Source organism: Nioella sp. MMSF_3534, from assembly GCF_030732985.1.
Taxonomy (GTDB): domain Bacteria; phylum Pseudomonadota; class Alphaproteobacteria; order Rhodobacterales; family Rhodobacteraceae; genus Nioella.
In genome coordinates this window covers 56,661-111,474 of record NZ_JASHJX010000004.1, presented here as the reverse complement: position 1 = coordinate 111,474, position 54,814 = coordinate 56,661, and the positions used below count along the sequence as shown (strand labels likewise).

The 54,814-nt window shown below is 65.0% G+C and carries 56 protein-coding genes and 1 pseudogene (2 of these 57 only partly in view); 26 read left to right on the top strand and 31 right to left on the bottom strand.

The window, feature by feature from the left end; all coding sequences use genetic code 11:
• The 7 genes from RBB16_RS03035 to RBB16_RS03005 form a co-directional block, all read left to right on the top strand.
• Positions 1-721, top strand: the 3' portion of a protein-coding gene (locus RBB16_RS03035; protein WP_306044733.1) for an ABC transporter permease. It extends 227 nt beyond the left edge of the window; only the last 721 of its 948 coding nucleotides appear in the window; the start codon falls outside the window, past its left edge; it ends in the stop codon at positions 719-721.
• 5 nt (positions 722-726) lie between these two features.
• Positions 727-1,611 carry an ABC transporter permease gene (locus RBB16_RS03030; RefSeq protein WP_306044732.1) on the top strand — a complete coding sequence of 295 codons (885 nt, stop codon included), beginning with the start codon at positions 727-729 and terminating at the stop codon, positions 1,609-1,611.
• Position 1,612: 1 nt separating this feature from the next.
• Positions 1,613-3,646 carry an ABC transporter ATP-binding protein gene (locus tag RBB16_RS03025; RefSeq protein ID WP_306044731.1) on the top strand — a complete coding sequence of 678 codons (2,034 nt, stop codon included), beginning with the start codon at positions 1,613-1,615 and terminating at the stop codon, positions 3,644-3,646.
• Between the two features lie 98 nt (positions 3,647-3,744).
• The gene (locus RBB16_RS03020) at positions 3,745-4,938 is read left to right on the top strand and encodes an alpha-hydroxy-acid oxidizing protein (RefSeq protein WP_371931208.1); all 1,194 of its coding nucleotides are present in this window, start codon (positions 3,745-3,747) and stop codon (positions 4,936-4,938) included.
• A gap of 17 nt (positions 4,939-4,955) precedes the next feature.
• Positions 4,956-6,686 carry a thiamine pyrophosphate-binding protein gene (locus RBB16_RS03015; RefSeq protein ID WP_306044730.1) on the top strand — a complete coding sequence of 577 codons (1,731 nt, stop codon included), beginning with the start codon at positions 4,956-4,958 and terminating at the stop codon, positions 6,684-6,686.
• Complete coding sequence (locus RBB16_RS03010; protein ID WP_306044729.1) at positions 6,683-7,024, top strand: hydroxyisourate hydrolase; 342 nt, start codon at positions 6,683-6,685, stop codon at positions 7,022-7,024. Before RBB16_RS03015 ends, RBB16_RS03010 begins: the two co-directional genes overlap by 4 nt.
• A 17-nt stretch (positions 7,025-7,041) precedes the next feature.
• Entirely contained in the window at positions 7,042-8,154 is a 1,113-nt protein-coding gene (locus tag RBB16_RS03005) for a dimethylsulfoniopropionate demethylase (RefSeq protein WP_306044728.1), read from the top strand.
• 2 nt (positions 8,155-8,156) lie between these two features.
• On the opposite strand, the gene RBB16_RS03000 is transcribed toward RBB16_RS03005, so the two are convergent.
• Positions 8,157-9,077: a LysR family transcriptional regulator gene (locus RBB16_RS03000; protein ID WP_306044727.1), complete on the bottom strand. Its 921-nt coding sequence runs from the start codon at positions 9,075-9,077 to the stop codon at positions 8,157-8,159.
• A gap of 305 nt (positions 9,078-9,382) precedes the next feature.
• Here RBB16_RS03000 and RBB16_RS02995 point away from each other — a divergent pair, with 305 nt between their 5' ends.
• The 3 genes from RBB16_RS02995 to RBB16_RS02985 are packed head-to-tail and all read left to right on the top strand — an operon-like array spanning position 9,383 to position 10,895.
• Entirely contained in the window at positions 9,383-10,021 is a 639-nt protein-coding gene (locus tag RBB16_RS02995; RefSeq protein WP_306044726.1) for a hypothetical protein, read from the top strand.
• Complete coding sequence (locus tag RBB16_RS02990; RefSeq protein ID WP_306044725.1) at positions 10,018-10,338, top strand: DUF1992 domain-containing protein; 321 nt, start codon at positions 10,018-10,020, stop codon at positions 10,336-10,338. The genes RBB16_RS02995 and RBB16_RS02990 overlap by 4 nt, the downstream gene beginning before the upstream one ends.
• Positions 10,339-10,358: 20 nt before the next feature.
• Positions 10,359-10,895 (top strand): N-acetyltransferase, encoded by a 537-nt coding sequence (locus RBB16_RS02985; protein WP_306044724.1) that lies wholly within the window; start codon positions 10,359-10,361, stop codon positions 10,893-10,895.
• Between the two features lie 6 nt (positions 10,896-10,901).
• Here RBB16_RS02985 and RBB16_RS02980 read toward each other — a convergent pair whose 3' ends face one another.
• From RBB16_RS02980 to pyk, 5 genes are all read right to left on the bottom strand, one after another.
• Complete coding sequence (locus RBB16_RS02980) at positions 10,902-11,921, bottom strand: NAD-dependent epimerase/dehydratase family protein (protein ID WP_306044723.1); 1,020 nt, start codon at positions 11,919-11,921, stop codon at positions 10,902-10,904.
• Between the two features lie 123 nt (positions 11,922-12,044).
• Positions 12,045-12,407: a 50S ribosomal protein L20 gene (gene rplT / locus RBB16_RS02975; RefSeq protein ID WP_071689416.1), complete on the bottom strand. Its 363-nt coding sequence runs from the start codon at positions 12,405-12,407 to the stop codon at positions 12,045-12,047.
• A 12-nt stretch (positions 12,408-12,419) separates the two neighbouring features.
• Complete coding sequence (gene rpmI, locus RBB16_RS02970) at positions 12,420-12,620, bottom strand: 50S ribosomal protein L35 (RefSeq protein WP_071689548.1); 201 nt, start codon at positions 12,618-12,620, stop codon at positions 12,420-12,422.
• 111 nt (positions 12,621-12,731) lie between these two features.
• Entirely contained in the window at positions 12,732-12,962 is a 231-nt protein-coding gene (locus RBB16_RS02965) for a hypothetical protein (RefSeq protein WP_306044722.1), read from the bottom strand.
• Complete coding sequence (pyk, locus tag RBB16_RS02960; RefSeq protein WP_306044721.1) at positions 12,959-14,404, bottom strand: pyruvate kinase; 1,446 nt, start codon at positions 14,402-14,404, stop codon at positions 12,959-12,961. Before pyk ends, RBB16_RS02965 begins: the two co-directional genes overlap by 4 nt.
• A gap of 144 nt (positions 14,405-14,548) precedes the next feature.
• Here pyk and RBB16_RS02955 point away from each other — a divergent pair, with 144 nt between their 5' ends.
• From RBB16_RS02955 to RBB16_RS02945, 3 genes are read left to right on the top strand one after another with little or no spacing between them, the layout of a single operon-like run.
• Positions 14,549-15,286, top strand: coding sequence for an N-formylglutamate amidohydrolase (locus RBB16_RS02955; protein ID WP_306044720.1), 738 nt, complete (start codon positions 14,549-14,551; stop codon positions 15,284-15,286).
• Between the two features lie 12 nt (positions 15,287-15,298).
• Complete coding sequence (locus RBB16_RS02950; protein WP_306044719.1) at positions 15,299-15,631, top strand: 5-carboxymethyl-2-hydroxymuconate isomerase; 333 nt, start codon at positions 15,299-15,301, stop codon at positions 15,629-15,631.
• A gap of 14 nt (positions 15,632-15,645) precedes the next feature.
• Positions 15,646-15,960, top strand: coding sequence for a DUF1244 domain-containing protein (locus RBB16_RS02945; protein WP_306044718.1), 315 nt, complete (start codon positions 15,646-15,648; stop codon positions 15,958-15,960).
• A gap of 6 nt (positions 15,961-15,966) precedes the next feature.
• Here the strand turns inward: RBB16_RS02945 and RBB16_RS02940 are convergent, their stop codons facing one another.
• A complete protein-coding gene (locus RBB16_RS02940) occupies positions 15,967-16,656 on the bottom strand; it encodes a DUF4336 domain-containing protein (RefSeq protein WP_306044717.1) in 690 nt (229 codons plus the stop codon).
• Positions 16,657-16,795: 139 nt separating this feature from the next.
• Between RBB16_RS02940 and RBB16_RS02935 the strand changes: the two genes are divergently transcribed.
• A complete protein-coding gene (locus RBB16_RS02935; protein WP_306044716.1) occupies positions 16,796-17,242 on the top strand; it encodes a rhodanese-like domain-containing protein in 447 nt (148 codons plus the stop codon).
• Positions 17,243-17,318: 76 nt separating this feature from the next.
• Here RBB16_RS02935 and yaaA read toward each other — a convergent pair whose 3' ends face one another.
• The 6 genes from yaaA to RBB16_RS02905 form a co-directional block, all read right to left on the bottom strand.
• The gene (gene yaaA / locus RBB16_RS02930; RefSeq protein WP_306044715.1) at positions 17,319-18,086 is read right to left on the bottom strand and encodes a peroxide stress protein YaaA; all 768 of its coding nucleotides are present in this window, start codon (positions 18,084-18,086) and stop codon (positions 17,319-17,321) included.
• Positions 18,080-20,134 (bottom strand): DNA helicase RecQ, encoded by a 2,055-nt coding sequence (gene recQ / locus RBB16_RS02925; protein ID WP_306044714.1) that lies wholly within the window; start codon positions 20,132-20,134, stop codon positions 18,080-18,082. Before recQ ends, yaaA begins: the two co-directional genes overlap by 7 nt.
• Before the next feature lie 90 nt (positions 20,135-20,224).
• Positions 20,225-20,554 (bottom strand): hypothetical protein, encoded by a 330-nt coding sequence (locus tag RBB16_RS02920; RefSeq protein WP_306044713.1) that lies wholly within the window; start codon positions 20,552-20,554, stop codon positions 20,225-20,227.
• On the bottom strand, positions 20,551-21,213 hold the full coding sequence (locus tag RBB16_RS02915; RefSeq protein WP_306044712.1) for an HAD family phosphatase: 663 nt from the start codon (positions 21,211-21,213) through the stop codon (positions 20,551-20,553). The genes RBB16_RS02920 and RBB16_RS02915 overlap by 4 nt, the downstream gene beginning before the upstream one ends.
• Positions 21,210-21,782 (bottom strand): 16S rRNA (guanine(966)-N(2))-methyltransferase RsmD, encoded by a 573-nt coding sequence (gene rsmD / locus RBB16_RS02910; RefSeq protein ID WP_306044711.1) that lies wholly within the window; start codon positions 21,780-21,782, stop codon positions 21,210-21,212. The genes RBB16_RS02915 and rsmD overlap by 4 nt, the downstream gene beginning before the upstream one ends.
• Entirely contained in the window at positions 21,779-22,984 is a 1,206-nt protein-coding gene (locus RBB16_RS02905; RefSeq protein WP_306044710.1) for an NAD(P)/FAD-dependent oxidoreductase, read from the bottom strand. The genes rsmD and RBB16_RS02905 overlap by 4 nt, the downstream gene beginning before the upstream one ends.
• 80 nt (positions 22,985-23,064) lie before the next feature.
• On the opposite strand from RBB16_RS02905, the gene RBB16_RS02900 reads away from it, so the two are divergent.
• Both RBB16_RS02900 and RBB16_RS02895 read left to right on the top strand, forming a co-directional pair.
• Complete coding sequence (locus RBB16_RS02900; RefSeq protein ID WP_306044709.1) at positions 23,065-23,553, top strand: peroxiredoxin; 489 nt, start codon at positions 23,065-23,067, stop codon at positions 23,551-23,553.
• 332 nt (positions 23,554-23,885) lie between these two features.
• Positions 23,886-24,965, top strand: coding sequence for a TauD/TfdA family dioxygenase (locus RBB16_RS02895; RefSeq protein ID WP_306044708.1), 1,080 nt, complete (start codon positions 23,886-23,888; stop codon positions 24,963-24,965).
• 81 nt (positions 24,966-25,046) lie between these two features.
• Here the strand turns inward: RBB16_RS02895 and RBB16_RS02890 are convergent, their stop codons facing one another.
• The 7 genes and pseudogenes from RBB16_RS02890 to RBB16_RS02860 all read right to left on the bottom strand — a co-directional run bounded on the left by RBB16_RS02890 (position 25,047) and on the right by RBB16_RS02860 (position 31,459).
• Positions 25,047-25,343, bottom strand: a complete 297-nt coding sequence (locus tag RBB16_RS02890) for a 4a-hydroxytetrahydrobiopterin dehydratase (RefSeq protein ID WP_306044707.1) — start codon at positions 25,341-25,343, stop codon at positions 25,047-25,049.
• On the bottom strand, positions 25,340-26,530 hold the full coding sequence (locus RBB16_RS02885; RefSeq protein WP_306044706.1) for a GNAT family N-acetyltransferase: 1,191 nt from the start codon (positions 26,528-26,530) through the stop codon (positions 25,340-25,342). Before RBB16_RS02885 ends, RBB16_RS02890 begins: the two co-directional genes overlap by 4 nt.
• Positions 26,531-26,580: 50 nt before the next feature.
• Positions 26,581-26,916 carry a hypothetical protein gene (locus RBB16_RS02880; RefSeq protein ID WP_306044705.1) on the bottom strand — a complete coding sequence of 112 codons (336 nt, stop codon included), beginning with the start codon at positions 26,914-26,916 and terminating at the stop codon, positions 26,581-26,583.
• Positions 26,913-27,665, bottom strand: coding sequence for a glycerophosphodiester phosphodiesterase family protein (locus tag RBB16_RS02875; RefSeq protein WP_306044704.1), 753 nt, complete (start codon positions 27,663-27,665; stop codon positions 26,913-26,915). The genes RBB16_RS02880 and RBB16_RS02875 overlap by 4 nt, the downstream gene beginning before the upstream one ends.
• Positions 27,662-28,123, bottom strand: coding sequence for a RidA family protein (locus tag RBB16_RS02870; protein WP_071689436.1), 462 nt, complete (start codon positions 28,121-28,123; stop codon positions 27,662-27,664). Before RBB16_RS02870 ends, RBB16_RS02875 begins: the two co-directional genes overlap by 4 nt.
• Before the next feature lie 287 nt (positions 28,124-28,410).
• The gene (locus tag RBB16_RS02865; protein WP_306044703.1) at positions 28,411-29,721 is read right to left on the bottom strand and encodes an HlyD family type I secretion periplasmic adaptor subunit; all 1,311 of its coding nucleotides are present in this window, start codon (positions 29,719-29,721) and stop codon (positions 28,411-28,413) included.
• Positions 29,721-31,459, bottom strand: a pseudogene (locus tag RBB16_RS02860) (type I secretion system permease/ATPase). Before RBB16_RS02860 ends, RBB16_RS02865 begins: the two are co-directional and overlap by 1 nt.
• Before the next feature lie 153 nt (positions 31,460-31,612).
• On the opposite strand from RBB16_RS02860, the gene RBB16_RS02855 reads away from it, so the two are divergent.
• Positions 31,613-32,431, top strand: a complete 819-nt coding sequence (locus tag RBB16_RS02855; protein WP_371931207.1) for a VacJ family lipoprotein — start codon at positions 31,613-31,615, stop codon at positions 32,429-32,431.
• Positions 32,421-33,032 carry an ABC transporter substrate-binding protein gene (locus tag RBB16_RS02850; protein WP_306044701.1) on the top strand — a complete coding sequence of 204 codons (612 nt, stop codon included), beginning with the start codon at positions 32,421-32,423 and terminating at the stop codon, positions 33,030-33,032. Before RBB16_RS02855 ends, RBB16_RS02850 begins: the two co-directional genes overlap by 11 nt.
• A 46-nt stretch (positions 33,033-33,078) precedes the next feature.
• On the opposite strand, the gene RBB16_RS02845 is transcribed toward RBB16_RS02850, so the two are convergent.
• The gene (locus RBB16_RS02845) at positions 33,079-35,259 is read right to left on the bottom strand and encodes a PBP1A family penicillin-binding protein (protein WP_306044700.1); all 2,181 of its coding nucleotides are present in this window, start codon (positions 35,257-35,259) and stop codon (positions 33,079-33,081) included.
• A 244-nt stretch (positions 35,260-35,503) separates the two neighbouring features.
• Here RBB16_RS02845 and RBB16_RS02840 point away from each other — a divergent pair, with 244 nt between their 5' ends.
• Positions 35,504-35,842 (top strand): P-II family nitrogen regulator, encoded by a 339-nt coding sequence (locus RBB16_RS02840; protein ID WP_071689442.1) that lies wholly within the window; start codon positions 35,504-35,506, stop codon positions 35,840-35,842.
• 28 nt (positions 35,843-35,870) lie between these two features.
• A complete protein-coding gene (locus tag RBB16_RS02835) occupies positions 35,871-37,235 on the top strand; it encodes an ammonium transporter (RefSeq protein ID WP_306044699.1) in 1,365 nt (454 codons plus the stop codon).
• A 161-nt stretch (positions 37,236-37,396) separates the two neighbouring features.
• On the opposite strand, the gene trxA is transcribed toward RBB16_RS02835, so the two are convergent.
• From trxA to regB, 8 genes are all read right to left on the bottom strand, one after another.
• Positions 37,397-37,717, bottom strand: coding sequence for a thioredoxin (gene trxA, locus RBB16_RS02830; RefSeq protein WP_071689443.1), 321 nt, complete (start codon positions 37,715-37,717; stop codon positions 37,397-37,399).
• 412 nt (positions 37,718-38,129) lie between these two features.
• Entirely contained in the window at positions 38,130-41,513 is a 3,384-nt protein-coding gene (addA, locus tag RBB16_RS02825) for a double-strand break repair helicase AddA (RefSeq protein WP_306044698.1), read from the bottom strand.
• On the bottom strand, positions 41,510-44,464 hold the full coding sequence (addB, locus tag RBB16_RS02820; RefSeq protein WP_306044697.1) for a double-strand break repair protein AddB: 2,955 nt from the start codon (positions 44,462-44,464) through the stop codon (positions 41,510-41,512). Before addB ends, addA begins: the two co-directional genes overlap by 4 nt.
• Complete coding sequence (locus tag RBB16_RS02815; protein WP_306044696.1) at positions 44,457-45,143, bottom strand: nucleotidyltransferase family protein; 687 nt, start codon at positions 45,141-45,143, stop codon at positions 44,457-44,459. Before RBB16_RS02815 ends, addB begins: the two co-directional genes overlap by 8 nt.
• Complete coding sequence (locus RBB16_RS02810; protein WP_306044695.1) at positions 45,140-46,063, bottom strand: aminoglycoside phosphotransferase family protein; 924 nt, start codon at positions 46,061-46,063, stop codon at positions 45,140-45,142. The genes RBB16_RS02815 and RBB16_RS02810 overlap by 4 nt, the downstream gene beginning before the upstream one ends.
• Entirely contained in the window at positions 46,060-46,563 is a 504-nt protein-coding gene (tsaE, locus tag RBB16_RS02805) for a tRNA (adenosine(37)-N6)-threonylcarbamoyltransferase complex ATPase subunit type 1 TsaE (RefSeq protein ID WP_306044694.1), read from the bottom strand. The genes RBB16_RS02810 and tsaE overlap by 4 nt, the downstream gene beginning before the upstream one ends.
• Before the next feature lie 48 nt (positions 46,564-46,611).
• Complete coding sequence (locus RBB16_RS02800; RefSeq protein WP_306044693.1) at positions 46,612-48,183, bottom strand: PAS-domain containing protein; 1,572 nt, start codon at positions 48,181-48,183, stop codon at positions 46,612-46,614.
• 57 nt (positions 48,184-48,240) lie between these two features.
• Positions 48,241-49,656 carry a sensor histidine kinase RegB gene (regB, locus tag RBB16_RS02795; RefSeq protein WP_371931206.1) on the bottom strand — a complete coding sequence of 472 codons (1,416 nt, stop codon included), beginning with the start codon at positions 49,654-49,656 and terminating at the stop codon, positions 48,241-48,243.
• A 100-nt stretch (positions 49,657-49,756) separates the two neighbouring features.
• Here regB and RBB16_RS02790 point away from each other — a divergent pair, with 100 nt between their 5' ends.
• The 3 genes from RBB16_RS02790 (at position 49,757) to RBB16_RS02780 (ending at position 51,505) form a co-directional block, all read left to right on the top strand.
• Positions 49,757-50,392 carry an SCO family protein gene (locus RBB16_RS02790; RefSeq protein WP_306044691.1) on the top strand — a complete coding sequence of 212 codons (636 nt, stop codon included), beginning with the start codon at positions 49,757-49,759 and terminating at the stop codon, positions 50,390-50,392.
• A gap of 68 nt (positions 50,393-50,460) precedes the next feature.
• A complete protein-coding gene (locus tag RBB16_RS02785; protein WP_071689451.1) occupies positions 50,461-51,018 on the top strand; it encodes an ActR/PrrA/RegA family redox response regulator transcription factor in 558 nt (185 codons plus the stop codon).
• Positions 51,019-51,022: 4 nt separating this feature from the next.
• The gene (locus RBB16_RS02780) at positions 51,023-51,505 is read left to right on the top strand and encodes a hypothetical protein (protein WP_306044690.1); all 483 of its coding nucleotides are present in this window, start codon (positions 51,023-51,025) and stop codon (positions 51,503-51,505) included.
• Here the strand turns inward: RBB16_RS02780 and RBB16_RS02775 are convergent.
• Positions 51,502-52,392: a LysR family transcriptional regulator gene (locus tag RBB16_RS02775; RefSeq protein WP_306044689.1), complete on the bottom strand. Its 891-nt coding sequence runs from the start codon at positions 52,390-52,392 to the stop codon at positions 51,502-51,504. The two genes, RBB16_RS02780 and RBB16_RS02775, sit on opposite strands and share 4 nt — an antisense overlap.
• A 97-nt stretch (positions 52,393-52,489) precedes the next feature.
• Between RBB16_RS02775 and RBB16_RS02770 the strand changes: the two genes are divergently transcribed.
• Complete coding sequence (locus RBB16_RS02770; protein ID WP_306044688.1) at positions 52,490-52,657, top strand: hypothetical protein; 168 nt, start codon at positions 52,490-52,492, stop codon at positions 52,655-52,657.
• Between the two features lie 6 nt (positions 52,658-52,663).
• Here RBB16_RS02770 and RBB16_RS02765 read toward each other — a convergent pair whose 3' ends face one another.
• A complete protein-coding gene (locus tag RBB16_RS02765; protein WP_306044687.1) occupies positions 52,664-53,260 on the bottom strand; it encodes an HD family hydrolase in 597 nt (198 codons plus the stop codon).
• A 191-nt stretch (positions 53,261-53,451) separates the two neighbouring features.
• Between RBB16_RS02765 and RBB16_RS02760 the strand changes: the two genes are divergently transcribed.
• Both RBB16_RS02760 and ahcY read left to right on the top strand, forming a co-directional pair.
• Positions 53,452-53,604 (top strand): hypothetical protein, encoded by a 153-nt coding sequence (locus tag RBB16_RS02760; protein WP_306044686.1) that lies wholly within the window; start codon positions 53,452-53,454, stop codon positions 53,602-53,604.
• Between the two features lie 140 nt (positions 53,605-53,744).
• A protein-coding gene (gene ahcY, locus RBB16_RS02755) for an adenosylhomocysteinase (RefSeq protein WP_306044685.1) crosses the window boundary here: on the top strand, positions 53,745-54,814 show its 5' portion. The gene runs 322 nt beyond the window's last position; only the first 1,070 of its 1,392 coding nucleotides appear in the window; its start codon is at positions 53,745-53,747; its stop codon lies beyond the right edge, outside the window.

Below are 54,814 nucleotides of genomic sequence, written 5' to 3'. Positions count from 1 at the left end.
GTCCGCAAATGGCCAGCGGTCCATTGCCGAGATGGTTGGCGCACGGCTACAGAATTCGTTGCTGCTGGCCGCCTGCGCGCTGATCGTGGGCGTGCCGACCGCCATCTTCCTTGGTGTCGTGTCGGGCCTCTGGCGCGACCGGCCCGTCGACCTTGTGCTGTCGACCGGCGCAATCTTCGCCATGACCATCCCCGAATTCGTATCCGCCACCGTGCTGATCCTTGTCTTCTCTGTCTGGCTTGGCTGGCTGCCGGGGATTGTTTTGACCTCGGCCAATGCGCCCGCATCCGAGTTTTTCCCCGAAATTATCCTGCCGGTGGTGGTGCTGGCCATGGTGATGACAGCCCATATCCTGCGCACCGTCCGCTCCTCGGTCATCGAGGTGATGAACAGCGATTACGTGCAGATGGCCACGCTGAAGGGCGTGCCTTACTGGCGCATCGTATTTCGCCATGCCCTGCCCAATGCGCTGCTTCCTGCAATCAACGTCGTGGCGCTGACCATCGCCTGGCTACTGGGCGGGGTCGTGGTGATCGAGGTGGTGTTCAACTATCCGGGTCTTGGCCGGATGATGATCGACGCGATCTCCGACCGTGATCTGCCGGTTGTGCAGGCCATCGCCCTGATCGTGGCCACGGTCTACGTCGGCGTGAACCTGACCGCCGACCTTCTGACCATGGTCGCCAATCCGCGCCTGCGCACCCTTTACACGAGGAAATGACGGACATGAGCCTTGCCTCGATCCCGCAGAATTCGCACCTTGGCCGCACCCTGTCGGTGCTGCGCGACGTGACCTCCCGCCCCTCGGGGGCGGTGGGGCTGAGCCTCGTGCTGTTTCACCTGATTCTGGCCGTCATCAGCCCCTATATCGCGCCCTTCGACTATCGCACGATGAATGCCGCGATGATGCTGACGGGCCCCGACGGGGTGCATTGGCTGGGCACCGACCACCTGGGCCGCGATGTGTTCAGCCGCACCATTCAAGGCGGGCGCGAGGCCATTCTGGTCACCGGTATCGCCACCCCCATTGCCGTGGCCTGGGGTGGCCTGGTGGGCATCTTCTTCGGCCTCATCGGCGGACGGGTGGACGAGGTCATGATGCGCTTCGTCGATGCTTTCCTGTCGCTGCCATGGATCCTGAAGATGCTGGTCCTGATCGTGACCTTCGGCACCGGGATCGAGGTGCTGATCCCCACGCTCGCCTTCTTCTACGGCATCCCCGTGATCCGCATCGCCCGTGCCGCGACCCATGACGTGGTGGCGCGCGATTTCGTCGCCGCCGCGCGGGCGCGCGGGCAGAGCCGCATGACGATCATGCGCAAGGAACTCCTGCCCAATGTGCTCGACGCGCTGATGGTGGAAGGCGCGATGCGCTGGTCTTGGATGCTGCTGGCCTTCTCGTCGCTGTCGTTTCTCGGCTTCGGGGTTTCACCGCCGACGCCCGACTGGGGCCTGATGATCGCCGATGCGCGCGGTTTCATGTCCTTCGCGCCCTGGGGCGTTCTGGGGCCGGTCATCGCGCTGTCGACGCTGATCATCGGCATCAACCTCACGGCGGACGCGCTGGCCAAGGCGCTTGGCATCGACCGCGCACAGAAGGCCCCGGTGTGACATGACCGATACTCCCGTCATCCAATTGTCCGACCTGTCCATCGGCTTCACCGGCCGCGCCGGGCACACCCTGCCGGTGCTGCGCAACATCGACCTGACGGTGCGGCCCGGCGAAAGCATCGGTCTTGTCGGCGAAAGCGGATCGGGCAAGAGCACCGTGGCGCTGGCGGCCATGGGCTATCTCAAACGCGGGCTTCGGGTGCTTGGCGGCACCGCGCGTTTCGAAGGCCACGACATGTTCGCCCTGAAACGCCGGGAGCTTGAGACGCTTCGCGGTGGCCAACTGGCGCTGATCCCGCAGAATTCGGGCCAGTCGCTGACGCCCACCCTGCGCATCGGCGCGCAACTGACCGAGGCGCTGCGCCTGCACAGCCGCCTTGACCCGGCGCAGTTTCCCGACCGTGTGCTGGAGCTTCTGGGGCAGGTGCGCCTGCCCGATCCGCAGACGATCACCCGCCGCTATCCGCATGAGCTGTCGGGCGGGCAACAGCAGCGGGTTGCCATCGCCATGGCGCTGGCGGGCGAGCCGCGCGCCCTGCTGCTCGATGAGCCGACCACGGGATTGGACGTCACCACGCAGGCCCATATCCTCGAACTTCTGCGCGATCTGGCGCGCGAAACCGGCATGGCCATGGTCTATGTCAGCCATGACCTTGGCGCGATTGCGCGGGTCTGTGACCGGGTGGTGGTGATGTATGCGGGCGAGGTGGTGATGGAGGGCAGCGCCCGGCAGGTGCTGACCGCGCCGACGCATCCCTATGCGCGCGGCCTTCTGGCCTCGATCCCCAAACTCAGCGATCCACATCTGCCCATGGCCCTTGGCGGCCGTCCCCCGGCCCCGGGCGGGGCGGGCGATGGCTGCGCCTTCGTGGATCGCTGCGCGCTGGCCAGCGACCTCTGCCGCGCCACCCGACCGATGCTTGCCCCCGGACCGGGGGGCGCGCCGGTGCGCTGCCACCATGCCGACCGGGCCGATACCCTGCCGATGAGCTCGCAAGGCGATCACGCCGCGCGGGCCGAGGCGGGAACCGCCCCCGTCCTGTCCCTTCAGGATCTGGAGATCCGCTATTCCAGACCCGGCCTTCTGGACCGGCTGCGCGGGCGCGAGGATACGCGGCCTGCCACCGTCGATGACATCACGATCAGTATCGCGAAGGGCGAGACGCTTGGGCTGGTGGGCGAGTCCGGCAGTGGCAAGTCGACGATCCTGAAAACCATTGCCGGGCTTCTGCCGCCCGCGGGTGGCGAGATCCGCTTCGACGGCGACGCGCCGCTGCCGCGATCCGTCGAACAGCGCGGGCCCGATCACCTGCGCCGCATCCAATTGATCTTCCAGAACCCCGATGACAGCCTCAACCCGCGCCACACCATCGCGGAGATCCTCGAACAGCCGCTGAAGCTCTATTTCGGCCTGTCTGGCACCGCCCTGCAGGATCGTTGCGTCGAGATCCTCGAACGGGTCCGCCTTGGCGGCCACTACCTCGACCGACTGCCGAGCCAGTTGTCGGGCGGCGAGAAGCAGCGCGTCGCCGTTGCCCGCGCCTTTGCGGCAAACCCCGATCTGGTGCTGTGTGACGAGGTGACATCGGCGCTCGACGTGTCGGTTCAGGCGGCGGTGCTGGAACTTCTGAACGACCTCAAGGCCGCGCAGGGCACGACCTATGTCTTCGTCTCGCACGATCTGGCGGTGGTGCGGGCGCTGTCGGACCGGGTTGCCGTTCTCTACCAGGGGCGGCTGTGCGAAATCGGGCCGTCGGCTGAAGTCTACGCGCTGCCCTCGCATCCCTATACCGAGGTGCTGCTTGGTGCCGTGCTGGAGCCCGACCCCGACACCGCGCCCAAGCTGACCGCCGATGACGTGATCGAGTTGTCGCCGCCCGCGAAGGGCTGCCCGTTCCAGCGCCGCTGCCCGCGCAAGATCGGCGCAAGATGCGACACCGACACCCCCCCGTGGCAGACCCGCGACGACGGCCACGCAATCCGTTGCCACATCCCGCTGGACGACTTGCACCGGCAGCAACAGGCCGATTCATAGCCTGCCTGAATAGGTGCCGGATCAATTTCGATTGGCCCGGAATTTTGCAGCCGGTCTAAGGTGTTGGCATGAAACCGCAGAGCTGACAGGGGGCCGCCATCGCCCGTCCGACCAACACCGACCGATCTCGCATCTTCTGCACCGAGGATGCCCGCAGGATCGCGCAGAAACGCCTGCCGCGCGTCATCTTCGATTTCATCGAAGGCGCGGCGGGGCGCGAGGTGGCGACCGCCCGCAACCAGACCCGCTTTGACGAGATCACCCTGCAACCGCGTGTGCTTGAAAATGTCGGCGCGCGTCGTCTGGAAACCCGGTTTCTGGGGCGGAGGCATGGCCTTCCCTTCGGGATCGCGCCCATGGGCATGTGCAACCTGACCCATCCCGACGCCGACCGGGCACTGGCCCGCGCGGCAAGCCGCTTCGACATTCCGCTCTGCCTGTCTTCGGCGGCATCAAGCTCTATCGAGGAGATGCGGTCCTGGGCCGGGGATCATGCGTGGTTTCAGCTTTATGTCGGCGCGTCGATGGAGCAATCGCTGGATATGGTCCATCGAGCGAAGGTGGCGGGCTATGACACGCTGATCCTGACCGTGGATGTCCCGCAGGTGGCACGCCGCACCCGCGACCTGCGCAACGGGTTCCAGATGCCGTTTCGCATGACGCCCCGGCTTTTGTGGGATTTTGCCAGCCATCCGAGTTGGTCCCTCTCGATGCTGCGGAACGGCGCGCCAGAGCCGCGCAATTTCTCGACCAGCGCGACGGCCACAAGGTTTGACCGCAGCGCCAGCCGCGCCGGGGCGGATTGGGCGTTTCTGGATCGTTTGCGCGACCTGTGGCCGGGCCGGCTGATCGTCAAGGGCGTCGGTTCCCCCCCGGATGCGCGGCGCATCCAGGCGGCGGGGGTGGATGCGATCCAGGTCTCGAACCATGGCGGGCGGCAATTGGACAGCGTGCCTGCCGCCATCGACCTGCTGCCGCGCATTCGCGCCGCAGTCGGCCCGGATTATCCGCTGATCTTCGACAGCGGCCTGCGCAATGGCGAAGACATCGTCAAAGCCTTGGCGCGTGGGGCGGATTTCGTGATGCTGGGTCGCCCGCTGCTCTATGCGCTCGGGGCCGAAGGCGCGCGCGGCCTCACGGCCCTGATCCGCATATTGGCCGAGGAAACCAGCCTGACGCTGGCGCAAGTGGGACTGACCGATATCGGTTCGGTCAGCGCCGGGATCCTTGCCGACGCTTCAGACATGCCCAAGCCAAAACCGGCGGCGCGGACCGCCCTGACAGCCTATTGAAAGACATGGAACAGCACATGACAGCCAAGCATCAGATCAGGGGCGGCGCGTTGCTGGCCCGGGCATTCAAGGAAAAGGGGGTGGAGCACGCCTTTACCCTTGCGGGCGGGTTCTGCAACCCGGCGCTGGAGGGCTTCATGGAATGCCAGATGCCGGTGATCAACTGCCCGCATGAACAGATCGCCGGTCATCTGGCGGACGGGCACGCGCGGATCACCCGCAAACCGACGCTCTGCCTCGTGGGGCCGGAAGGCTTTGCCAACGCGGTTCCAGCGATGCTGGAAGCGTGGGGAGAGCGGTCTCCGGTCATCTTCGTGACCGGGTCCTCCACGCTGAAGCGACAAGGCGCGGGCGGGTTCAAGGAAATCGACGATGTCGCGATTGCCGCGCCGCTGACCAAGTATTCCGAACAGATCGTCGACGGCAACCGCATCAGCGAATTCGTGGACCGTGCCTGGAAGGCCGCAACCACCGGCTATCCCGGCCCGGTCCATCTGAGCCTGCCGGTCGATATCATGTTCTCGTCTTTCGACGAGGATGCGGGCCGCGACGAGCGCCCTTTCAATCGCACCGCACAGCCTGTGCCGCGCGCCTGGCCAGACCCTGCGGCGCTTGCGCCGGTGCTGGACACAATCAGGCGTGCCGAACGCCCGGTGATCATCGCCGGGCACGGCGTCTGGTGGTCGAAATCCGAAAGGAACCTGGCCGCGTCGGGCAACAAGCTGCGCATTCCGGTCTATAACGTGCCCTACCACACCAAAAATTTGGGCGAGGAAACCGAGTGCTATATCGGGCTGGCCGATTTCCACCAGTTTCACCCGTCAAAGCCCGCAATCCACGAGGCGGATGTGGTGGTCATGGTCGGCTGCCGGCTGGACAACCAGATGAATTTCGGAAACCCGCCTTTCATTCCGGCGGGAACCACGCTGATCTGCGTGAATGGCAGCCATGAGGAACTGGACTACAACCACGGCGCAGACATGCCGCTGCTCTCCGATCCCGGCGCGTTTCTCGACGCCCTGGCGGGGATTGATCAAAGCTGGGACAGCTGGTTTGCCCTGCAACAGCAGCGTCGCGCGGACTGGGTGCAGGAATGGACCAACCATCTGGAGGAAGAGCGCGCCCGCGACATTACTGAGGGCCGCAAGATGCACCCTCTGCAACTGGCCGTCGATGTTCAGGCCGAAATGGCGGATGGCGATTGGCTGGTCTTCGATGGCGGCAACACGCATTTCTGGAACGAGATCGCCACCAATATCGCCGCCAAGCGCGGCCGGAAACTGGGCGGCATCCTGCATCCGGGCAATTACAGCCTGCTCGGGGTCGGCGTGTCCTTTGCAATGTCGGCCAAAAGCGTGCATCCCGACAAGACGGTGGTTCTGGTCTCGGGCGACGGTGCGTTCCTGTCGGGCGGCCTGTCCATCGAGGCCTGCTTTCAGGAAAACCGCCCCATCGTGGTGGTGATCGACAACAATGGCGGGCTGGACTGCATTTCGCAGCAGCAGGAGCGTCTCTTTGCGAATGGCCGCCATTTCGCCACCGATTTCCGCGACATTCCGTTCCACGCGATGTTCGAGGGGTTGGGCGGGCATGGCGAACTGGTCACGCGGCGCGAAGAGCTGGCCCCGGCCCTGAGACGCGCCATCGCCAGCGGCAAGACGGCCTGTGTCAACGTGAAATGCCGGGGTGTGATCAGCCCGATCGTTGCCGCCACATCCGACAAACGCGACAAGGCGTCGATCGAATGAGCGCGACTGTGTCCACCCATACGCTCAGCGGTCTTGACGGCACCCATGCGGGCGGCGTTCGGGTGACGCTGACCCGGATCACCGGCACGCCAGAGCAGCTGTTCAGCGTCGATACCGACGAGGGCGGGCGGCTGAGCCAGCAGGTTGATCTGGCGGGTGCCGATCCCGGCGATCTCTATGAGCTCAGCTTTGCAACCGGCCCCTATTGGGCCGACAGGGGCGCATCGCCGCTTGTGCAGCAGATTGCCCTGCGCCTTCATATGCCCGACCCGGACGGGCGCTATCACCTTCCGGTCATCCTGTCCCCCAACAGCAGCGCCCATTGGTGGTCGCGCTGATCAACAAGGCCAATTCAATGTCCGACGGTCTGAACATGTCGCGCCGCATCCGGCGCACCCCCTACACGGATCGCGTCGAAGCCGCCGGGGTTCGCGGCTTTTCCGTGGTCAACCACATGCTGTTGCCCAAGGCGTTCCAACCGAGCGTCGAGGAGGATTACTGGCACCTGCGAGAGCACGTGCAGATCTGGGACGTGTCCTGCCAGCGGCAGGTACAGATCAACGGCCCGGATGCCGCACGGCTGGTGCAATGGATGACCCCGCGCGATATCTCGAAGGCGAAGGTCGGTGATTGCCTCTATGTGCCGCTGGTCGATCACAAGGGCGGGCTGGTCAATGACCCGGTGCTGCTGAAACTGGCCGGGGACCGGTTCTGGCTGTCCATCGCCGACAGCGATGTGCTGCTTTACGCGCTCGGGCTGGCGCTTGGTGCGGGGATGAAGGTGGAGATCGAGGAACCCGACGTGTCGCCGCTGGCGGTGCAGGGGCCGAAGGCCGAAGACTTGATGGCCCGTATCTTCGGGGACAGCATCCGCGAGGTCGGGTTCTTCAAATTCGCCCGGTTCGATGTTGAAGGCACGTCTCAGATCATTGCCCGATCCGGCTATTCCCGGCAGGGCGGCTTCGAGATCTACCTTGAAGGCGGGCATCTTGGCCCGGCCCTGTGGGATCGGATCTGGCAGGCGGGTCAGGCATTCAACATCACCCCTGGCTGCCCCAACCTGATCGAGCGGATCGAGGGTGGGCTGTTTTCCTACGGCAACGAGATGACACGCGAGAATTCTCCGCTGGAACTGGGGCTGGCCAAGTTCTGCAAGCTGGACGGGTCCGTGAACTGCCTGGGGTTGGCGGCATTGCAAGACCTTGCGCACAAGGGCGTTTCACGGGAAATCCGCGGGCTGCGCTTTGACGGCGGGCCGGTTCCCACCTGTTCCACCCCGTGGCCGGTGATGGTGGGCGACAGGCAGGTCGGTCAGATCACGTCGGGCATCTGGTCGCCGCGCTTTGGCCAGAACGTGGGCCTGTCCCTGATTGACAGAGACTATTGGGACATCGGCCAGCCGGTGCGCGTGCTCACGCCTGACGGTATGGACCGCGAGGGCGAGATCGTTCCGCTGCCGATGGTCTAGGATCAGCTTGCAAAGCTGTTGGCCAGCTTGACCCGCTGATCAAGCTGTTCGGCCAGAATCTCGGAGAACTCGGCGGCCTGGCGGGACAGCCGCGCGCGGCCCCCGCAGACAATCGAGACGTAATAGGTCAGGTTTTGCAGGATCGGGCGGAAGGCCACCCCGCCCATGCGCACCGCCTGTTCCGCCGAAAACGGATCGGCAATCGCCAGAACACCGGTTTCGCGTACCAGAGCCGCCGCCACGGGCATGTTGGTCGAAGACAGTCGGGATCGGGATTGCAGCTTTTGCGACAGGCTGCTGTCCATCGACATCATGGCATCGGGGAAGGCGCCGCCGAAGGTCACGAAATCCTCCTGCTCGGCCAGGATTTCCAGGTCGACGGGACCGGCCAGACCCACCAAAGGATGATCTTCGGGCATGAGGCAAACATAGGGTGCGGCCGTCTGGAAAAGGGTTTCCACACCGTCATAGGGCGGTTGCCGCCCGACCACGCCCAGATCGAACTGATGCAGCTGCACCGCGTCCAGAATGGCCGGGGTATTGCGGGCGTGGATCATCACACGGATGTCTGGGTATCTCTGGATCAGGCTGTTGACGGCGCGCGGCAGTTCAATCGTGGAAATCGATTGAATCGTGCCAACCGAAACGACGCCCCCGCTTGTCGTGCGGATGCTGTCTGCCAGATCCTGAAGCCGGTCGACCCCCACGAACATGCCTTCCACGGCCTGATAGAACGTCCGCGCCTCTACCGTCGGGATCAGCCCTCGTCCGTTTCTCTGGAAGAGGGCAAAGCCGACGGACCGTTCCAGATCCGCGATCAGCCGGCTGACGCTCGGTTGCGAGACATGCATCATCTCGGCGGCTCCGGTGATGGACCCGCAACGGATGGTGGCCCGAAATGCCTCGAGTTGGCGCAGATTCATGTCTTGGGTCCTGTATCTGGCAACAGCGATTGCAAGGGACGCTGCCATGATCAAGTCATTTTGCGTATGCTTGCTGGACTTTCATAGAAATACCAAATGCAACTTGTCAACAAAACAGGGCAACCTTCCGGGGTGAACGCCGCCACCGGGGGGGATGATGACCGTGCTCCGCGCTCTGGCTGCAAGCCATGCTGGTGCGCCCGACTGTGCCCTTTGCGCAAATCCCCGGCGTCGTGACAGGTTTGGCGATTGCAGGGGCGCACGGAATTTCGCACCATCGGCTCCGACAGGCAGAAGGGCATGGTATGGACCCCAAGATCATCATCTGTGGCACTGGCCGCGCGGGTACGACCCTGCTGGTGCGCATTCTGACCGTGGCGGGGATGGATACCGGCTTTAAACCGCGCCGATTCAAAGGCGTGGAAGAGAACCTCGGTCGCGCCGGGCTGGAAAGGCCTGTCAGGCGGCACAACGTGGACAAGCTGCCGATGGTGGTGAAATCGCCTCAGATCGTGGATGTGCTGCCGCAGCTTCTGGCCGAAAGCTGGTTTCCGGTCGGACTGGCCATCATCCCGATGCGAGAGCTTGGCTCTGCCGCCAACAGCCGCCGACAGGTCCGCGAGCGGGCAATCGCGGCGGGCGAAGACCCGGACATGGCACCGGGCGGACTTTGGAAGACCGATCAGGCCGAGAACCAGCACTGGGTTCTGGCCGAGCAGTTTTACCGCACGCTGGAACCGCTGGTTGCGGCTGAAGTGCCGGTTGTGACGCTGTCCTTCCCGCGCTTTGCCAGGGATGTTGACTATTTCGACCGGGTGCTCGGCGCAGAGCTGGAAAGGCGATACGGCGTGGATCGCAACAGGCTGCGCGCCGCCCATGCGCAGGAATGCAACCCGACGCTCATCACCGCTGAGGCGACGGCCCTGAAAGACAGCCCGTCATGAGATGGGACAAGCTGGCCGAGCATCAGATCCGCAAGGCCGAGGCCGAGGGGCAACTCGATGACCTGAAAGGGGCGGGCAAGCCCCTGAAGCCGGAGACGGGCGAGAGCGCCGATGCGGCAGGATTTCGGATCATGCATGAAGCGGGCGTTGTCCCGCGAGAGATCGAGTTGCGCAAACAGGTGGAGGCTCTGACAGCGAAGCTGAGGGAAACCCCGGCGGGCGCGGAGCGCGAGACGATCGTCCGGGAACTGGCGGGTGTTCAACTGAGGCTCGACATCGAGCAGGAAGCGCGGCGCAAATACATGCGCCATGACTAGCAGCAGGAAAGAGGGCTGACATGGACCTGTCGGACGGACGCGCGTTCAGCGCGGATACCATTGTGGCGCTGTTCACAGACACCTTTGCCGCCTCGGAAGGGGCGGAGGAAGGCGCGCTGATCGGGGGGCTGGTGGAACAGTTGCTGAAGACACCGGCGCAGGAGTTGCGCGTCTTCACGGCCGCTGACGCGGGTCAGCTGATCGGCTGCATCTGCTTTACCCGGCTGACCTACCCCGAAGACCCACGCCACGTGATGCTGCTGTCCCCGGTCGCGGTGGCAACGGCGGCGCAGGGCAAAGGCGCGGGGCAGGCATTGATCACGCATGGGCTGAACGCACTTCGGGCCGAGGGGGTCGACATGGCCATCACCTATGGCGATCCGGCGTTTTACGGACGGGTCGGGTTCAAAGCCCTTACAGAAGAGATGGCCCCGCCGCCCCTGCCACTGAGCCACCCCGAAGGCTGGATCGGTCAGTCGCTGTCTGGGGCGGATCTCTCACCTCTGAAGGGGCCATCCTCCTGCGTGGCAGCCCTGAACAAGCCCGATTATTGGTGACAGATCTCAGAGCCGCCCGATGCGCCGGAGTTCCTCGACCGTATCGCGGATGCTGGTCTCGGTGCTGACGGTCGGCTGCCAGCCGAGCACATCTTTCGCCCGCTGGTTGGACGAGGCAAAGTAGCGCCCCCGGTTCAGCACCGCAAACTCTGGCGTGATCAAGGGCGGTGCCCCGATCAGGCGGCTGGTCATGCGGTTCATCAGCGGGGCGATCGGGTACATGAACAGGGGCACGGTCATCAGCGGGCGACCAACGCGCATTCCCTGAGCGCGCAGGATGTCGATGATCTCATCAAAGCTCGGGAACCGGTCATTGCAGAGGATGAACCGGCCCGACACATCCTGTTCCGCCGCCCGGATATGCCCGTCCACAACGTCACGCACATCGACAAAGGGCATGACGCCCTTGAACGAGCCCATACGCAGGGCCCCCTTGGCGATGGCCTCGATGAAATCGGTGGATTGCGTGGGTTTGTGGAAGGTACCGCCGAAGATGCCCGCAGGCAGGACAGAGACCATGTTCACGCCAAGCTCCGCCGCCAAGTCCCAGGCCCGTTTCTCGGCCAGGGTCTTGGCGCGGATATAGGGAACGCTCAGGTCTTCGGTCCAGTCGGCTTCGCTCTTCCTGTCCTCGGGCGAGGTGCCGAGCGGCAGGGTGACGGTGGATGAGGTCAGCACAACCTTGCGCACGCCACTGGCAGCAGCCGCCCGGATCGCAGCCGTTGCGCCCTCGACCGCGTCGCGCACCATTTGCGCATCCGCGTCCGCGCCGGAGGTGACATAGCGATAGGTCGCGGCGACATGGTAGAGCAGGTCTATGCCCTCAGTGGCAGTGCGGAACCCATCGGCATCCTGCACGTCGAGCGACACGATATCCTGCACCCCAAGCGCCCGGAGCGGGGCTGACTTGGCCGGATCATCCGCATCGCGGACCGAAACCCGCAGGTCCGTGCCACGGCTGACCAGTTCCTTCACCAGATTGAACCCGACATGACCATTCGCCCCGGTCACCAGCACCTTGCCCATGATACGCCCCTTCCCATGCAACCTTGGGTGGCAAGTCTAGGCGCGGGATAGCGAACATGGCAAAGAAAAACCCCGGCGGGATCGAACCTGCCGGGGCTTTCTGTTTCTCAGCTATAGGCCAGCTTAGGCCAGCGCGCCTTTCGCCTGGTCGACGATGGCGCCGAATGCTTCGGGCTCGTGCACGGCGAGATCGGCCAGAACCTTGCGGTCCACTTCGATACCGGCCAGCGCCAGACCGTTGATGAAGCGCGAATAGGTCAGCGATTCGTCATGGGCGCGAACAGCCGCGTTGATGCGCTGAATCCACAGGGCGCGGAACTGACGCTTGCGGGCCTTGCGGTCGCGGGTCGCGTACTGGTTGGCCTTGTCGACGGCCTGCGTCGCGGTGCGGAAGTTGCGGCTGCGGGCACCGTAGTAACCCTTGGCGGCCTTGACGATCTTGCGGTGACGGGCGTGGGTGGTGGTGCCGCCTTTAACTCGGGACATTGTCAGGCCTCCTTAGCGTGCGTAGGGCATGTAACCCTTGACGATCTTTTCGTCAGGGGCGGACAGGATCGTGGTTCCCCGCGCGGTGCGGATGAACTTGGTGGTCCGTTTGATCATGCCGTGGCGCTTACCCGCCTGGCCTGCTTTGACACGGCCGGAAGCCGTGACCTTGAAGCGCTTCTTGGCGCTCGACTTGGTCTTCATCTTGGGCATTTTCGTCTCCAGTTCATTGGCTACGTTCTGGCGCGACTCGGCATGCCTCTCGGCCGGCCGCACCGGTTGGAGCGCGTCTGTTACCGACAATCCGGGGACAAGGCAAGGGGGTCAGTTCATCACTCGTGACAGGACCGAGATGAACGCATCGGGCACTTCACGCCAGCCACTCGGGTCGTCGAGCGACCAGTAGGCATAGACGAACACGCCAACACCCGCCGCCAGCGCCCCAATCGCGATGGTCGGAAACTCCCCGTCCGACCAGACCGACAGGGCCGAGGCGATCGAAAAGAGGATCACCAGGGTCGAGAGGGTCAGCAGGATGTCGGGGCTCAGGATCATTCCATATCGGTCGACATGATCAACCGCTCGTCACAGGGGGCGACGCGGATGATATTCGTTGTTCCCTGCACATTGAAGGGGACACCGGCGGTGACGACGATAAAATCGGTTTCCGTGGCAAAACCAGCGTCCCGCGCGGCACGCGCCGCAGAAGTCACGGCCATCTTGAAGCGCGTGAGTTCGCCCGTCAGGTAGCAGTTCGTGCCCCAGGTCAGGCACATGCGGCGGGCCACATCGACGATGGGGGTCATGACGATGATCGGCACGCGCGGACGTTCACGGGCAACAAGGGACGCCGTGCCACCCGATTGGGTGAAACAGCAGATCGCCTTGATATCGGTGGTTTCCGCGATTTCGCGGGCGGAGGAAACGATGCCATCGGCCACGGTGGATCGAGTGACCTTGCGGCTTGATTCGATGATGTCGCGATAGGTCGAGTCGGCCTCGACCTCTACCGCGACATTGTTCATGGTCGTCACCGCCTCGATCGGATAACCGCCCGCAGCACTTTCGGCAGAGAGCATCACTGCATCGGCACCTTCATAGATGGCGTTGGCCACGTCGGTCACTTCGGCGCGGGTCGGAACCGGGCTTTCGATCATCGACTCGAGCATCTGGGTCGCCACGATCACCGGTTTGGCGGCGGCACGACAGGCCCGGACAAGCCGTTTCTGGATCGGCGGCACCGCCTGCACGGGCAGTTCCACACCCAGATCGCCCCGCGCCACCATGATCCCGTCAGAAGCGGCGAGGATCTCGTCAAATGCCTTCACCGCCGCCGGTTTCTCGATCTTGGACAGGATCGCGGCGCGGCCTTTGGCCAGCCCGCGGGCCTCCTCGACATCTGCGGCGCGCTGCACGAAACTGAGTGCCAGCCAGTCGACGCCAAGCTGGCAGACAAACTCCAGGTCCTTGCGGTCCTTGTCGGACAGGGCCGCCAGCGGCAGCACCACATCGGGCACGTTCACGCCCTTGCGGTTGGAGATGGACCCGCCTGCGATGACCTTGCAATTGGCGAAATCCGCGCCGCAATCTTCCACCTGCAGCTTGATCTTGCCGTCATTGACCAGAAGGGTCGAGCCCGGTTCCAGCGCCGCGAAGATTTCGGGGTGGGGCAGCTGCACGCGGGTATGGTCGCCCTCGGCCTCATCCAGATCGAAGCGGAAGGGGGCACCGTCTTCCAGTTCATAGGGGCCATTTGCGAAGACACCGCAGCGCAGTTTCGGGCCCTGGAGATCGGCCAGGATGGCAATCGGGCGACCTGTGTCCTTTTCCACCTGACGGATGATCGTATGGCGTGCGCGGATTTCCTCGTGGTCGCCATGGCTCATGTTCAGGCGGAACACGTTGGCCCCGGCCTCGAACAGCGCGCGGATCATCTTGTAGTCGTTGGAGGCAGGCCCGAGGGTTGCCACGATCTTCACGTTGCGCAGGTGTTTCATGATCGGTCCCTCGTTTCGCCTTCGACAAATGTTAGCGCTAGCATTTCGGTTGCGGCCCTTATGTCCCAATTCGCGGAACATGACAACTGGCACTCGCGTCTAACCTGTCATATGTCCCTTTTGTCTATGAAGGATAACACGGAAATGACAGCCCCTTTCCACATCGAAGGGCAAGACCGCGCCTCTCGTTGGCTGATCACCTGCGACCATGCCTCGAACCGGGTGCCCGATTGCGTGAGTGGCGGCGACCTGGGTCTGCCGGAGGCGGATATGAACCGCCATATCGCCTACGATATCGGCGCGGCGGGGCTGTCCCGGGCCTTGGCGCGGGAAATGGGCGCGCCGGTGATCCTGTCGGATTTCTCGCGTCTGGTGATCGACCCCAACCGGGGGGAGCATGACCCGACTGTGCTGATGAAGCTTTATGACGGGTCGATCATCCCGGCGAACCGGGGGGCCGATGCGGCGGAGCAGGAGCGGCGGCTCGCGGCCTTTCACCGGCCCTATCACAACGCGCTGACAGAGCTGGCCGCGCGGCGCGATGATACGGTCTTGCTGGCCGTCCACAGCTTTACCCCGCAATTCAAGGGGCGCGAGATGCGGCCGTGGCATGTGGGGGTGCTCTATGCCGAGGATGAGCGGTTGGCGGCCCCGCTGCTGGACCGCCTGCGGGCTGAGGCCGACATCTATGTGGGAGACAACGAACCCTATTCCGGCCACCTGCCCGGCGACAGCATGGACCGCCACGGGGTGGAACCGGGCCGCCCGCATGTGCTGATCGAGCTGCGCAACGATCTGATCGCAACGCCGGAACAGCAGGAACATTGGGGTCAGCGTCTGGCCCCGATTCTGGAAGGAGCCCTGACCGATGCCGGTTGCTGAGAGGAGCTTGAATTGCCCCATCTGACACTTCAACATTCTGCCAATGTCGCCGTGGATCAGGCGCTGTGTGAGGCCCTGTTTCAGGCACTGGCCGCCTATGATGCCATTCCGCATCCCGAAAGCCTGAAAATCAGAACCCTGCCCTGCCCCCATTGGCGCATCGGGACCGAGCCGCAGAGCTTCGCCCATGCGGACCTGTCGCTGCTGCCGGGCCGGGATGATCCGACCAAGGCCGCCCTTGCACGATGCGTGCTGACCGTGCTGGAATCGCACCTGCCCGAGGTTGGTTCTTTGTCGGTCGACGTGAAGGACCTGAGTGCCGCCTATACCAAGCGCGTCTTGTGAGAAGGAGATCAGAGATGGACGACCAGACCCGTATCGAGATCGAGGCCGCCGCCTTCCGCCGCCTGCGTCAGCACCTGATGGACGACCGCCCGGACGTGCAGAATATCGACCTGATGAACCTCGCCGGGTTCTGCCGCAACTGCCTGTCCCGCTGGTATCAGGAAGCCGCGAATGAGCGTGGCATCGAAATGACCAAGGACGAGGGGCGCGAGGCCTATTACGGCATGCCCTATGACGAGTGGAAGACCCGCAACCAGTCTGAGGCCAGTCCCGAGAAGCAGGCCGCCTTCGAGAAGGCCTTTGCCGAGAATGTGCTGAAGAAGGGCTGAAGCCCTCTAGCCAAGCCAGGAAAAGGCGCGGGACAGGAACGTATCGGCCTTGTCCGTGACGGGCGTGCCATGGGCCATGACCACCTGTTTCGGCTGCCACGTCCTGATCTGTTCGAGAGCGACGCGGGCGGCGGTTTTGTCCCGCGTGGCCATACGGAACTTGCGGGGCACCTGTGGCTCGCCCCCGGTCATCAAGTCCAGCCACGCCATCAGCCGCCGCCAGCCGCGATACCAGCCCTTCGGCATCTGTTGCAGCAGGTCGGTGAAGAGGACCGTGCCGCTGTCGCGGTGGAAGAACACGACCTCATCGGCGATGGCATTGGGGAAGATCACCTGATCAATCTGGCCTGACCAGTCGGGATGCGGAGTGTCGCCCAGATCGCTGGAGAAGTGCAGATCCCCCCGCTTCGCCCGCAGCCCCGGCGCGGCGTGCAGCCGGACTCCGGGACTGAAATGCACCCAATCCGAAAGCGCCATGTGATGCAGCCGGTTGGGCGCGACGATGTGCCGAACGGGGCCGAGCGGCTCCAGCGCCTCCAGCAGGGCGGGGGTCAGGCGCACAGGCGACCAGAGCCAGAGGCCGCCATCGGCTAGCTGCACGACGGCCATGCGCGTGGGATAGTGAAACCCCGCCGCCGCCCGGATATCCGGTCCCTCGACCAGCCAGAGGCCAGGGCCAAATGGGATCAATGTCATCGCGTTCCTCTCGCTGGTCTCACGGGTGCAGAGCAGATCACAGGCGCTGCGACAATGCCACCTGATCCGTGCGGTTGAAGACATCGCCCCCCAGGACTAAATGCGCCGCATTGACAGTCCTCATTGCATGAGACGCGCCATGGACAGACGCCTTTTCCTCGCCTTCGGCTCCGCCGCCGCCTTGGCCCTTGCCGCCGCGGGCTTTCTCTTCGGGCGTGGGCGAGAGCCGGAAAACCTGACCCTTGCGGCCCTGTCGGGCGATGCGCTGGCCCAGGACGATTCGGTCCTGCTGGTCGATATCCGCCGCCCCGAGGAATGGCAGCAGACCGGCGTGATCGACGGCGCGCTGTTGATCACCTATGCGGATCGCGACAGCTTTCTTTCCGCCCTGCGTCCGCATTTGCAGGACGGGCAGAGCCTGGCGCTCATCTGCCGGACGGGGAACCGCACGTCGCGCGCCACGCGGCAGATTGCGGAGGCGGTTGACGCGCCGGTCATTGACGTGGCGGGCGGCATGGTGCGGGTTCTGCGCGAGGGCTACAGCCCCGTGGCGCCAACGCGGGATATGGGCTGCACGGTCTGTTGAGGGCGCCAACGCGCTTGAAGCGCGTTAAAGGGCCTTGCAAGGCCCTTCCAAGCGGTTTGCAAACCGCTTTGTCGCCCTACACTTCCGCCATCGCGGGCCGGTAGAAGGCGGGCTTGTCGGGCGCGCTCAGCTCCGGTGCGTACCGATAGCCACCGGTGTCGAAGTCGAGCATCGCCTCGGGGTCTCGCAGCCGGTTCTGGATAATGAAGCGGGCCATCGCGCCGCGCGCTTTCTTGGCAAAGAAGCTGACCACCTTGGGTCCGCCGGGCTTTTCCTCCAGGAACTGGGGCGTGATCACGCGGGGGCGCAGAACATCCGGCTTCACGGCGGTGAAGTATTCCACCGAGGCGCAGTTGATCAACGTCTCAGTGTTCAGCCGGTCCGCCTCGACATTCAGCGCCTCGGCGATCTGGCCACCCCAATAGTCATAGAGCGACCGGCCCCGGTCGGTCTTCAACCGGCTGCCCATCTCCAGCCGGTATTCCTGCATCGCATCCAATGGGCGCAGCAGCCCGTAGAGGCCCGAAAGAATACGTAGGTGATCCTGGGCATAGGCCAGTTCTTCGGCGTCGAGGCTGCCCGCCTCCAGCCCCGTATAGGTGTCGCCCGCAAAGGCCAGAACAGCGGGGCGCTTTTCGGCGTGTTCATGGAACCGGGCAAAGCGGTCGCGGTTCAGTTTGCCAAGGCTTTCGCTGATATGCATGAGCTTTTGCAACTCGGCCACGGACAGGCCCTGCGCGACCTCTGCCAACCGGTCGGCATCCTCCTGAAACATGGGCGCGGTCATTTCCACATCCCGCGCGGTCCAGTCCAGCTTCTTCGCCGGTGAAATCACGATCAGCATTCGCTTCCCCTTATCACGTCGAGAAACGCCGGTCCGAAGCGTTCCAACTTCAAATCCCCCATGCCCTGGATCCGCGCGAGCTCTTCCAGCGTATCCGGGCGGCGTTCGGCGATCTGGCGGATCGTGGAGTGGGTGCAGGAGAGGTATTTCTCCGTCCCCATCTCGCCCCGCGCCAGTCCCACCTGCGCCTGCATCAGTTGGTCAAATATAGGGCCCGCATCGCGCCCGGCCAGCTTGCGGCGCTGCGGATGGGCCTCCTGCGGCGTTTCGCCGGTGATGACCTCCAGAAATGTCGTGCCGTAGCGGTCGAGCTTGGTTGCGCCGACGCCGCCCACCTTTGCCATCTGGTCGAGCGTCGCGGGCCGGGTTTCGGCCATCTCGATCAGCGTCTTGTCGGTGAAGATTACATAGGCGGGCACCCCAGCCTCCTCCGCCAAGGCCCGGCGCTTGGCCTTCAGCGCCGACAGCAGCGGCGCGTCCTCCTCGCTGACCAGCATCTTGACGGCAGGGCGGCGCGCGGCCTTGCGGATCGTGTCGCGCCGCAGCGTAATCCCTTCCTCGCCGCGCAGGATGGGGCGGGCCTTGTCGGTCATGAACAGCGCGCCGTGGCGGTCGGGGTCGGGGCGCACGAGGTCATGGGCCGCCATCTGCCGGAACACTGCCTGCCAGCCGCGCCGGTCAAACTCCGTGCCGACGCCGAAGGTGGGCAGCGCATCGTGGCCCCGCTGGCGGATCTTGTCGGTATCGGCCCCGATCAGGATGTCGATGAGGTGCCCCGCGCCGAAGCTTTCCCCGGTGCGCAGCATGGCCGAGAGCGCCTTTTGCACCGCGACGCCGCCCTCGAACAGGTCCGGCGGGTCGTTGCACATGTCGCAATTGCCGCAGGGCTCCGGGTCTTCTCCGAAATAGCCAAGCAGAACCTGACGACGGCAGCCGGTGGCCTCGGCCAACCCAAGGAGCGCGTTCAGCCGGGCATGATCGGCGGATTTGCGGTCCGGCGGGGCCAGCCCCTCGTCGATCTGGCTGCGGCGGAAGCGGATGTCGTCGGGGCCGAATAGCGTCAGTGTATCGGCAGGCGCCCCGTCGCGGCCCGCGCGACCGATTTCCTGGTAGTAGGCTTCGATGGATTTGGGCAGGTCCGCATGGGCCACCCACCTGATATCGGGCTTGTCCACGCCCATGCCGAAGGCAATCGTCGCCACCACGATCAGCCCATCCTCCTGCGCGAAACGGGTTTCCACGTGGCGCCGGTCCCCGGCCTCCATCCCGCCATGGTAGTGGCAGGCATTGTGCCCCGCCTCGCGCAGCGCCTGCGCCAGCGTCTCGGTCTTGGCCCGCGTGCCGCAATAGACGATGCCGGACTGCCCCTTGCGGGCGGCGGCGAAGGCGAGGATTTGGTTACGCGGCTGGTTCTTCACGTCAAAGGCGAGGCTGAGATTGGGCCTGTCGAAGCCACGCAGGAAGGTTTCGGGCGGGTTTGCCTCGCTGAAGAGGCGGGTGACGATTTCGGCCCGCGTTTCGGCATCCGCCGTCGCGGTGAAGGCGGCAAGCGGCACATCCAATGCCCGGCGCAGGTCGCCGATACGCAGGTAGTCGGGGCGGAAATCGTGGCCCCACTGGCTGACGCAATGGGCCTCGTCCACCGCGATCAGGCTGACGCCCGCGCGCGACAGCATCCGTTCCGTCCCGCCGGATGCCAGCCGTTCGGGCGCGAGGTAGAGAAGCTTCAGCGTGCCCTCTTCCAGCCCTCGCCAGACCGCATCGGTTTCTTCCTCGGTATTGCCGGAGGTCAGCGCCCCGGCCTCTACCCCGGCCTCGCGCAGGCCCCGCACCTGGTCGCGCATCAGCGCGATGAGGGGGGAGATGACGACGGTCAGCCCTTCGCGACACAGAGCAGGCAGCTGGAAACACAGCGACTTGCCCCCGCCCGTCGGCATGATCGCCAGCACGTCGCGGCCAGCGGTCACGGCCTCTACGATCTCCTCCTGCCCGGGGCGGAAGGCGGAAAACCCGAAGACGGAAGATAGCAAATCGGAAGGGGCCGGCATGGGGTCGGTCGGACTGCTCTGCTGTGTTCTGATTGCGCCGGACGGTCGCATATTGTGGGCCGGGGGACAAGGACCGCTAGGGGTGGTTGCCTAGGCTTTCCGCAGGTCAACCAGCCCGTGCAGATGGGTCAGCGGCAATTCCGGCACGGGTTCGGCCACCACGCCGCCAAATCGTGCCTCGTGCACCAGAACCGGGCGGTCATGGATCAGGCACAGAACGCGGGTTGCGTCTTGCCATTCCTCCTGCCCTGTGGCGCGCCAGACCAGCCCGCCGCCGAGGGACGCGTTGGCGAACTCCAGCGCTTGCCCTTTGCCAGTGCGGGCCATTTGCAGACAGCCCTGACAGAAATGCCAGGGGTAGCGGGGGAAGGCCTTCTGCGCCGCGCCGCAGCCGGGGCAGTGATGCTCGGGCAGGATCATTCTGCGGCCTCTTGCAGGCCAATCAGCACCGGCACGGCGTACATGCTGTCGAAAATCTCTGCCCCCTTGGCCTTCAGCGCAGCACCGTCGCCATGGGGCGCATAGCCGAGGCAGCGCATACCGGCGCGGGCGGCGGCGGTCGCCCCGGTGGCGCTGTCTTCCAACACCACCGCGCGGTCGGGGGTTACGCCGAAATGGGCGGCGGCGGCGAGGTAGAGGTCGGGGTCGGGCTTGGCTGTCTTCAGGGTATGGGCAGAGAATATCGCCCCCTTGAACCGTTCTATCAAACCATTCTGGCCAAGCGTGATCTGCATCTTGTCCTCACTGCCGTTCGATCCGACGGCATAGGGGATGCGCGCGGCGTCGAGATGGTCCAGCAATTCCGGGATGCCGGCGATCACGTCGACCCCTGCGCGCAGGGCCGCATAGGTTTCGGCATATATTTCATCGACCCAGTCAGGCGGAAGGTCGGCCCCCATCCGGCGCGCCTGCTCCCCCACCCCACGCATGGTGCCGCCGACGAACAGTTCCATGCTGCGTTCCAGGGTCATCGGCAGCCCGTGCCGGGTCAGGTTTTCGGCCAGAACCCGGTTCGACACGGTCTCGCTGTCCACCAGCACACCGTCGCAGTCGAAGATCACCAATTCGGGGCGGGTCATTCGGGGGCTCCTTCACGGCGCAGGATGGTGATCAGCGTGTCGCCATAGCGGCGCTGGTCCAGCTGCTCATACCCTTCGGGCGGGATGGGGGCGGTGTTTTCTTCCCACACGATCAGCGTATCGGGGGCCAGCCAGCCGCCCGCGATCGCCGCCGCCAGCGCCTTTTCCCCCAGCCCCTTGCCATAGGGCGGGTCGAGGAAGATCAGGTCGAAGGGCGGTTGCTGCGCGTCGCCCAGTTTGGTGGCATCGCGGCGGAACACCTTGGACGTGCCCTGCGCGGAACACAGCCCGATATTCTCGCGCAGAAGCGCCCGTGCCGTGGTGCCGTCATCGACGAAACAGGCAAACGCCGCCCCGCGCGACAGCGCCTCCAGCCCGAGCGCGCCGGTCCCTGCGAAAAGGTCCAGCACGCGGGCGCCGGTCAGCGGGTCGCCATAGCCGCCATTCACCAGCAGGTTGAACAGGCTTTCCCGCACCCGGTCCGACGTGGGGCGTAGATGCGCACCCGCATCACCCTTGCCGACAGAGGCGAGCCGCTTGCCCTTGTTCTTGCCCGCGATGATCCTCACGCTTTCAGCAGTGCCTTCAACTCGGTCGCCGGATCGGCCACGGCGGATTTGTCGGGCGATTTGCCCATGGACAACAGCCGCTTGCCCACCATGTAGCCACGCGGGTCGTTGATGGCATCGACGGCCAAAAACTGGTCGCCCTTGTAGTACCAGAAGGACAGGGTGTCGTCGGTTTGCCGCGTCACGATCTCGTCGTAGCCGGTATTCAGCCCCGCGATTTGCAGCTTGGTGTCGTACTGGTCGGACCAGAACCACGGCTCTGGCACGTAGTCCTTGCCCGCGCCCATGATATTCGCCGCCACGCATTCGGCCTGATCAATGGCGTTCTGCACGCTTTCCAGCCGGATGCGCGCGCCCTTGTAGGGGAAGGACGCACAGTCGCCCGCCGCCCAGATGGACGGGTCGGAGGTGCGGCCATGGGCATCTGTCTTGATGCCATTTTCCAACTCGACCCCGGCCATTTCGGCGGGGCCGGTGGCGGGGACGATGCCGACGCCCACGATCACCATATCGAGCGCCAGTTCGGACCCATCGGACAGAACCGCGCCAGACACGCGGCCCTCACCGGTCAGGTGCGACAGGCCCACGCCCTCGCGGATGTCGACGCCGTGGGATTTGTGCAGGTCGCGGAAGTAATCCGAGGTCTGGGGCGAGGCCACGCGTTGCAGGATGCGGTCGGCCATTTCGACAAGCGTCACCTGCATGCCCTTCTTGGCGCAGACGGCAGCGGCCTCCAGCCCGATATAGCCGCCGCCTACGATCAGCACCCGACGGCCCCCGGTCACTTCGGGGGCCATGGCGTCCACGTCCTTCAGGTCGCGCACGGTAAAGACGCCCTCCAAATCGCCGCCGATGCTGGCGGGCAGGCGGCGCGGGACGGATCCTGTGGTCAGGGCCAGATGATCATAGGACAGGGTTTCACCCCCGGCCGTCACGGTCTTGGCCGCCGCATCAATCGCCGTCACCGGCTGGCCGAGTTTCAGGGTAATACCATTATCGGCGTAATAGGCCTCTGGCCGCAGGAACAGGCGCTCCTTCTCCATCTCACCCAGAAGGTAGGCCTTGGACAGCGGCGGGCGCTGATAGGGCGGGGCCTCTTCCGCGCCGATCAGGGTGATTTGACCCTCGAACCCCGAGGACCGCAGCTTCGCCACCAGCGACGATCCGGCCTGACCGGCCCCGATCACGACGACATGTGACATGAAATTCCTCCCGCGCTCTGGCACCAGCCAGCCATTGATCTATATCGCTTGCGTAAACCAATCAGCCCACGAGGAAAACCATGGCGATTAGTGTCGGTGACAAACTGCCGGAAACCACCTTTCTGATCTTCGGTGAAAACGGCCCCGAGGCCGTCGAGCTGGCCCCGAAACTGAAGGGCCGCAAAGTGGTGATCTTCGGGCTTCCCGGTGCATTCACCCGCACTTGCGACGCCACCCACCTGCCCAGCTTCATCCGCACCCGCGCGGGCTTTGCCGAAAAGGGGGTAGACGAGGTGATCTGTGTGTCGGTCAACGATCCCTTCGTCATGGCGGCCTGGGGCGAGTCGAGCGGCGCGACCGAGGCGGGCATCACCATGCTCGGCGATCCGTCGGCAGAATTCACCAAGGCCATCGGGCTGGACTTCAGCGTACCGGCAATCGGGCTTCTGGACCGCTGCCAGCGCTTTGCGCTGCTGGCCGAAGACGGAGTCGTGAAGGTGCTGAACCTCGAAGAGGAAGGCGGCGCCTGCAAGCTGACCGTGGGCGAGGAACTGCTGGAAAAGATCTGAGTCCGGCGACAAGCTTCCGGCTTTCCCTGTCGGCCTCGGGTCACCCCCGGGGCCGTCGTTTCTTGTATGAACCCGAATGCGTAGGTGACGGAAACACTTGCCAGAATCACAACATGCATCTCTAGTTTCGTCACCATAGAGAGAATCATGTCGCAATGATTGTTGTGATCGGACGCAGCCCCGGACACCCACATGCCAAGGCGCATGTGTACTGGCCACCCCCGCACTGAAAACGGGGCGTGTTGAAAAAACGCGTCAGACCATCCGAATTCCAAAATCAATTCAAGTGAGTGATCACAATGACTCATGCTGTAGACTGCGCTGAGAAGCGCATGGTTCAGGTGTCGTGGAACGACGGGCTCGACGCCGTGTTTCCCTACATCTGGCTGATCGACAATGACCCTGCCGGGTTCCACCCGGATACCAAGGAACGGGCCTTCGACCTGACCACGGTCAGCGACGATACGGTGCCAACGGATGTGCAGATTGTCGGGAACACGCTGTCCGTGTCCTGGTCCGGCACGCCCGGTCAGAGCGAGCTGGACCTCGACTGGCTGCGCGAACATCGCCCGGGCCAGCGGCGGGCGGATCCCGCGATCGTGGCTGCCGAAACCTGGCGGTCCGACCTCGGGGCCGATGGGGTGCCCCGCTGGCGCGCCGAGGACATCGCCACCTCTGACGAGGCGCTGAAGGGCTGGATGACCGATACCCGCAAATATGGGCTGTCGATCATCGAGGGGCTGGACGACAACGCCGATGCCGGGTGGAAGATCGCCGCCCGCATCGCCTATCTGCGCATCACCAATTTCGGGGACGGGTTCGAGGTGAAGTCGATGCCAAACCCGACCAACCTGGCTTTCACGGCGCTGGCATTGCCGCTGCATACGGACCTGCCCTATCAGGAATGTCCGCCGGGCTACCAGTTCCTGCATTGCATTGCCAACGAGGCCGAGGGCGGCGAGTCGGTCTTCTGTGACGGCTTCGCCGTGGCCGAGGATTTCAAGGCCCGCCACCCGGAACAGTTCGACCTGCTGACGCGCGTCGCGATCCCCTTCCGCTACCACGATGACAAGGACGATATCCGCAGCCGGCATCCAATCCTTGTGACGGACACGGATGGCGAGATCGCCGAGATCTGCTTCAACGCCCATATCGGCGATGTGGTGGACCTGGAGCCCGAGCAGCTGGTGGCGTTCTACCCGGCCTATCTGAACCTCATGCGGCTGATCCGTGACCCGTCCTATGCGGTGTCGCTGAAACTGCGGGCAGGAGAGATGGTCGTCTTCGACAATCGCCGCGTGCTGCACGGGCGCAGCGCCTTCAACCCCGACAGCGGTTTCCGGCATCTGCATGGGTGCTATGTGGACCGGGGCGATTTCGACAGCAAGCTGCGGCTGCTGGGTCGGGCCTGAGAAAAGCAGCCCCGGCGATTGTCGGGGCCACGCCTTGCGCGCATGGCGCGGTCGGGGTCCTGCACTGACCCGGTCATTTGGTCACCCGGCCAGCGCATCCATCTTCTTTGCCAGTTTCACATCGCGCTCGCTCAGTCCCTCCACGTCATGGCTGGTGAGCGTGACCTCCACCGTCTTGTAGACATTAGACCATTCCGGGTGGTGGTTCCATTTCTCGGCCCAGAGCGCGGCGCGCGTCATGAAGCCGAAGGCCTCTATGAAATTGCGGAAGGTGTAGGTCTTGGCGATGGCATCTCGGCCCTCGACCATGTGCCAGCCGCTTTCCAGCAGCGGCGCAAGGGCGGCCTCCCGGTCCTCTTCGGTCAATTTGTCGGTCATTCCTGTTCCTCCACCTGCGCTTTGCGAAACGGCCCATAGGCGGTGAGGATCTCGATATCCTCTTCGACCGCGGCGCGTTCGGCCTCCAGATAGTTCTCGACCGCCTCGGAAAAGCCGGGATCGGCGATCCAGTGCAGGGAATGGGTGGGCACCGGCAAATAGCCCCGCGCCAGCTTGTGTTCGCCCTGCGCGCCAGCCTCGACACGGGCAAGCCCCCGTTCAATCGCGGCGTCTATGGCCTGATAATAGCACAGTTCAAAATGCAGGCAGGGGTGATGTTCCATGCAGCCCCAGTAGCGCCCGAACAGCACGTCGCGCCCGATGAAGTTGAGCGCCCCCGCCACCGGCACGCCCTCCCGAACTGCCAGCACCAACAGAACGTCATCGCGCATGGTTTCCTGCACGAGGTCGAAGAAGCTGCGCGTCAGATAGGGGCTGCCCCATTTGCGCGCGCCGGTATCCTGATAGAAGTGCCAGAACGCATCCCAATGCTCCGGCCGCAGATCATCACCGGTCAGCGACACGATCTGCCCGCCGAACCCCTGCGCCTGCGCGCGTTCCTTGCGGATCGTCTTGCGCTTGCGTGACGAGAGCGAGCCCAGGAAATCGTCGAAACTGCCATAGCCCGCGTTTTCCCAGTGGAACTGCTGCGTGGTCCGGCGCAGCAAACCGATCCGCCCACCCGCCTCTGCCTCCTCCTGAGTACAAAAGGTGATGTGTAGCGAGGACAGGCCGCTATCCTCGGCCACCTGCACCGCCCCCTGCACCAGCGCGGCACGGCCCACATCCTCCCATCCCGGTCGGGTCAGAAAGCGCCGCCCGGTGGCGGGGGTAAATGGCACTGCCATTTGCAGCTTGGGGTAATAGCGCCCTCCCGCCCGATCAAAGGCATGGGCCCAGTTGTGATCGAAGATGTATTCGCCCTGGCTGTGCCCCTTGGCATAAAGCGGCGCGGCGGCGATCACCTGCCCCGCTGCCCGCGCCATCAGATATCGCGGCTGCCACCCCGTGCCGGGTCCGACAGACCCGCTGTCTTCCAGTGCCTTCAGGAACCGGTGCGTGGTGAAGGGATCGGCGGGCGGGCCGCCCTCACTGGCTTCCGGGCAGGCGCAGGCATCCCACTCTTCTGCCGGAATATCCGACAGGCTGGCAAAGGCCGTGATCTCGATTGCGGTGTCGCCGTCCATGATTGCCCTGTCCTATGTCCCCTCAGAAGATGGGCCTGGGCGCGCGAAGATCAATCATCAAGGTCGGGCGACATCCGAATCAGGCCAAAGCACAGCCCGGCCATGATCACCAGACCAACGGCCCCGGCCAGTGGCAGGGCACTGATACCGTCCTCCGCCATGTAAAGGCCAAGCAGGATAAGCGCCGCCATATCCAGCGTCAGGGCGGTCGCCGCAGAGCTCAGCGCCGTGACAAGCGCCGCGAAGGCCAGAACCGGGATCACCAGCGCGAGGGACGGCCCGTCCACGGCATTCAGGGCAACCCGCAACTCCCCCCGGAACGCCGACAAAAGCAGCACAAAGGTCAGCACCGCAACAAGGCTGTGGGTCGTGCGCAGGATGGTCATGGAAGATACCCCTCAAATGTCACATTGTCCGCGATCCGTCGCGTCTCGGCCTCCGCCTCCGGCGAGCGGATCGTCCAGCACAGAACCGGGATGCCACGCGCCTTCAGTGCTGTCACCGCCGGGTCGGACAGATCCTTGTGATAGTGGCTTATGAAACAGCAGCCTGTCGCGTCAAATCCGTCGAGGGCCCGAAACCGGTCCAGAATTTCCGGCCCAAGCGGCGCCCATTCCGGGTCGCCGTAACTGCCGCTGGTCAATCCGCGCGGGACATCGGGGGCGGCTTTCGCCAAGGCCGCAACCGAGGCGGGGTTGAAGCTCATGACCGCAACCGGGCCATCATAGCCTGCCAGATCGGCGGCCACGGCCCGTTCCAGCACGCCATCCACCGGCCCCATGAATCGCGATTGCTCCTTGATCTCCAGCAGGAGAGGCGTGCGGCCTGAAACCAATGCCAGCACCTCGGACAGGCGCGGGATGCGATCCTCGCTGCCAGTCAACGCAATCCGTCCCAGCTCCTCCGCGCTGCGCCGCTTCACCTGTCCGGTTTCTCCGGTCACGCGGTCCAGTTCATAGTCGTGAAAGACCATGGCCACGCCGTCCGACGAAATCTGCAGGTCAAGCTCCAGCCCATAGCCCGCATCGAGCGCCGCCCGCACCGCGGAAAGCCCGTTTTCCGGGCGCCCCTTGGTCACGTCATGCAGCCCCCGATGCGCGATCGGCGCAGCCAGGAAGGCAGGGTGCAAGCTCATGCGATCTGGAAGATCCCCTCGATCTCCACCGCCACGCCAAGCGGCAAGGACGCGGCGGAAACGGCGGATCGACTATGACGACCGGCATCCCCCAAGGCCTCCACGAGAAAGTCAGAGGCCCCGTTCACCACCTTGGGCTGGTCGGTGTAGTCGGCGGTGGAATTGACGAAGCCGGTCAGCTTGATCACCCGCACCAACCGGTCCAGATCTCCGCCACAGGCCGCCTTGACCTGCGCAAGAAGGCTGATCGCGCAACGCCGCGCGGCGGCAGCCCCTTCTTCGGTTGCCATGTCATCACCGACCTTGCCAGTGATCAAACCGTTCTCGTCGGTGGAAATCTGCCCCGAAACATAGACGATGTCGCCCACCACCACGAAGGGCACGTAATTGGCCGCCGGGGCCGGGGCATCGGGCAGGGTGATCCCCATCTCGGCCAGTCTGGCCTCAAAATTGCTCATCTCGCACCTCTTCGCGCTGAGTTTCCGTCGCGCCGCACCCTAGGGGTCTCCCGCAGCCCCGGCAAGCATCCGAACACGCCGCAAAGGGCCTGAATGCGACCTTCTCTTTCATCTTGGACCAAATACCTCCGCCGGAGGCGTCCAGCCTCAACCACGCCGAACAGCCCCCGCACCGGTGAACCGCCCGGTCCACGCCTCCGCGGCAGCACGCGCCGAGGAGGTCCCCGCGCAAGCGGGGGGTGACGAGGCGCGTTCGCGGGTCGACGCGCGATGCGCGGCGAAACCCCTTATCCCTCGCGGAAGGCCCGGTTGAAGTAATCCGAGAGCGGACGCAGGAGGTAGGCCATTGGCGTGCGGTCCTCGGTGAGGATGAAGGCCTCGACCGGCATCCCCGGCAGCAGCGTCTCGTCCTCCAGCCGCGTGGCCTCACCCTCGTTCAGCACGATCTCGGCCGCGTAGTAGCTGACGCCGGTGTTTTCATCCACGAAGGCATCCGCAGACACCTGCCGCACCTGACCGAACAGTTCGGGCGTGGTGCGCGCATTGAAGGCGGGGAACCGCAGCACAACCTCCTGGCCGACAAAGACCTCGTCGACATTCGTCGGCGCGATCCGGGTCGAAATGATCAGTGGCCGGTCCTGCGGCACGAGGAAGAGCACCGGCTGTGCCGCCTGCACGACCGACCGGGCACCGAACACGGCAAGCCCGTAGACCACCCCGTCAACCGGTGCGCGAATCTCCGTCTGTGCCAGTTGCCGGCTCAGGGCACGGGCCCGCTCGGCCAGTTCCGCCTGCTCCACCCGCACTTCGCGCAGCTGCGCGATGGCCTCCTCCCGGCGTTCGGTTTCCAGCTGCAGGATCTGCAGGTCGATCTCCGTGATCCGGCCCGCCGCTTCCGCCGCGCTCGCCTCCAGCTCCCCGATCGTGCCAAGCAGGCGCGCGCTTTCCCGGCGCAGGGCCAACCCGCGAGAGGCCTCGGCCAGCCCCCGGTCGATCAGGTCCTGGACGCTGACCAGTTCCAGCTCCACCAGCTCTCGCTGATCGGTCAGGGCGGCCCTCTGGGCCGCGATGCCGTCCAGCTGCGCACCGATCTGCTCGGCGCGCCGGTTCAGCTGGTCGGTGGACTGGGTCAGGGTTTCGACGCGTGCGGCAAAGAGGTTGCGCTGGCCTTCCAGAAGCTCCGCCAGATCCGCATTTTCAGCGGCGGCTTCCAGCAGGTCGGGCGGAAAGGTGATCTCGGTCGCGAGATCGCGCTCCGCTTCCAGCCGGGCCTGCCGGGCACGCCATTCGTTCAGTTGCGCATTGGCCACGGACAGGCCCGATTGCAGATCGGACGGATCCAGCCGCAACAACACATCGCCTTCCGCCACGCGCTGCCCCTCGATCACGTCGAGCGTCAGAACCACGCCGCCATCGGGATGCTGCACCGCCTGCCGGTTTCGATCGACCTCGATCTGGCCCGAGGCAACGACAGCCCCCGCGATGTTCGACAGGGCCGCCCAGGCCCCGAAGCCACCGACCAGGGCGACAAGCGCCAGCATACCCAAGGCGATCGGCCCCCGGACGGACCAAGCCTTGCTTGCGGTATCGTCGGACATCAGCTGATCCCTCCCTGCACAACCGGCATTTTCGCGGCCCCAAGCACCTGATCGGCGTTGCGCAGCACCTTCTGAAGGATCTCGTCGCGCGGACCGAAGGCCCGTGCGCCGCCATTGTCCAGAACCAGCAACATGTCGCATTCGCGGATGGCCGCCGGGCGGTGCGCCATGATCAGAACGCCGTTTCCTGCCGCCTTCATCGCCTTGATCGCCCGGTTCAGCGCCTCTGCCCCGTCATTGTCGAGGTTGGAATTGGGTTCATCCAGCACCATCAGCACCGGATCGCCATAGAGCGCCCGCGCCAGACCGATCCGCTGGATCTGCCCGCCCGACAACCGGTTGGCGCCGCTGATCATCCGCGTGTCGTAGCCTTCGCTCTGGCGTCGGATCAGCGCATCGGCATCCGCGCGCTGTGCCGCCTCCACCACCTTGGCGGGGTCCGGCTCCGCCTCCAGCCTTGCGATGTTTTCAGCCAGCGTGCCATCAAACAGCGTCACCGTTTGCGGCAGGTAGCCGATCAGCTGGCCAAGCGTGTCAGGGTCGTACTGGTCCAGCGTCGCGCCATCCAGGCGGATCTGTCCGCCTGCCGGTTTCCAGACACCGGTCAGGGCCTTTGCGAGGGTTGATTTCCCTGCCCCCGAAGGCCCGATGATCCCGACGGCCTGCCCCGGCTCCACCTTGAAGGTCACGCCGCGCAGCGTCGCTTGTGCATGCCCCGGTGGCACGACCGAAAGCTGGTTGACCTCAAGCAGCGCCTTGGGCCGTGGCAGCGGCAGGCGCACCGGGTCCGGCCGTTCCTCGGTCAGCAATTCCTGTAGGCGCTGACGCCCCTCACGGGCTCTGGCGATGACCTGCCATTGGCCAATGACCAGTTCAATCGGGGCCAAGGCCCGGCCCATCAGGATCGAGCCCGCAATCATCGCCCCTGCGGTCAGTTCCTCCTGCAGCACCAGATAGGCCCCAAGCCCCAGCATGGCCGATTGCAGGAACAGGCGCAGGGTCTTGGTCAGGGTGGCAAAACCGCCCACCTTGTCAGAGGCGGACATCCCTTGCCCAAGCGCCTGTTCACGCACAATCTTCCAGCGCGCCAAAGCCCGCCCCTGCATGCCAAGGCTGCGCACAAGCTCTGACTCGGTCTGCAACTGCCCGGCCATCCGGTCCGCCATCAGCGACGCCCCTCCGGCCTGGCTGAGGGGCCCCGATGACCGCGCCTTGTTGAGAAGCGTAATCAGCACAAGCGTCGCCCCGCCAGCCAGCCAAGCCACGGGTGAAACACGAAAATCGCCAGCACGAAAAGCGGCGTCCACGGCATGTCGAACACCGCCAGGAACACGGGCGAGGACAAGAACCGCTGGATCGCCTCCAGATCCGTCAGGCCGGTATGCTGCTGTCCTGTGCGCCCGGCCCGCGCCAGCGTGGCCCTGAACACACGTTCATCCAGCCGATCCTGCAACCGCGCGCCAACGCGCGCCGCGACCCGGCCACGGGCGTAGTCGAGAATACCCATGATCAGGAACAGGAACGTCACCAGAATGGACAGTGCCAGCAGCGTTTCCTCTGACCGGCTGCCAAGGACACGGTCATAGACCTGCAGCATGTAAAGCGGGCCGGTCAGCATCAGCGCATTGGTGAACATGCTGAACAGGAAGACCGCCCCGATCAGCCGTCCATTGCCGCCACTGGCAAGCCGCAGCTCATCCGCAGAGGCGTTTCGGCTGGATTGTGCCTGTCTCGTCATCTTGGTGTCTGCCTCGCTGGTGAATCCGCTTTTGCGGTTCCACTAATTGTTGACTGCCTTGCCACATAATCCATCAAAAACGGGAAATCTGCCATTGCCCTCTGGCCCCCACCTTTGTTTTGAGGTGAGAGACCTTATTATCATGTATAGCCTATGAAAGCCTTGACGAGAATCCCATTGACCGCTGCCGCATCCACATCCCGAATTCGCGCCGCCCTATGCGCAGCACCTCTGCTCGTCTTGATGGCCTGCGGGCCAGCGGTGCTGCCCGGCGCATCTGAAATCAACGACCCGACCGAGGCGTCGAATCGGGCGATGCACGACCTGAACGTTGCGGTCGACCGGGCCGTGCTGCGCCCCGTGGCGCTTGGCTATGGTACCGCCGTTCCGGAACCGGTGCGCAACGGGCTTGGCAATTTCTCGTCCAATCTCAACCAGCCGCTCTATGTCGTGAACGACATCCTGCAACTGCGTCTGGACGATGCCCTTCGCAACACGTTCCGCTTCCTGATGAACAGCACCTTCGGCCTCGGCGGCCTGCTGGACCCGGCGTCGGAAGGCGGGCTTTACGCGGATGAAACCGATTTCGGTGAAACCCTGCATGTCTGGGGCGTGTCGGAAGGGGCTTATGTGGTGCTGCCGCTGCTTGGCCCCTCGACCAGCCGCGACACCGCCGGGCTGATCGTCGACAGCGTCATGAACCCCACGCGGCTGGCCTTCGCCCGGCCCGAAAGCGACTACATCACCGGGGCCAATGTGGCGGATGCTCTGAACACCCGCCATGAACTAGGGGATGAAATCGACCGGCTCTATTACGAAAGTGCCGATGGCTATGCGCAGGCGCGGCTGATCTACCTGCAAAACCGCCGCTACGAGTTGCGAGGCAATCAGCCGACGGATTACGCTGACCCGTATGCCGATCCCTATGATGATTCCTATTTTGACCCCTACGAGGATCCATATGCCCAGTAAGTTCAGCCTCACCCGGCGGGCCTTCCTTGGACTGACAGGCGCCAGCGCCGCCGCCCTTGCCCTGCCCGGACGTGCTTGGGCGCTGACCGTCGGAGCCGCTCAGACTCTGGTCGAGCGCTTGGTAAGCGACCTCTACGACGCCATAAATTCCGGCGGCAGCGAAGCGCGCATGTTCAGTGATTTCGCGGGCTTGCTGGACCGCTATGCAGATATGCCGATCATCGCGCAATCGGTTCTGGGCGTCGATTGGCGGCGCGCATCGAACGCGCAGCGCAGCGCATTCGTGGACGCCTTCAGCGGATATATCTCGCGCAAATACGGCAGCCGTTTCCGAGAGTTGATCGGCGGACAGATCGAAGTGACAGGCGCACGTGCGATCCGCAATTTCTTCGAGGTGACATCGGTCGCGCGCCTGCGTGGCGAAGCGCCCTTCGACGTGATCTGGCTGGTCTCGGATGGCTCCGGTCAGGCGCGGGTGTTCAACCTGATCATTCAGGGCATCAACCTGCGCACCACCGAAGCGGAAGAGGTCGGCGCGATGCTGGACCGAAACCGCGGCGACCTTGACGCGATGATCGCCGATTTGCGCAACGCGAGCTGATCGAGAACCGGGGCTGCCGATTGGGCGGCAACCCCGTTCAGGTCGGTCAGTTCCGGTTCGCGCCTAGCAGCCCCAGAACCTCCATCAGGATCTGTTCCGCAATATCCGGTCTGCGGCCCGGCGCTTCCTCGATCGGTTCGGGACGCGCCTCTTCCGCCGGGTCGATCATCGGCAAGGGGCGGGGCGGGATGCCGTCATGAATGGCTTCCATGGTCTGCCGCCAGATCTCGGCCGGCAAGCCACCGCCCGTCACCCCCGACATGGGCGAGTTGTCGTCATACCCCATCCAGACCCCGGCCACATAATCCGCCGTGAAGCCGATGAACCACGCATCGCGTGCCGATGTGGTGGTGCCGGTCTTGCCCGCGACGGGCCGGTCGGGCAGTTGCGCCCGCTGGCCGGTGCCATTGGCGACAACCTGCGCCATCATGTAGGTCAGCTGCCGCGCCGCAAATTCCGAGATCACCCGTTCGCGGATACCGCCGCCCTGCCCCATCATCGGTTCCGTGTCCCCCACCAACCGCAGATCGACGAGGCCATAGGGCGTCACGGCAGAGCCGCCGTTCAGGATACCCGCATAGGCGCCTGTCATCTCTATGAGGGTGCTTTCGGACGCGCCAAGCGCCAAGGCCGGGCCAAGCGCCAGATCGCTTTCGATGCCGAACTCGGCGGCAACCGTGCGCACCAGATCGCGGCCCACCTCCTCTGACAGTCGCACGGCGGGCGTGTTCAGCGAGGCCCGCAGCGCCTCGGTCAGTGTCACCGTGCCATAAAACTCGCCGGTATAGTTGCGGGGGGAATAAGGCCCCGACCCCGGCACGTTGATCGTCAGTGGCGCATCCTCGACCAGATCGTCGAAACGCCAACCCAGATCGAGCGCGGTGGCATAGACAAAGGGTTTGAACGCCGACCCGGTCTGCCGCATCGCCATCGTGGCACGGTTGAACAGGCCGGTGCCCTCCTGCCTGCCACCCACCATGGCACGCACGGCCCCATCCGCCGACATGACGATGATCGCGGCCTCGGCCTCGGACCCTTCGCGCACCTGGTTTTCGAACACATCCACCAGGGCGGCCTCTGCGGCCTCCTGCATGCGCGGGTCAAATGTGGTGCGGATGATCACGTCTTCCGTCGTTTCCCGCAGCAGGAAATCCGGGCCTTGCGTCATCACCCAATCGGCGAAATAGCCGCCCGCACGCGCCTCGGCGGCCTCTGACAGGGTCGCGGGGTTTGCGCGGGCTTCGGCGGCCTCGGCGGCGGTCAGATAGCCCTGTTCCTCCATCAGTCCCAGCACCACGGCCGCCCGGTCCTGCGAACGTTGCAGGCTGGATGTCGGCGCATAGCGCGAGGGGGCGGTCAACAGACCGGCAATAATGGCGCTTTCCTGCGGATTGAGCTCAGCCGCGGAATGCCCGAAATAGCGCTGAGAGGCCGCTTCGACCCCGAAGGCGCCAGCGCCCATATAGGCGCGGTTGAGGTAGATGGTCAGGATTTCCTGCTTGGTATAGCGCAGCTCCATCGCCAGAGAGAACGGCAGTTCCTGGATCTTGCGCCACAGGCTGCCGCGTCGGCAATCGGCCTCGTATTCCGCTTCGGTTTCCCATTCATCGGGGTCGAAGGCCACCCCAAGGCATAACAGCTTGGCCACCTGCTGCGTGATGGTGGACCCGCCATGGCCCTCCAGCGGGCCGCGCCCTTCCCGCAGGTTGATGCGGATGGCCGAGGCGATACCGCGCGGGGAAATCCCCCAGTGGCGGAAAAAGCGCCGGTCTTCGGTTGCCACAATGGCGTTGACCACATGTTCCGACACCGTTTCCGTGTCGATCAGCCCGCCATATTGCTCGCCCCGCCACGCAAAGACATTGCCGTCCCGGTCGAGCATCGTCACCGACCCGCGCGCGCGCCCGTCCACAAGTTCGGTCATTGGCGGCAGGGTGGAGTAGATATAAGCGGTCGCACCCGCGAGGATCAGCACAAGGGCCAGCGTCGCGCGCCAGACGATCCCGAAAACGATCCGCCAGATGAATCGGAAGAAGGCCCCGATGGCGCCCCGTATCCCGCCCCGTCGCCGTTGCTGCGTGCGGCGGCGCGATCTGCCTGATTTTCGACCAGAGCCGCCGGAGCCAGACGACCGTGAAGATTTCGCAGGTGCAGCATTCCTGCGCTCCGCGACAAGCCTGCGGCCCGAACGGGCGTTCCGCCCGCCTCTGTTTCCTGATGCGCTCATGCCTGATCCTGCTCTTTTGATCGCAACATAGGGGATTTCGAGTCGTTTGTGGAGGGTTCTCGCCGCACTGCCGAAATTCCATTGCGCCCAATTATTAACCGTTTGCCCGATTTCATGCAAAAATTTTGCGACCCCCCTCAAATGCGGCCCTCCAACTCCCCTCCCTTCGTTGCTCTTCCCGCCTGCGAGGTCTGCATTGGCAACGTCCGGGTCGCAGAACCCAAAACGACGGAAGGGTAAAACCGTGAAACTCATCATTGCAGCAATCAAGCCGTTCAAGCTGGAGGAGGTCCGCGAAGCTCTGACCTCTATCGGCGTGCGGGGCATGATGGTGACCGAGATCAAGGGCTTCGGCTCTCAGTCCGGGCACACCGAAATCTATCGCGGCGCGGAATATGCCGTGAACTTCGTTCCCAAAGTCAAGCTGGAGATCGTGGTGGCCGATGCCATGGCCGATCAGGTGGTCGAAACCATCCAGACCACAGCCAAGACCGACAAGATCGGTGACGGCAAGATCTTCGTCCTCGACGTCTCTGCTGCCGTGCGCGTCCGCACCGGCGAGACCAATGACGACGCCCTCTAAGCAACTGTCAGAACCAGGGATAAATACCATGCAAGTCAGAAAGTTTCTTCCGGCAGTTGCCCTAGCGGCAGTCCTGCTGCCCACCATGGGCCTCGCCCAAGAGGCCGACGCCGCGCCGACCTTTGACGAGATCGGCCCCTACATCATGACCACCCTGCTGTTCTGCATGGCGGGGTTCCTTGTCTTCTTCATGGCGGCTGGCTTTGCCATGCTGGAAGGCGGGCTCGTGCGGTCCAAGAACGTCACCATGCAGATGACCAAGAACATCGCGCTGTTTTCCATCGCCGCCATCATGTACTGGCTGATGGGCTTCAACCTGATGTACCCCGGGGCCTTTGACGAGGCCACTGGCGCATATCCCGATGGCTGGATCATCGCGGGATATGTCGGCGGCTTCTTCAACACGACGGTGCTTGATCCCGTCGGCGTCGCCGCAGCCGATGCAGCGCTCGACTACGCGTCGGTCGGGTCGGACTTCTTCTTCCAGCTGGTCTTCGTTGCCGCCACCGCCTCGATCGTTTCGGGTGCCCTGGCGGAGCGGATCAAGCTGTGGCCGTTCCTGGCTTTCGTCGTGGTCCTGACCGGTGTCATGTACCCGATCTCCGGCTCCTGGCAGTGGGGCACCGGGTGGCTGGCCCAGGCTGGCTTCTCCGATTTCGCCGGGTCGACCATCGTGCACTCCGTGGGTGGCTGGGCCGCTCTGGCCGGTGCCCTGATCCTCGGGCCGCGCCTTGGCAAATACGGCAAGGATGGCCGCGTGAACCCGATCCCCGGCTCCAACCTGGCGCTTGCCACGCTCGGCACGTTCATCCTGTGGCTCGGCTGGTTCGGCTTCAATGGCGGCTCGCAGCTGGCCATGGGCACCGTCGGCGACATCTCTGACGTCAGCCGCATCTTCGCCAACACCAACATGGCCGCTGCAGCGGGTGCCGTTGCCGCAATGATCCTGACGCAGGTGATGTTCGGCAAGGTCGACCTGACCATGGTGCTGAACGGCGCCCTGGCTGGCCTCGTGTCGATCACCGCAGAGCCTCTCGCCCCCACCCTGTTCGGCGCGCTCTGGATCGGTGCCGTGGGCGGTGTCATCGTGGTCTTCGCGGTGCCCTTCCTCGACAAGCTCAAGATCGACGACGTGGTCGGCGCCATTCCGGTGCACCTCTTCGCCGGGATCTGGGGCACCATCGCCGTGGTCTTCTACAATGAGGGTGCAAGCCTTGCGACGCAGCTGACGGGCATTGCCGCCTATGGCGTGTTCACCTTCGTCGGCAGCGCGGTCATCTGGTACGTTCTGAAAATGACCGTTGGCATCCGTGTCAGCGAAGAGGACGAGATGATGGGCCTCGACATGTCGGAACTGGGGATGGAAGCCTACCCGGAGTTCTCCAAGGGCTGAACCGGTAACATGGCTGGTCCGGGCTCTCCCTGCCTCCCGGACCGGCAGAGCGGAAAGCGGCGTCCCATGCGGGCGCCGCTTTTCTTGTAAGGTCCTATCAGCACACAAAAAACCCCGCCGCGCCTGGGCGTGGCAGGATTGTTTGGAAAACCGGAAAGCGCTTAGATTTCGCCTTCGATCCAGCTTTGCAGGGCGGCTTTCGGGGCTGCGCCGATCTTGTTCGACACGACTTCACCACCCTTGAAGAGAAACAGGGCGGGAATCCCTCTGACACCCAGTTGCATGGGGGAATTCGGGTTCTCGTCTACGTTGATCTTGACGATTTTCACCTTGCCGGCCATCTCTTCCGAGATCTCTTCCAGCGCGGGGCCGATCTGGCGGCAGGGGCCGCACCATTCGGCCCAGAAATCCACCACGACGGGGATATCGGATTGTTTGACTTCAGCGTCAAATGTTGCGTCGGTGACGGCGGTGGTGGCCATATCTAGCCCTCCTGGAGAGAATTTTCACGAGTCAGGGGCGAAACCTATGGGCGGCGATGGACAAGGTCAAGCGACTGAAACACCCAAGCGCAATCATGTGATCGGCGCGGCACATTTCGCACGGGATTGAGGGGGGTGCCCCCCGTACACCCCCTGTACACCCCCTGTACACCGGGCGTGCATATGAAACGCGGTTTCGCCGCGCATCGCACGTCGACCGGGGAGCGGCCCTCCTCAACCCCCGGCTGACGCCGGAGGCCTCGTCGGTCCGCGTTGCCACGGGACATCGGAGAGGACAGTGAGCCGGACCACGCGGATCTCTGGTTGAGAGTGCGGGATGCCTCCGGCGGAGGTATTTTTCGCCAAGATGAAAGGGGCGTTGTGCGGGAGCGATAAGTGCGCTTGGCCTGTGTCACTTCAGATCGTCGCGGGCGCGGATCAGCGCGGGGGTCGTGAGGTCGGCGGGGAGCGGCATGAGCTGCGCGGGGCGGGTCCAGAGGATGGCGGTGTCGATGCGTTTGTCGGGGTAGATGGCGGCGAGCATTTCGGCATAGGCGCCCATCTGGCGGAGGATGCCGTCGGGCGTGTCCTCGGGCCGGTCGGGCGCGGTGGCGTTGGATTTGAAATCGACGGCGAGCACGTGATCCGGGGCGAGGATCAGCCGGTCGATCTGGCCCAGGAGGGTGCGGTTCAGGGTCGGGCTGGGGGCGGTCAGGGTGACCTCGGCCAGCGCGTCGGGGGTGAAGAGGGCCGCGAGGGCCGGGGTGGTGAGGCAGGTTGTGGCCTCCTCGAAAAGCTCCGCGAGGTCGGCGTCGGGGAGGTCCCCCTCCACCGCCAGAATGCCGGGCGCGGCGGCGTACCAGCCCGATTGCGGCAGGTCCGGCAGATGTTCCAGCAGCAGGTGCAGGCGGCGGCCGCGCAGTTTGGCGGCGTCTTCATCGAGGCCCGCGCCATCGCCGGGCAGCGCCTTGGCCCCGCCGAGGTCAGACGGCGACAGGGGTTTCGTGTCGCGTGGGCGGGTGGTGGGCCGGTTGGCGAGCCAGTCGGGCAGCGCAGATGGCACGCGCGCGGGCTGCTTGCCGTGATCCATCGCCGTCCAGTCGCCGGTTTCCAGACGCCAGCCCTGCCCGGTGGGCGTTGCGCAGGGCGTGGCGTTGCAGGCCTGCGCAGCGGCGAGGATATGCGGATACCAGCCTTCGTTTTCGCCCTTGGCGATCTCGCCTGCCGCCGCCACGATCAGCCAGCTTTCGGCGCGGGTCATGGCGACATAGAGCAGGCGGTTACGCTCCTCTACCTCGCGCGCGGTGGCCTCATCGAAGAGGTCGCGCATCATCTCGGGGCTGTCATCCTTGCGACCGGCCCAACAGACCGGTCCGCTTTCGGGCGTGAAAAGCTTGGGCGCGCTGTGGTTGCTTTGCCGGTAGGCGGTGTCGGGCAGGATGACGACGGGGGCCTCCAGCCCCTTGGCGCCATGGACTGACATGACGCGGATCTGGTCGCCGGCGCTGCCGGGATCGCGCTTGATCTGCACGTCATCGGCCTGAAGCCAGCCGGTGAAGCCGGTCAGGCTGGGCACCTCCATCCGTTCATAGGCCAGCGCCTGTGCCAGCATTGCGTCGATGCCGTCCTCGGCCTCGTTCCCCATCCGGGCAAGCAGGTTGCGGCGACCGTGATGGCGGATCAGGATACGTTCCAGCAGGTCATAGGGGCGCAGGAAATCGGCGTGATTGCGCAGATCCTCCAGCATGGAAACGGTGTCGGGGTCCATCTCTCGGCGCTGTTGCAGGGCGCGCCAGAGGAAGGTCTTTCCGCGCCCATGGGCCAGATCGTGCAAGGCCGGTTCCGACCAGCCGCAGAGAGGCGAGCGCAGAACGGCGGCGAGCGACAGGTCATCCTCTGGCGTCGCCAGAAAGGACAGAAGCGCCGTCAGATCCTTGACCGCCAGTTCCGCCGCCAGCCGCATCCGGTCGGCCCCGGCAATGGGCAGACCCTGTTCCTTGATCGCGGCGATGAGTTCATGAAACAGGTCTGACCGGCGCTGAACGAGGATCAGGATATCGCCCGCAGTGACCGGGCGGCGCTGGCCCTCGACGGTGACGGGCGTGGCGGTCTGGATCATGCGCTTGATCTCTGCCGCCACGGCGCGGGCCAGCACCACCGAATGATGGTGATCGGCGCGTTGATCGACGGGATCGTCCCAGTCGGGTTTCTCTTCGCTATCCGCCTTTTCGACCACGGGCCAGATATCGACGCGGCCCGGCAGGTCCTGCTTGAAGGCGATATGTTCGACGTCCTGCCCGACACCGGCGCTGGCCGCCCCTTTGAAGACCTCGTCCACAAGGCGCAGGATCGGCGGGGCGGAGCGGAAGGAATGGGCCAGCACGCGGGACTGAAACAGCGCCTCGGCATCGTGCAGGCGCGCGGCGAAATGCTCTCGCATCCGGTCGAACCCGTCGGGGTCGGCGCCCTGGAAGGAATAGATCGACTGTTTCTTGTCGCCGACGACGAAGATCGTCCGGTCCACATCGGCCCGCGCCCCGGACCCGGCGGCGAATTCCTCGGCCAGTTGGGCGACGATATCCCATTGCGCGGGCGAGGTATCCTGCGCCTCGTCCACAAGAATGTGGTCGATGCCGCCGTCGAGGCGGAAGAGCACCCATTGCGCAACGCTGCTATCGGCCAGCAAGCGTCGGGTGGCGAGGATCAGGTCGTCGAAATCGAGCCAGCCAAGCGCAGATTTGGCGGCGTCATAGGCGGGCAGGAAGCCTTGGGCGAAACGGTGCAGCGCGCGGGTTTTTTCGGCGGCGAGGAGAGCGCGGCGGATCGGGCGGGCCTCTGCAAGGCGCAGCATCAGCGCCTCAAGCGGCTCATGGATCGCGGACATCTGCGCCCAGATGGGTTTCGTGGGGAAGTTGCCGATCTTGGGGCTGTCGGGGGTCTTGGTTCTGGAGCCGGTCAGGAAGACATCTTCCAGCGTTGCGATATCGGACAGCCCCGGCGCGTCCCAGTTGACGGCCCCGAGCCGCCGGTGATTGGCGCCCTGATTGCGGTTGTCGGGGTCGAGGTTCTGGCGAACGATCTGACACATGTCACGCTCGTCGCCGTGGAAGACATGGGCGATCAGGTCGGTGGCGGAATAGCCCGTGGGCAGGTCGAACCAGGCCATGATATCGGCATCCGGCCAGTCGTTCTCGAACGCCAGCCGCTTGCCCAGAAGCGCCCGGATCAGCGGCATCGGGTCGTCGCCCGAGACATGGGCAGCCAGCGCATCGACCGCGCCCTGCCCGTCGCCCTCGGCCAGCCCGTCCAGCACATCGGCACAGAGCATCGCCTGCGCGCGTTCGTCCATTTCGGTGAAGTTCGGGGCGACCCCGGCCTCCAGCGGGAAGCGGCGCAGGACGGCGGAACAGAAGGAGTGGATGGTCTGGATTTTCAACCCGCCGGGTGTCTCGATCGCGCGGGCGAAGAGCGTGCGGGCATGGGACAGAAGCGCAGGGGTCAGGGTGCCCGCGTCCATGCCAAGCTTCAACAGGTCGTCTCGCAAATCCGCATCGGGCTTCATTGCCCATTCGCCAAGCCGCTTGAACAGGCGGTTCTGCATCTCGGACGCGGCGGCCTTGGTATAGGTGAGGCAGAGGATGCGTTCGGGCGGAACATCTTGTAGAAGAAGTCGCGCAACGCGGTCGGTCAACACCCGCGTCTTGCCGCTGCCTGCATTGGCCGACAGCCAGGTGGAGGCAGACGGATCGGCGGCTGTGATCTGGGCCGTAGTCGCCTCATCGAACTGGATGCTCATTGCCCCACCTTCACGGTTACGGCAGCCATGGTTTCATCCCATTCCCCGAACCGAGCAAGGTGATCATAGTCGCCCTCGAACAGCACCTTTTCCATCGCGCGGCGGGAAGTGAAGCCGTTGCTTTCATTCAGATAATGGTCGAGAAGCTTGCCAAAGCCTTCGGTGATTTCGGCGACCTCTGCCGGCGTCACGGGGTGGTCGCGCACATCCCCCCCGGACCCGAGCGCCACATAGGCGATGAGCGCGGTGTCCATCAGCTCTCCGAACGCGCCTTTCGCAGCCATCGCGGCCTCCAGCCAGAGCTGTTTGTTGAACGCCTTTTCCTGATCCTTCGAGGGCGCGCTGCCGGTCTTGTAATCATATATAAGAATGCGCCCGTCCGGGGCCTTGTCGATCCGGTCGGCGGTGCCGGTCAGGGTGAAACCGGGCGCGCCAAGCTCTGCCTTGCCTTCAGCCTCCAGCCGCCACGGGGTGCCCAGGGCGCGGCGCTCCCGCTCGGTTGCAATGAACCACGGGGCGATCTTCTCGATCCGTGCGCGCCAGAGGCGGCGGGCGGCGGGCCAGGGGGCGGCATCCTCCAGCACCTCGTCGGCAATCTGCAACAGCAGCGCCTCGGGCTGGTCGGGCAGGCCGTCCCATGTGGCCTCGATGAAATCGTGCAGCACGTCATGCAAGATGGTGCCGCGCAGGGGCGCATCGGGGGATTGGCGCAGCGGGTCGAGCGGCCGCAGGTCCAGAACCTTGCGGGCATAGACCCAGTAAGGATCACGGATCAGCTTTTCGACCTGCGTGACCGACAGGCCATCGGGGCGTTGTTCGGCGGGCGGCGCGGGCGCGGGCCGGGTGGCAGGTGCAACGCGGGCGGCGGGGTCGTCCAGCCTGTCGGCCAATTTCAGCCAGTCGCGGCCCCGCGCGGTCATCGCCTCCAGCGCCGCCGCGCTTTCCGCGCTTGCCCCCTTCATCAGGTTCACGATCCGATTGAGCCAACGCGATGGCACGGTTTCGGTTTCCGCATCGCGTTTCGCACGGCAAAGCCAGACCTCGGCCCCCGTCACCGATTGCTGGAAGTCATGGGCCGAGAGACCGATCACCCGGTCGGGCAGCCGCAGCCCCGCCTTGGCCCGCATCCAGCGATTGAGCCACGGATCGGCGCCGGGGGCCGACGGCCAGGAACCTTCGTTCAGCCCCGCCAGAATGACCAGATCGGCGCCCTGAACCCGCGCCTCCAGCGTGCCCCAGATCATGATGTCGGGATGCGGGGCCAGCGGGTCGCGTGCCTCTTCCTCGCGCAGCACCGCACCGACGAAATCGCGGTATTCAGCGGCGGTCATGGTGCCGCCCGCGTCGGCCTCCCGCTCCAGTGCCTGCATCTGGGCAAGGGCCTTTTCGCCCTCGTCCTTCTGCCAGAGCGCCCCTGCGTCCTCCGCCCCCGGTCCAGCGGCCAGAAGCTGAGCCGCCGCCAGATGCCGCGCGACATGATCGGCCAGCGGTTGCGGCCCCGGCGCGTGCAGGCTCAGCGCCGCATCGGCGACCCAGGCGGCCCAGTCCATCGCGCCGGGATCAGTGTCGCGCTTCGCCGCCCAGTCCACCAGATCGGCGCGGGTCGGGAAGGGCAGCTTGCCGCGCAGCCTTTGCAGTTCCAGATCACGGGTGCGGCGCAGGTGATCACCCCGGTCGTCGCGGCCCGAATGGGTCAGGGGGTGCTTCAGCAGAACCAGCAGATCCTCTGCCGTCATCCGCTCGGCCAGACCGCCCGCCACATGCAGCAGCAGCCGCCCCGGCGCGGTCTGCGACAGGGGTTCGCCGGCGGAATCATCCGGCTCGATCCGCCAACGGTCCAGCGCCGCGGTAACCTGCCGGGTCAGCGCCCGGTCGGGGCTGATCAGCGCGGCGCGCTTGCCCTCGTCGATGGCGCGGCGCAGGCGCAGGGCGATGACGGCGGCCTCCAGCTGCGGGCTGGCGGCCTCGATTAGGGTGAGGGATTGCGCGGCCTGCGAGACCTCTGTCAGCTTCGGTCCCTCCTCCAACCACTGATCGGTGACCGGTGCGGGACGCATGGCCAGCGAAATCAACCGGTTGCGGGCGGGATTCGCGGGGGCATCATGGCCCCAGACCTGCACGTCGCAGGGGTGCATCCCCACCCGTGCGGCGAAGCTGGCGAAGCGGAACTGAGGGTGATCCTCGCCACCGCTGAGGCTGTCGCCCATCTGATCGGTCAACCGGTCCCAGACCGCACGCGGCTGGTCGAAATCGAAACCCGGCAGGATCACCGCGCCCTGCGGCAGCCCGGCGACCAGTTCCATGAACCGCGCCGTTGGCCCGCGCGACCCGGTGGAGCCTGCAACGATGATCGGGTGATCGGGCGGCGCCACGGACCACAGCGACACCAGCCGGTCCACGACGGCGGCCTGCCGCGCCTCGACCGACATGTGATCCTCGCTGCCCGCGAAATAGGGCGCGACGATGCCGAGAAACTTTTGCGAGCGCTGCCAATGGGCGGAATGGTTGCCGACGTCGAGCCCCGCGACCGTGTCCGGCGTGACCATCTCCTCCTGCATTTCGCCCATGAGATCGGCGAGGCTGTCGGACAGGCCATAGAGTGAGGACCGGGGCGCAAGATCGGGTTCGCGGTCGAGCAGCGCCGAGACGGTCTGCGATAGCTGCAACCGCAACCGCAAGGGAGAGATCGCGGGCGGCAGGCCGGTCATGTCGGGGCGGCGAGCGAGGTCCGTCACCAGCTTGATCCGCGGCAGGAAGCCCGCGCCCTTTTCCGCATAGATCGCCCGCAGGCGGCGTTGCGTGCGGGCGGTGTTGACGTAGATCTCCACCCGCGCCAGCGCATCGGGCGGCTGGTCTTTCAGGCGCGCGGCGATGCCCTCGACCAGCGCGGCGGTGAAATCGACGCCCAGGGGCGTGGCGAAGACGCGGGGGGTGGGGGTGGCTTCAAACATCGGTCACCATTTCCTCGGCCAGCGCGATCCCGTCCGGGTGGCCCACATCGGCCCAATACCCCTTATAGGGCGTGCCGAACATCCGGCCCTGCGCCATCGCCGCACGCCAGACGTCATGCAGCGAAAATGGCCCCTCGGGATAGCCGTCCAGAAGCCCCGCTTTCAGAATCTGCGCGCCGGTATAGACCTCGCCCGCCTTGTCCCAGCCAAGCCGCCCGTCCGCATCGCGCGCGAAATCCCCGCCCCCCTGCCGCCCCACGGCGCGCGATTGCGGGACCATCAGGGCCAGTACGTCCATCCGCTCCGGGTCCCATGCGGCGGCCAGCGTGGCCAGAGCATTGGGGCCGGACCAGACCGCATCGGCGTTGAGTGTGAAAATCGTGTCAGCCGCCAACAGCGGCAGGGCGTGGCGGATGCCGCCGGCACTGTCGAGAATGACCGGCTGTTCCTCGGAAAACGCCACATCCGCCATGCCGCGCAGATGGGCGCGCATCTGGTCGGCGTGGTGGTGGCCGTTCACAACGATCCGCCCCACACCCGCACCGCGCGCCTGCCCTAGCGCGTGGTCGATCAGGGGCCGCCCCGCGACCGGGATCAGCGGTTTTGGCCGGGTCTGCGTCAGTGGGCCCATCCTTGTGCCGAACCCGGCGGCAAGGATCATGCAGGCGGGTGGGGTCATGGCCTAAGCCCCGGCAAAAGCGGCCCCATCGCCCCGGCAAGATCCGTCAGCGCCGGGTGCTCCAGCGCGTCGGTGACATGGGCAAAAACGCGCGGCAGGTGGATCAGGTACACCGGTTTGCCCCGGTTCCGCGCCAGACGGCGGAAGACGCCAAGAATGCGCAGGTTTCTCTGGAAGCTGAGCAGCGCGCTTTGCTCGGCAAAACCGTCTTCGTCGATTGCCAGCGCGTTTATGTACCGGGCAGTCATGGCAGCGGCGATATCGGCAGGAATTTCGCGGCGGGCATCCTTGATGAAGGACACGAGATCATAGCCCGGCGGGGCAAGCACCGCGTCCTGGAAATCGAGCAGGCCAACGCGGGTCAGCCCGAGCCTGTCGGGCAGCCAGAGCAGATTCTCCGCATGAACGTCGCGCAGGGTGGGCACCAGCGGCGCAGTGAAGACGCGGGCGAATTGCGCCTGCATTTCCGTCAGCGCCGCGTCCGCATCGGTGCCATCCGGCAGCGCGATCCGGGTCATCTCGGCCATCACATGCGGGGTCAGGGCGGGCAGGCTCCACCCCTCTGGATGGCGGGCCAGATGGATCAGCACATCCGCAGCGGCAAGGCCCGCCTCCATCAGATCCGGCCCCAGGGTGGCAAAGCTTCGGTCGCCAAAATCTTCCAGCAACATCAGGCCCCTGTCCTTGTCGGACCCGATGATCAGCGGCGTGGACAGCGCCATGGCCCGCAGCTTGGCAGCAATGCTGAGGAACGCGTCAAAGGCGGCACGGTCCTCTGGGGGGGCCAGCATCAGCACCGCGCGCGCATCGCCCAGGGTCAGGCGTTCATAGCGCCGGGCCGATGCATCACCCGCCAGCGGCACGCGCGTCGCGTTGCCCCAGCCATTGGCGTCGAGAAACTCCTGTACGGGGGCACTCATGCGGGCACCACCAGGCTGAGCCGGTCGGCCCAAAGATCGGGGCGGGCGGAGGAGATCGTCAGCGCCCGCGCATCGTCTTGCCCCGGCACCATCCGCAGCGACAGCCAAAGGGCGCGGTCGGGCATTTCATCGCCCAACCGGTCGGGCCATTCCACAAGGCAGATGGCCGTGTCAAAGGCATCGGTCAGGCCCAGTTCATCGACCTCTTGCGGATCGCTCAGGCGATACAGGTCGGCATGCCAGATCTCTTGGCCCGCGGCCTCATAGGTCTGGACAAGCGTGAAGGTGGGCGACGGCACGTCCTCCACCCGGCCCTCGGCCGCTTGCAGGTGCTGGATCAGCGATCGGGCAAAATGGGTCTTCCCGGCCCCGAGATCACCATCGAGACAAAGGATATCTCCCGGAGCAAGCCGGTCCGCCAGATGCTGAGCCAGCCGCGACGTGGCCTCTGGCGAGGTCAGGGTTGTTCCGGCGATTATGGGGCGGACTTGGTTCGACATGATGCGAGTTTATCAAGGCCCCGCCGGGCCGCAACCGCGCCCGCGCGCTCAGCCCGAGGAAATCAGCACCGTCTCTGTTTCGGCCTCCGGGTCCGGGCCGGGCAACGGCAACGGCGCGGCGCCTGTCTGGAAGGCCACAAGGCTCGCCCCGCCTTTCAACGGGGCCAACCGGCAGACAAGGCATCCGCCATCCTTCAGCACCACCCGTTCGGTCCAGGCGCTGCGGTCGGCATAACCGCCGACGAAGTCGCGAATCTCGCCCCATAGGGGCGTGGGCGCGCAGGCCGCCTGCCAATGGCCCGTTGCCTCCGACACTGTTGCGGGTTCACCCTGCCATAGCGCCCCATAGGCACGGTTTCCCATGACAAAGCGGCCATCGCGGGAAAACACCGCCATCGCCTCGGCATTGTCGTCGAGAACCGATTGATAGAGGTCCAGATCGCCGCGAAACTTGCGGGTCAGGGTCATTTCCTGGCTGATATCCTCGAAAAGGAAGGCCACCGCCCCGTCCGCATGGGGCCGCCCGATGACCCGGAAGGTCTGGCCGTTGGGCAGGTTCCACATCTCCTGGTAGGTGCCATCGCGCGCGGCCTGTTCCAATTCTCCCAGCCCGGCGCGCCAGGCCTGGTAATTCTTCGGCTCCGGCATCCGCTGCTTTTCGCGCAGCTTGTCGAGGAAGGCGAACAGATCGGGCCGGGCCGACAGCCAGTCCACGGGCAGCGTCGACAGCGACACGAGCGCCGGGTTGAACAGCACCAGCTGCCGCTGCTTGTCGAAAATCGCCAGCCCGATGGGCAGATGGGCAAAGGTGCGCGACAGGGTCTGCACGAAGTCGCGCAGCGCGATTTCAGCGGCCACGACCCGGTCGATGGGCTGCGCCGAAAAGAGCTGACCATTGCGATAGCCGCGGCATGTCAGGTCGAACCAGAGCAGATCGTCCGCGTCCAGCGACATCCGCCGGGTCTGGCCTTCGGTCAAAGGATCGTCCGGGTCGAACAGGTTGCGAATCGGCCAGACCAGCCCCCCATCGCTGCCTTCGACCCGCTGAAGCATGTCGAAATACGCTTTGTTGGCCCAGATGATCTGTCCCGCCGAATCCTGTTGCCATAGCAGCATCTGTCCGGCGTCCAGACCGTGGCGCAGCAGGTCCAGCTCCGACTCCAGCGCGTCCAGCCCGGCCTGGTCGATCATCTTGCGGTCCTGCCCCGGCTCCAGCGAGGCGACGGTGATCAGGCATCGCCCCTCGGAAACGCGGCCACTGATCGACAGCTCATCCCCGCCGATCCGGCCAATCAGCACGAACCCGTCACCCCGGTCGCGCAGCGCCTCCATCTTCGCGGCCACATCGGGGTTCAGCGCCGACAGGCTTTCGCGCAGTTCCGCCCAGGCACCCACCCGGTCGCTCGGGTCGGTCAACATCGCGTCGGTATCGTCGAGATCCGACAGCAGATAGCCATCGCGGAAGGCATAGCTTCGGGGCAGATCCAGCCCGCGCAGCATGACGTGGCGAAATCCGCCCCCGCCGCGAGTCAGCGACATGCCCAGCACGGCGGAAAATCCACCCGCGGCCAGGCTTATCCCCACCAGAAACAGAATCGTCGTCGGATCGGTCAATGTCATTTCGCCCCCAACACCGCATGGCCTGTGGATAACAACAGATGAATGGTTAAGACGGGGTTAAGCCTGAATCGGACGGTTCTCGCCCAGCGGCGCGTGGGCCACGCCCTCGGCCAGCTGGATCGCCGCGGCGGGCCAGGTCACCTCGACCATCGCGCCGCGCCTCTCGCCGCTTTCCTCGGCCAGCAGGAACGGATCGGTGGCGTTGCGGAAAGCGACACGGGCACCGGACCGCTCCAGCAGCGTCTTGGCGATGAACAGCCCCAGACCCATGCCCTCGTATCCCGGCCGCTGTTGCTCATCGCGCGGCGATTTGCGCCGCCTCAGAAACGGGTCGCCCAGCCGCCCGATCAGATCCGGGGGGAAGCCCGCCCCGTCATCGGTCAGCCGCAGATAGATGTTCTGCCCGTCCCACAACCCATCGACCCAGACATCGTCATTGGCGAAATCCACTGCGTTCTGCACAAGATTGCGGATGCCATGGATGATCTCGGGGCGACGATAGATCGCCGGTTGAGCCTCATCGGCTCCGGGCATCGGGGCGAACTCGAAATGTACCTCGACACCGCGATCCACATGCGGTTCCGCCGCTTCACGCACCACGGCCCCGAACGGGGCGGAGTGCATGTGCAGGTCATCCTTCCCGGCGCGTCCCATGTCGCGCATGATATCGCGGCAACGGTCGGCCTGTTCGCGGATCAGGCGGGCATCCGCGGCCAGATCGGGGTTGTCCTCCAGCTCCTCCGCCAGTTCGGTGGACACCAGCTTGATCGTGGCCAGAGGCGTGCCCAACTCATGCGCGGCGGCGGCCACCACGCCCCCCAGATCGGTCAGCTTCTGTTCGCGCGCCAGCGCTTCCTGCGTGGCCAGCAGCGCCTGGCTCATGGAGTGGATCTCCAACGTCACGCGGCGGGCATAGCCCGACAGGAAGACGATGCCGATGACGATGGCTGCCCAGAACCCGGCCAGGAACAAGGCGGGCAGTTCGATCACCTCGCCCGCACGGGTTGTCAGCGGCACATGGTAGAACGCCACAAGCGTGATCAGCACGATGGCCGCCAGCCCCAGGATCACCGTCGACCGCATGGTCAGGGCCGTGGCCGAGATCGTCACCGGAGCGAGGATCAGCAGCGCGAAGGGATTGTTCAGCCCGCCAGTCAGAAACAGCAGGAAAGACAACTGCGTCAAATCGAACAGCAGCGTCAGCATCGCGTCCCAATCCGCCAGCCGCTGGTTCGGCGGAAACACCGTCATCGCGATCATGTTGGACAGGACCGACGTTCCGATGGCCAGGAAACACAGGCCCAGTTCCACCCTGAGGCCCAGAAACAGGCTGGCCACCACAACCGTCGCGGTCTGGCCCAGCACCGCCAGCCAGCGCAGCACCAGCAACGTCCGCAGACGCACCCAGCCGCTGCGCAGGTCGCGCGTCAACAAGGTGCGGGTCGGGTCGGTCGTCTGGGCCATGCGGGGCATCCTGTTCCGGCGGGGGCGTTCTGTCACAGTTGCGCAGACGTGAATTGATAGACAGGTCGTTTTCAACGATCAACGCTGCACAGCATTCGAGGACCTTGCCATGAACCGCATCTATGCCGCCAGCGCCCTTGCCCTGACCGCCGCCCTTCTGGGCGGTATTGGCCTGTCCATCCTCTGGGGTCGCGCCAATCAGGACGAGGATATCTTCGCCCAATGCCGCGCCACGCGGGTGGCGGGCGGCCCCGGCGATATCGGCGGCCCGTTCGAACTGGTGTCCGAAACCGGCGACACCGTGACCGATGCCGATATCATCACCGCTCCGACACTGATCTATTTCGGCTACACCTTCTGCCCCGATGTCTGCCCGCTGGACAATGCCCGCAACGCCATCGCGGTGGAGATCCTGGAAGAACAGGGCCGCATGGTGACGCCGGTCTTCATCTCGATCGACCCGGAACGCGACACGCCCGAGATCCTCGCCGATTTCACCGACAACATGCACCCGCGCATGATCGGGCTGACCGGCTCGCTGGACCAGACCTCCGCCGCGTCCGAGGCGTATCGAACCTACTTCAATCACCAGGAACCGGGCGAAGACGGCTATTACCTCGTCGATCACTCGACCTTCACCTATCTGGTCTTCCCGGAACATGGGTTCGTGGAGTTCTTCCGCCGCGACGACACGCCCGAGGAAATGGCCACGCGCGTCTCCTGCTTCATGGACGCCGCGTCCTGACCCGATCTGTTTGACCATTGCGCAGATTTCCTCATATATGAAAGAAACTTGCGAAGAGGATTGCTTGAATGGCCACGGAACGCTCGTTGCGCGATATCGGACCGGATAAATCCCTGCTGCTCGTCGATGATGACGAACCGTTCCTGAGGCGCCTGCAACGGGCCATGGAAAAGCGTGGCTTCGAGGTCGAGGCCGCCGATTCCGTCGCCGGCGGCAAGGCCATCGCAACGGCGCGCCCGCCCGCCTATGCCGTGGTCGATCTGCGGCTCGAGGATGGCAACGGGCTCGACGTCGTGGAACTGCTGCGCGAAAAGCGCCCCGATGCCCGTATCGTCGTGCTGACCGGCTATGGTGCGATTGCCACCGCGGTGGCTGCCGTCAAGATCGGCGCCACCGACTATCTGTCGAAACCCGCCGACGCCAATGACATCACCGCCGCCCTCTTGGCCGAGGAAGACGACATGCCGCCGCCGCCGGAAAACCCGATGAGCGCGGATCGCGTCCGGTGGGAACATATCCAGCGCGTCTATGAACTCTGCGACCGCAATGTCAGCGAAACCGCCCGGCGGCTGAACATGCACCGCCGCACGCTGCAACGCATCCTCGCCAAGCGCAGCCCGCGCTAAGACCATGCGTTTCGCCCTCCTGCTGGTGGCCGCCCTCGCGGCCTGCACCCCGCTGCCCCTGCCGACCGCTGCGCCAGACGGCAACGGCGTCACCCCCGATTCCGATGGCCTGCAACCGGGCGGCACCGACCTGCGCATTGATTTCGGCCGCGCGCAGGAAGGCGTGATCGACACTGTCTCGCGCCTTCTGGGCACTGATCCGCTGGACATCACCACAAGCCCCGATTGCGGCGACGTGACCGCCGCCTATTGGCGCAACGGCCTGACACTGAACTTCGTCGAGGGTGACTTCCGGGGCTGGGTTCTGACCGAACCGGGCCTGACGGCGGCTGGCGGGCTGAGCGTGGGCGACACCCCACCGCCGGTCACAATGGCCACCACCACCCTTGGGCGCGAATTCGAGATCGACGGGGTCTGGGCCCTGGTCGAGGAAACGGGCCCCGAGATCACAACCGTCTGGTCCGGAAGAACCTGCTTCTTCCGCTAGGCTGCCCTGTGCAGCCATGTCAGAAACACCCGCGCCTGCGGGCTGATCGTGGCCGGGTTGTGGACGCTGTAATAGGCGATCTCCGATTCCGGTTCCTCCAGCAGCGCCACCAATCGCCCGTCATCCAGATCGCGCTGCACCACCGCCAGCGGCTGACGGGTGATCCCCGCCCCTGACCGGACAGCGGCCAGAACCAGACCGTTGGCCTCCAGCCGGGTGATCTGCATCCTCTCAGGCTCCGCGCCCAGCGCCCGCAGCCAGGTGAACATCTCCATATCCGTGGGTTCCGGCAGCCAGGCGAAGTCCGCCAGCGCGTGGATCGCGTCAGGCGAGGTGGCGGAATATTCCACCGGCAGCCGCGCCGCCACATCAGGATGCGCCACCACGATCCGGTGCGCGCGGGTCAGCAGTCGCGCCTCCAGCCCCGGCCATCTGCCCTGCCCATAGCGGATCGCCAGATCGAATCCGTCGCGGCGCAGGTCCACCACCGCATTGTCGGGCGCGATGGTCACCGGCAAATCGGGATGCGCCTTCCAAAACCCGGCCAGCCGGGGGGCCAGCCAGTTCTCCGCGAAATTGAGCGTGGTCGTCACCGCAATGGGCCGATCCGCCCGCGCCTTCGACAAGTCCCGCACCCCCGCCGCGATGATCCCGAACCCCTCGCCCAGATCCTGCGCAAGCCTGCGGCCCGCCGCCGTGGTCGCCATCTTGCGGCCTGCCCGCTCCATCAGCGCCTGCCCGAACTGATCCTCCAGCGCCCGCACATGCTGCGCAATCGCGGCATGGGTCACGTTCAGCTCTCGCGCGGCGGCGGAGAAGCTGTTCAGCCGGGCAGCCGCTTCAAACGCCCGCAAAGCGGACAGCGAGGGGATATCGCGCCAATCCATATCTGTAATCTCCACTTACATATGGAAGATATTGCTGATTCGAACCCGCATCGCAAGCCCGCTATATCTGGACCATCAGAAAACAGGAGCTTTCCCGATGATCTCTCTCCTCTCCCGCACCATGAAAACCGCAACGCGCCTTGATACTTGGGATGTTCCCGACCATTGGCGTGTCCAGCATGAAGACTATCGCACCCGCCGCCACCGCGCGGATGCCGAACGGGCACGGATGCGCCGATCCCTGAAGGAGACCGGGCTTCGCTAGATCGGTTTAAAGTTCAGCCATCAAATCAGCGTGCCGAGCGGTGAAATCCGCCCGCACCTCTGCCGGGGGGCGCAGATGCAGATGCAGCCCCTCGGTCAGGGCCGGGGTGGGGCGGCCAAAGAACCGGTCCGCCTCGGGCTCGGAAAACCCGGCCAGTTGCACCGCTTCCAGCCAGGCCGAGACCTTGTCGGCCCGCTTGATCCTCGCCTTCACCGTCTTGGGGATCGCCGCAGGCAGCCCGAACCGCAGATGGATCGCCGCCGCCAGACGGTCATCCAGCGCGCCATAACCCGGCCCAACGGCGGCCTTCACCGGGCTGATCATGTCCCCGATCACATATTCCGGTGCGTCATGCAGCAGCGCCGCCAGCCGCCATTTCACCGGGGCCTTGGGGTCGATCCGGGCAAAGATCTGCTCCACCAGCAGCGAATGTTCCGCAACCGAATAGGCGTAATCCCCGCGCGTCTGCCCATTCCAGCGCGCGACAAAGGCCAGCCCATGGGCGATATCCTCGATCTCGATATCCACCGGCGTCGGGTCCAGCAGGTCCAGCCTGCGACCCGACAGCATCCTTTGCCATGCTCGTGCGGTTGATTTTGCCATCTCTCTTCGCCCCATCGCGCCCCTTTGGCCCGGACCCTCTAGAAACCAAGACACAGCCCGAAATTCAACGCCTGCCTGCCCCGGTGGGCCAACATTTTCCCGCCCGGATGGAACCGGTTTCAGATTCCCCTTGGTGAAAAGGCCCTTCGGCGCGTAGGCTCTTGGCGTTAACCTATTTTGGAGGACCGATTATGAGCAAAGAAGACACCCCCGAGAACGCCCCCGCCCGCAAGGACCAGAGCGCCAAGGGCCCCGCGGCCCAGCAGGGCAGCATGTCCGACAAGGGCGGCAGCGCGTCGGGCTCGTCCCAGAGCGGCGTGGCCCCCAAGGGCGGCAGCAAGTAGCAGCCGACCACTCAGATTGCAAAAGACGGGGCTGCACGGCCGTGCGGCCCCGTTTTCATGACCCCCTCGCCCATTGTCCCCGGATGCCCCTCCTGCTATGTCGCGCCAAACCCGTTTGATGCCCATTCAGGAGCCCCGGAATGACCGACTATATCGTCAAGGATATCGCGCTGGCCGATTTTGGCCGCAAGGAACTCGACATCGCCGAAACCGAGATGCCCGGCCTGATGGCCCTGCGCGAGGAATATGGCGACAGCAAACCGCTGAAAGGCGCGCGCATCGCGGGCAGCCTCCACATGACGATCCAGACCGCCGTGCTGATCGAAACCCTCGTGCATCTCGGCGCCGAGGTCCGTTGGGCCAGCTGCAACATCTTCTCCACCCAGGACCACGCCGCCGCCGCCATCGCCGCCGCGGGCATCCCGGTCTTCGCCATCAAGGGCGAAACGCTGGAGGAATACTGGGACTACGCCGACCGCATCTTCATGTTCGAAGAGGGCGGCTGCAACATGATCCTCGATGACGGTGGCGACGCCACGCTCTACATCCTGCTCGGCGCCCGCGTCGAGGAAGGGGAAACCGACCTGATCGAGATGCCCACCTCGGAAGAAGAGGTCGCCCTCTTCGCCCAGATCAAGAAGCGTCTCGCCGCCTCGCCCGGCTGGTTCACCAAGCAGCGCCACATGATCCAGGGCGTGACCGAGGAAACCACCACCGGCGTGCATCGCCTGTATCAGATGATGGAGAAAGGCCACCTGCCCTTCCCCGCCATCAACGTGAACGACTCGGTCACCAAGTCCAAGTTCGACAACAAGTATGGCTGCAAGGAATCGCTCGTCGACGGCATCCGCCGCGCCACCGACACCATGATGGCCGGCAAGGTCGCCGTGGTCTGCGGCTACGGCGATGTAGGCAAAGGCTCTGCCGCTAGCTTGCGCGGTGCCGGCGCCCGCGTGAAGGTGACGGAAGTGGACCCGATCTGCGCGCTTCAGGCCGCCATGGACGGGTTCGAAGTCACCACGCTGGAAGACGAGGTCGCCTCCGCCGACATCTTCATCACCACCACCGGCAACAAGGACGTGATCCGCATCGAGCATATGCGCGAGATGAAGGACATGGCCATCGTCGGCAATATCGGCCATTTCGACAACGAAATTCAGGTCGCGGCGCTGAAGAACCACAAATGGACCAACATCAAGGACCAGGTGGA

Coding starts and splice junctions, on each gene's coding strand:
- RBB16_RS02790 (WP_306044691.1), top strand. CDS start 49,757: ATGAACCGCATCTATGCCGCCAGCGCCCTTGCCCTGACCGCCGCCCTT.
- RBB16_RS02765 (WP_306044687.1), bottom strand. CDS start 53,260: ATGGCAAAATCAACCGCACGAGCATGGCAAAGGATGCTGTCGGGTCGC.
- RBB16_RS02940 (WP_306044717.1), bottom strand. CDS start 16,656: ATGACATTGATCCCATTTGGCCCTGGCCTCTGGCTGGTCGAGGGACCG.
- trxA (WP_071689443.1), bottom strand. CDS start 37,717: ATGGCCACCACCGCCGTCACCGACGCAACATTTGACGCTGAAGTCAAA.
- RBB16_RS02980 (WP_306044723.1), bottom strand. CDS start 11,921: ATGGGCAAGGTGCTGGTGACCGGGGCGAATGGTCATGTCGGGTTCAAT.
- RBB16_RS02895 (WP_306044708.1), top strand. CDS start 23,886: ATGGTTCAGGTGTCGTGGAACGACGGGCTCGACGCCGTGTTTCCCTAC.
- RBB16_RS02955 (WP_306044720.1), top strand. CDS start 14,549: ATGACAGCCCCTTTCCACATCGAAGGGCAAGACCGCGCCTCTCGTTGG.
- regB (WP_371931206.1), bottom strand. CDS start 49,656: ATGCCCCGCATGGCCCAGACGACCGACCCGACCCGCACCTTGTTGACG.
- RBB16_RS02985 (WP_306044724.1), top strand. CDS start 10,359: ATGGACCTGTCGGACGGACGCGCGTTCAGCGCGGATACCATTGTGGCG.
- rpmI (WP_071689548.1), bottom strand. CDS start 12,620: ATGCCCAAGATGAAGACCAAGTCGAGCGCCAAGAAGCGCTTCAAGGTC.
- RBB16_RS02880 (WP_306044705.1), bottom strand. CDS start 26,916: ATGACCATCCTGCGCACGACCCACAGCCTTGTTGCGGTGCTGACCTTT.
- RBB16_RS02905 (WP_306044710.1), bottom strand. CDS start 22,984: ATGTCACATGTCGTCGTGATCGGGGCCGGTCAGGCCGGATCGTCGCTG.
- RBB16_RS02920 (WP_306044713.1), bottom strand. CDS start 20,554: ATGATCCTGCCCGAGCATCACTGCCCCGGCTGCGGCGCGGCGCAGAAG.
- RBB16_RS02915 (WP_306044712.1), bottom strand. CDS start 21,213: ATGACCCGCCCCGAATTGGTGATCTTCGACTGCGACGGTGTGCTGGTG.
- RBB16_RS03025 (WP_306044731.1), top strand. CDS start 1,613: ATGACCGATACTCCCGTCATCCAATTGTCCGACCTGTCCATCGGCTTC.
- RBB16_RS02855 (WP_371931207.1), top strand. CDS start 31,613: ATGAAAGCCTTGACGAGAATCCCATTGACCGCTGCCGCATCCACATCC.
- RBB16_RS02810 (WP_306044695.1), bottom strand. CDS start 46,063: ATGAGTGCCCCCGTACAGGAGTTTCTCGACGCCAATGGCTGGGGCAAC.
- RBB16_RS02775 (WP_306044689.1), bottom strand. CDS start 52,392: ATGGATTGGCGCGATATCCCCTCGCTGTCCGCTTTGCGGGCGTTTGAA.
- recQ (WP_306044714.1), bottom strand. CDS start 20,134: ATGCCGGCCCCTTCCGATTTGCTATCTTCCGTCTTCGGGTTTTCCGCC.
- RBB16_RS02835 (WP_306044699.1), top strand. CDS start 35,871: ATGCAAGTCAGAAAGTTTCTTCCGGCAGTTGCCCTAGCGGCAGTCCTG.
- tsaE (WP_306044694.1), bottom strand. CDS start 46,563: ATGTCGAACCAAGTCCGCCCCATAATCGCCGGAACAACCCTGACCTCG.
- addA (WP_306044698.1), bottom strand. CDS start 41,513: ATGAGCATCCAGTTCGATGAGGCGACTACGGCCCAGATCACAGCCGCC.
- RBB16_RS03005 (WP_306044728.1), top strand. CDS start 7,042: ATGTCCGACGGTCTGAACATGTCGCGCCGCATCCGGCGCACCCCCTAC.
- RBB16_RS02875 (WP_306044704.1), bottom strand. CDS start 27,665: ATGAGCTTGCACCCTGCCTTCCTGGCTGCGCCGATCGCGCATCGGGGG.
- RBB16_RS02945 (WP_306044718.1), top strand. CDS start 15,646: ATGGACGACCAGACCCGTATCGAGATCGAGGCCGCCGCCTTCCGCCGC.
- RBB16_RS03000 (WP_306044727.1), bottom strand. CDS start 9,077: ATGAATCTGCGCCAACTCGAGGCATTTCGGGCCACCATCCGTTGCGGG.
- RBB16_RS02770 (WP_306044688.1), top strand. CDS start 52,490: ATGATCTCTCTCCTCTCCCGCACCATGAAAACCGCAACGCGCCTTGAT.
- RBB16_RS02885 (WP_306044706.1), bottom strand. CDS start 26,530: ATGGACGGCGACACCGCAATCGAGATCACGGCCTTTGCCAGCCTGTCG.
- RBB16_RS03015 (WP_306044730.1), top strand. CDS start 4,956: ATGACAGCCAAGCATCAGATCAGGGGCGGCGCGTTGCTGGCCCGGGCA.
- RBB16_RS02890 (WP_306044707.1), bottom strand. CDS start 25,343: ATGACCGACAAATTGACCGAAGAGGACCGGGAGGCCGCCCTTGCGCCG.
- RBB16_RS03010 (WP_306044729.1), top strand. CDS start 6,683: ATGAGCGCGACTGTGTCCACCCATACGCTCAGCGGTCTTGACGGCACC.
- RBB16_RS02990 (WP_306044725.1), top strand. CDS start 10,018: ATGAGATGGGACAAGCTGGCCGAGCATCAGATCCGCAAGGCCGAGGCC.
- yaaA (WP_306044715.1), bottom strand. CDS start 18,086: ATGCTGATCGTGATTTCACCGGCGAAGAAGCTGGACTGGACCGCGCGG.
- RBB16_RS02865 (WP_306044703.1), bottom strand. CDS start 29,721: ATGTCCGACGATACCGCAAGCAAGGCTTGGTCCGTCCGGGGGCCGATC.
- pyk (WP_306044721.1), bottom strand. CDS start 14,404: ATGAAACACCTGCGCAACGTGAAGATCGTGGCAACCCTCGGGCCTGCC.
- rplT (WP_071689416.1), bottom strand. CDS start 12,407: ATGTCCCGAGTTAAAGGCGGCACCACCACCCACGCCCGTCACCGCAAG.
- RBB16_RS02760 (WP_306044686.1), top strand. CDS start 53,452: ATGAGCAAAGAAGACACCCCCGAGAACGCCCCCGCCCGCAAGGACCAG.
- RBB16_RS02995 (WP_306044726.1), top strand. CDS start 9,383: ATGGACCCCAAGATCATCATCTGTGGCACTGGCCGCGCGGGTACGACC.
- RBB16_RS02935 (WP_306044716.1), top strand. CDS start 16,796: ATGGACAGACGCCTTTTCCTCGCCTTCGGCTCCGCCGCCGCCTTGGCC.
- RBB16_RS02815 (WP_306044696.1), bottom strand. CDS start 45,143: ATGACCCCACCCGCCTGCATGATCCTTGCCGCCGGGTTCGGCACAAGG.
- RBB16_RS03030 (WP_306044732.1), top strand. CDS start 727: ATGAGCCTTGCCTCGATCCCGCAGAATTCGCACCTTGGCCGCACCCTG.
- RBB16_RS02965 (WP_306044722.1), bottom strand. CDS start 12,962: ATGATCCTGAGCCCCGACATCCTGCTGACCCTCTCGACCCTGGTGATC.
- RBB16_RS02870 (WP_071689436.1), bottom strand. CDS start 28,123: ATGAGCAATTTTGAGGCCAGACTGGCCGAGATGGGGATCACCCTGCCC.
- RBB16_RS02900 (WP_306044709.1), top strand. CDS start 23,065: ATGGCGATTAGTGTCGGTGACAAACTGCCGGAAACCACCTTTCTGATC.
- RBB16_RS02785 (WP_071689451.1), top strand. CDS start 50,461: ATGGCCACGGAACGCTCGTTGCGCGATATCGGACCGGATAAATCCCTG.
- RBB16_RS02780 (WP_306044690.1), top strand. CDS start 51,023: ATGCGTTTCGCCCTCCTGCTGGTGGCCGCCCTCGCGGCCTGCACCCCG.
- RBB16_RS02850 (WP_306044701.1), top strand. CDS start 32,421: ATGCCCAGTAAGTTCAGCCTCACCCGGCGGGCCTTCCTTGGACTGACA.
- RBB16_RS02845 (WP_306044700.1), bottom strand. CDS start 35,259: ATGAGCGCATCAGGAAACAGAGGCGGGCGGAACGCCCGTTCGGGCCGC.
- RBB16_RS02800 (WP_306044693.1), bottom strand. CDS start 48,183: ATGACATTGACCGATCCGACGACGATTCTGTTTCTGGTGGGGATAAGC.
- addB (WP_306044697.1), bottom strand. CDS start 44,464: ATGTTTGAAGCCACCCCCACCCCCCGCGTCTTCGCCACGCCCCTGGGC.